The organism is Pseudomonas sp. W22_MBD1_FP4 (assembly GCF_052113765.1).
Lineage (GTDB): Bacteria > Pseudomonadota > Gammaproteobacteria > Pseudomonadales > Pseudomonadaceae > Aquipseudomonas > Aquipseudomonas sivasensis.
Genome location: NZ_JBGQOI010000012.1, coordinates 57,672 through 113,611, shown reverse-complemented (window position 1 = coordinate 113,611; position 55,940 = coordinate 57,672). Strand labels below are relative to the sequence as shown.

The window sequence follows — 55,940 nt, the reverse complement described above, 5'->3', positions numbered from 1 at the left end:
CACTTGTCGCTTAGCCAACGGATCTGGCCGTCGGCGGTGATAATGCGGTATTCGCGATCTTCCACGGCGCCCTGTTCCAGCACGCGGGCCAGGCTGTGTTCGGCGTAGTCGAGGTCTTCGGGGTGAATGCTGTTGCGCCATTCCCGATGATCGGCCAGTAACAGGCCGGTCGAACGGCCGAATATCCGCTCGTAGGCCGGGCTCACGTAGAGCACGCGGCGGGTCTCCCAATCGATGGCCCAGAGCACGGCATTCACACTGACCAGCAGTGAGCTCAGCAATTGCTCGCGCTCGCTCAACCGCTCGACTTCGCCCTGGGCATGCACCAGTGCCAGCAGGGTCGCTGCCGCAGCCGGACGCGGGGGGTCAGCGGTAGCGATGTCGGTAGGAAAGGGCATTTCGTGAACCATCGGCACAACTCTCTCTGGGCGCGCCGCAGGATTTAGCAGCGGTCACAACAAGGGGCCACCATGATGGCGAAGTGTTCATTGAGAGAGGGTAAATGCGATGAAGTTCCGTGAACGGTGCCGATTGGCGGTGCCCGGAAAATGACGCCAAAAAGAGGATGCGTGGGAGGGCAAGCCCTCCCACGGCTTTGTCAGACTGCCGCAGGACGCAGCGAATAGGTCTTCAATTGGTGGGCGAAATCCCGCAGGGACTGGATGCCGCTGGCCTCGGCCTCGTGCACCCATTCCTTGATGGCGGCGAGCATATCGTGGCCGTTGGTGCTGGTCTTGAGCCAGATCTGCTGCAATGCCAGGCGCTTTTCGTAGATCACTTTCAAGGCCTGGCTGTGTTCCAACATGCTTTGGATGCGTAGGTGGTGGCGGTCATCCAGCAGGCTGGTTTCCCGCGACAGCAGGCGTTTGGCACGGTGGAACTGGTGGCGCACCGAGTGATCGACCTTTTCCAGCTCCTGCTTGACCAGCGGGCCGATCACCAACTTGCGGTACTGGGCCATGATCTGGAAGCGGTTGTTGAGGATCGCCATGGCAGTGTCCATGTCCAGATGGCCTTTGCCCTCGACGCGATGAGCAATCGGCGCCACACGCTGGACCTTGGCCAAGCGCAGGAAGCTGAACAGCTTGATCCACGCCCAGCCCAGGTCGAACTCCCACTTCTTAACCGACAGCTTGGCCGAGTTGGGATAGGTGTGGTGATTGTTATGCAACTCTTCGCCGCCGACGATGATGCCCCACGGCACCAGGTTCGTCGCCGCGTCACGGCATTCGAAGTTGCGATAGCCCACGGCATGGCCCAGGCCGTTGATGACGCCGGCGGCCCAGAACGGGATCCACATCATCTGGATCGCCCAGATGGTGATACCGATGGTGCCGAACAGCAGCAGATCGATTACGCCCATGATCGCCACGCCCAGCAGCGGGTAGGGGGTGTAAATCTTGCGTTCGATCCAGTCATCCGGGCAGTTCTTGCCGTAGATGCGCAGGGTTTCGGGGTTTTCGGCCTCGGCGCGGTAGAGCTCGGCGCCTTTGCGCAGCACCGTGGACAGACCCTTGATCACAGGGCTGTGCGGGTCGTCGACGGTTTCGCACTTGGCGTGGTGTTTGCGGTGGATAGCGGTCCACTCGCGGGTGTTCTGCGCCGTGGTCAGCCACAGCCAGAAGCGGAAGAAGTGTTTCAGGCCGGCATTGAGCTCCAGGGAGCGATGGGCTGAATAGCGGTGCAGATAAACCGTGACCCCAACAATGGTCACGTGGGTCATCAACAGAGTGACTGCAACCAGTTGCCAGGCTGACAGGTCAAGAAAACCGTTGTACCACATAGGCTGTTTGGCCCTCTGATAAAGAAAAAAATAGCACCCGCATTATCACTGGCTTTAAGGATAAAACCAGTCACCGTTTCAGATAAGACTTACAAGGTGTTTCCTAATCTATAATCTCGGCGCGTTGTAGGACGATTCTGTTTTTTTAGTAAGGACTACTGGCCATATGCTGTTTTCATACCGAGGTGCCCTGCGTGTGGGGCTGGTATACCTGCTGGTTTCGATTGTGTGGCTCCAGCTCAGCAATCAGATATTGATCAACTTTCTCGATGAACGGGGGGAGTTGGGGTATTGGCTGCAGATGCGCGGCTACGTGTGGGTGGCCCTGAGTGCTTTGGCCATTTACTTCTTATGCGCGCGCTTTGCCCGGGCCCAGCAGTTGCAGCAACCCCTGAAGGAAAACCTCGATCGGTTGCGCCAGGCGGCTGCGGTCTTCGACTGCACCCGTGAAGGCGTGTTGGTCACTGACACCAGGGGCCTGATCGTGCACGTAAACCGGGCATTCATGGAGATCACCGGCTACCAGCGCGCAGACGTCATGGGCCAGCAGCCCAGCCTGTTCAAGTCCGGGCGCCATTCGTCGAATTTTTACCAGCAGATGTTCCAGACCCTGGAGCGCACCGGTGAATGGAGCGGAGAAATCTGGAACCGGCGCAAAAGCGGCGAGATTTATCCACAGTGGCAAACCATCCGTGTGATTCACGATGACCAAGGCCACATCAGCCATTACGTTGCGGTGTTTTCCGACATCAGTGCCATCAAGGATTCCGAGCACGAGTTGGCGCACCTGGCGCATCACGATCCACTGACCGACCTGCCCAACCGCCTACTGTTCACCGACCGCGCCGAGCAGGCGCTGGCCTCGGCGCAACTGCACAAACGCGGCTGCGCGCTGCTGTTGCTGGACCTGGACCACTTCAAGATTATCAATGACAGCCTTGGCCATAACGTCGGCGACCAGTTGCTCAAGCTGGTGGGCGAGCGGCTCAATACGCTGTTCGGCCCCGGTGTGACCCTGGCGCGACTGGGCGGCGATGAGTTCGCGGTGCTGGCGGAAAGTTGTTCACAGGTGATGCAGGCGGCGGCATTGGCGCAGCGCATGCTGGACGTGATGAAGCAACCGTTCATCTTCGACGGTCATCAACTGTTTATCAGCGCCAGCATCGGCATCAGCCTGTTTCCCAACGATGCATTGAGCGCGGAACAACTGCTGCGCAACGCCGACTCTGCGCTGTTCAAGGCCAAAAGTGTGGGCCGCGAGGGCTATGCTCTGTACACCGAAGAACTCACCGCCCACGCGCAGAACCGTGTGGAAATCGCCAGCGAACTGCGCCGCGCCCTCGACCAGCAGGAGTTGCGCGTCTACTACCAGCCTGTACACGACCTGCAAGGCAGCCGTCTGGTCGGCGTCGAAGCCTTGGTGCGCTGGCAACATCCGGAACGTGGCCTGGTGCCTCCGGGCGAGTTCATCCCCATCGCCGAACGTACCGGTTTGATCGCCGATATCGACGCGTGGGTCTTGGAGCAGGCCTGCCGCCAGATGTGCCAATGGCTGGCCGATGGCGTGCTGCTGAGCTTTATTGCGATCAACGTGTCCAGCCGTCTGTTTGCCCGTCGCGAACTGTACGAGCAAGTCGCCCAGGTGCTGCACGCCACCGGCCTGGATCCGGCTTTCCTGGAGCTGGAAGTCACCGAGAGTGCAGTCATGGACGACCCCGAGGAAGCCCTGGAGCAACTGCACCGCCTGCGTGAGTTGGGCTTGCGCCTGGCCATTGATGACTTTGGCACCGGCTATTCGTCCCTGCTGCGCCTCAAGCGCCTGCCGGTGCAGAAGCTGAAGATCGACCAGGGCTTTGTTGCCGGGGTGCCATGGGATGACGACGACGCGGCGATTGTGCGCGTGGTGATCGCATTAGCGAAAAGCATGGGCATGCAGGTACACGCTGAGGGAATTGAGCAGATGGAACAGGCGAGGTTCTTGTTGGAGCAGGGCTGCGATTTGGGGCAGGGGTATTGGTTTGGAAAGCCGGTGCCGGCGCAGGACGTTGACTGGGACCGCGCGCCCACCATCCAGACTTGAAACGCATTCCAATGTGGGAGGGGGCTTGCCCCCGATTTCGGTGTGTCAGGCCGAACATTGGTACCTGATTCACCACCATCGGTGGCAAGCCCCCACCCGCATTTTGGAACTTCACAACGCGTTATTTCAGTGCTCGGGCGCAAAACCCTCTCGCAACCCCACGTCCCATCAGAAAATTCTTTCTGGTTATATAAACATTCTTAAATAGTATTTTTAAGAATATCTGCGCTTATCTACTATCGCCCTACGCCGCAAGCAGTGCCGCCACTGCCAGGCACTATTCATTTAAGGAGCGAGACCATGAGCGCATCTCTACGTAGCGTCGACGGCCAGGACGAAGCAGCCATTTTGCGTGAGATCCAGAGCGCCCTGCGCGATCTGCGGTTTGGCGCGGTGGAAATCACTGTGCATAACGCCCAGGTGGTCCAGATCGAACGCAAAGAAAAATTCCGTCTGCAGAACCCGGGTAACAAACCGAGCTAAGCAACCGCGGCGATAGACCCGTCACTATAAGAAAAAGCCAACACCCCAGAATTTCAGGAGCTTCTATGTCGTCGATTCGCCGTTATGCCCTGGCCGCACTGGCCAGCGCCGTGTTTGCCGGTTCCGCTGTTGCCAAGGACTACGAGTTGCTCAACGTCTCGTACGACCCGACTCGCGAGCTGTACCAGGATTACAACGCTGAGTTCACCAACTTTTGGAAGCAGTCCCACCCTGGTGACACCGTTAAGATCCAGCAGTCCCACGGTGGTTCGGGCAAGCAAGGCCGGGCGGTGATCGACGGCCTGCGCGCCGACGTAGTGACCCTGGCCTTGGCTGGCGACATCGACGAAATCGCCAAATTGGGGAAAACCCTGCCGGAAAACTGGCAGACCCGCCTGCCGGATGCGAGCACCCCGTACACCTCGACCATCGTGTTCCTGGTGCGTAAGGGCAACCCTAAAGGCATCAAAGACTGGGGCGACCTGATCAAGAAAGACGTTTCCGTGATCACGCCGAACCCGAAAACCTCCGGCGGTGCGCGCTGGAACTTCCTTGCCGCGTGGGCCTACGGCCTGAAATCCGGTGGCAGCGAAGCCAAGGCCCAGGAATACGTGAAAGAACTGTTCAAGCACGTGCCGATCCTCGACACCGGCGCGCGCGGTTCGACCATCACGTTCGTCAACAACGGTCAGGGCGACGTGTTGCTGGCCTGGGAAAACGAAGCCTTCCTGGCCCTGAAAGAAGACGGCGGCGCCGACAAGTTCGACATCGTTGTACCTTCCCTGTCGATCCTCGCAGAGCCGCCAGTGGCCGTGGTCGACAAGAACGCCGAGAAAAAGGGCAATACCGAGATCGCCACTGAATACCTCAAGCACCTGTACAGCCCGGCTGGCCAGGAGATTGCGGCGAAAAACTTCTACCGCCCACGCGATGCAAAAGTAGCCGCCAAATACGCCCAGCAGTTCCCGAAACTGGACCTGGTGACTATCGACAAAGACTTCGGCGGCTGGAAAACTGCCCAACCGAAATTCTTTAACGACGGTGGCGTGTTCGACCAGATCTACACGGCGCAGTAAGCCGAGAAATACACACCCACGGAGCCCGCATTCACCTGCGGGTTTTGTGTGTCAGTTCCGCTAACCAAGGACTCTTATGTCGCGTCGTATTTCCCCCGTCATACCCGGCTTCGGGCTGACGCTGGGCTACACCGTGGTGTACCTCAGCCTGATCGTACTCATCCCCCTCGCGGCGATGTTTGTACACGCCGCTCAACTCACCTGGGATCAGTTCTGGAACATCATCTCCGCACCCCGTGTGCTGGCGGCGTTGAAACTGAGCTTCAGCACCGCGCTGTACGCCGCCCTGATCAATGGCGTGATCGGCACGCTGCTGGCCTGGGTGCTGGTGCGCTACACCTTCCCCGGCCGCAAGATTATCGATGCGATGATCGACCTGCCGTTCGCGCTGCCCACCGCTGTGGCCGGTATCGCCCTGACGGCGCTGTACACGCCGACCGGGCTGGTGGGCCAGTTCGCCGCTGACCTGGGCTTCAAGATCGCCTACAGCCCGTTGGGCATCACCCTGGCGCTGACCTTCGTGACCCTGCCGTTCGTGGTGCGCACGGTGCAGCCGGTACTCGCCGATATCCCCCGGGAAATCGAAGAAGCCGCTGCCTGCCTGGGCGCCAAGCCGTTGCAGGTGTTCCGCTACATCCTCGTCCCCGCGCTGCTGCCCGCCTGGCTGACCGGCTTCGCCCTGGCGTTTGCCCGTGGCGTCGGTGAGTACGGCTCGGTGATCTTCATCGCCGGCAACATGCCGATGAAAACCGAGATCCTGCCGCTGCTGATCATGGTCAAGCTTGACCAGTACGACTACCGCGGCGCCACCTCCATTGGCGTGCTGATGCTGGTGGTTTCCTTTGTCCTGCTGCTGCTGATCAACTTGTTGCAGCGGCGCATCGAACGTCCATAAGGAGGCGCGGAACATGTCCCAATCGTCTATTTCCGCCGCGTCTTCGGCCAACGCTGCCCGGCGTGGCAGTGCGGTGTCGCGACGTATCCTGATCGGCCTTGGCTGGCTGGTGTTCTTCCTGTTTTTGCTGCTACCGCTGTTTATCGTGGTGTCCCAGGGCTTGAAGAACGGCCTCGGTGCGTTTTTCACCGCGATCCTTGAACCGGACGCGTTGTCCGCGCTGAAACTCACGGTGATCGCCGTGCTGATTTCGGTGCCGCTCAACCTGGTATTCGGCGTCAGCGCCGCCTGGTGCGTGAGCAAGTACTCGTTCCGTGGCAAGAGCATCCTGGTGACGCTGATCGACCTGCCGTTCTCGGTCTCCCCGGTGATCGCAGGCCTGGTCTACGTGCTGATGTTCGGCGCCCAGGGCCTGTTTGGCCCGTGGTTGCAGGAGCATGACATCCAGATCGTGTTCGCCTTGCCCGGCATTGTGCTGGCGACCATCTTCGTGACTGTGCCGTTCGTGGCCCGTGAACTGATCCCGCTGATGCAGGAGCAGGGCACCCAGGAAGAAGAGGCTGCACGCCTGCTCGGCGCCAATGGCTGGCAGATGTTCTGGCATGTGACTGTGCCGAACATCAAATGGGGCCTGATCTACGGCGTCGTGCTGTGTACCGCGCGGGCCATGGGTGAGTTCGGCGCGGTGTCGGTGGTGTCCGGCCACATTCGCGGCGTGACCAACACCTTGCCGCTGCACGTCGAGATTCTCTACAACGAATACAACCACGTTGCCGCGTTTGCGGTGGCCAGCCTGCTGCTGATCCTGGCGCTCTTCATCCTGCTGCTCAAGCAGTGGAGCGAGAACCGTATCAACCGCCTGCGCAAAAGTGCCGGTGAGGAATAAGTCATGTCGATCGAAGTCCGTAATGTCAGCAAGAACTTCAACGCCTTCAAGGCCCTGAACAGCATCAATCTGGATATCCAGAGTGGCGAGCTGGTGGCGTTGCTTGGCCCATCCGGGTGCGGCAAGACCACCCTGCTGCGCATCATCGCAGGCCTGGAAACTCCGGATGACGGCAGCATCGTGTTCCACGGTGAAGACGTCTCCGGCCACGACGTGCGCGATCGCAACGTCGGGTTTGTGTTCCAGCACTACGCGCTGTTCCGCCACATGACCGTGTTCGACAACGTCGCGTTCGGCCTGCGCATGAAGCCCAAGAACCAGCGCCCGAACGAAAGCCAGATCGCGGCCAAGGTTCACGAGCTGCTGAACATGGTGCAACTCGATTGGCTGTCTGATCGTTATCCGGAACAACTCTCCGGTGGTCAGCGCCAGCGTATCGCCCTGGCCCGCGCCCTGGCGGTCGAGCCGAAAGTGCTGCTGCTGGACGAACCGTTCGGCGCCCTCGACGCCAAGGTGCGTAAAGAACTGCGCCGCTGGCTGGCACGCCTGCACGAAGACATCAACTTGACCTCGGTGTTCGTGACCCACGACCAGGAAGAGGCCATGGAAGTTGCCGACCGTATCGTCGTGATGAACAAGGGCGTGATCGAGCAGATCGGCTCACCGGGCGACGTCTACGAAAACCCGGCCAGTGACTTTGTGTACCACTTCCTTGGCGACTCAAACCGTCTGCACCTGGGTGAAGACAAGCACGTGCTGTTCCGTCCCCACGAAGTGTCGCTGTCGCGCCATGAACTGGAAGATCACCACGCGGCCGAAGTGCGTGATATTCGTCCATTGGGCGCGACCACGCGGGTGACCTTGAAGGTCGAAGGCCAGACAGACCTGATCGAAGCCGAGGTGGTGAAAGACCACGACAGCCTGACCGGTTTGGCGCGGGGCGAAACCTTGTTCTTCAAGCCCAAGGTCTGGCAAAAAGCCTGATAACCCGCATTACCTAATGTGAAAATGGGGCCAATGTGGGAGGGGGCTTGCTCCCGATAGCAGTGGGTCAGCTGATAAATATGTCACTGGCCCACCGCCATCGGGAGCAAGCCCCCTCCCACATTTAGACCTCTCTCGGCTTCAGATCGCGTCGAACCACCGGCCCCGAGCGCTCTTCAATCTGTTGCTTCAAGCCCTGCCGCAACCCCAGCAAAAACGCCACCTCCGCCACCACAAACAACGGCCCTACGATCAACCCCGACACATCATCCACAAACGCCGGCTTCTTGCCTTCGTAGTAGTGCCCGACAAACTGAATCACCCAGCCCACCACGAACATGCCGATGCCGCTGCTGAGCCACACCATCGTGCTCTGCGCCGCCAACTCATGCCCGGCCCATACCGACAAGCCCATCAGCACCGTCATCAGCACGCCCAGGGCCAGTTCCAGGCGCAGGTAAAACCACGCCGAAAACAACGCCACGATTACCGCCGGTGAAATCCATAGGCCTCCCACGGTCCATTCGGGACGCGACAGCAGCACGGCTACTGCCACCACAATCAGCGGGATACCAATAAAGTGGCTGGCGATATTGCGCGGGTCGCGGTGGTAGGCGGCGTATTGACTGAGGTGGTCGACGAGGCTTTTCATTGTTGTTCCTCCTGTAGGATGTTGGATCATGCCCTGTCAGCCTGCGCCTGACTGTCAGTTGGGCGACAATCTTCGGAGTTCTCATGGACGCAGAGAAATGGCACGCCCGCTTGGCCAGCGGCCATTGGTTCAGCCATCTGCCTGTAGATCTACAGCGTAGTCTGCTGGCGGCGGCGCGGCTGCGCACGCTCGCGGCGGGACAGTGCCTGTTCAAGCGCGGCGACCCGCCTTGCGGCCTGTATGCGGTGCTGGAAGGCGCGGTGCGCATCAGCGCGGTGAATGCCCAAGGCAAGGAGGCGGTGTTGAGCCTGGTAGAAACGCCTTACTGGTTCGGCGAAATCTGCCTGTTCGATAACCTGCCGCGCACCCACGATGCCCTGGCCATGGGGCCATGCACGTTGTTGCAGGTGCCACAGGCGGCGATGCTGACCATCCTCGAAGACCATCCGGCGTATTGGCGCGATGTGGCCCTGTTGATGAGCCACAAACTGCGCTTGTCGTTGATCAATATCGAACAGATGAGCCTGATGCCCGCGTCGGCGCGTCTGGCCCATCGGCTGCTGATGATCGCGCAGGGCTACGGCGAAATAGACCAGGCGCGCCGCACCTTGCAACTGCCCCAGGAGGACCTGGCCGCGATGCTGGGCCTGTCGCGCCAGACCACCAACAGTCTGCTCAAGGCGCTGGAGCAACAAGGCCTTATCGGCCTGAGTTACGGCGCGATTGAAGTGCTGGACCTGCGCGGTTTGCAGCAGGCCGCTGGTCTATGAACTACGACCCGCGATAGGTGGAGAAACCGTAAGGGCTGAGCAACAACGGGATGTGGTAATGCTGGTCCGCCTGTTTCACCTGGAAGATCACCGGCACTTCAGGGAAGAACGTCTCGCGGTTGGCCTTTTTGTAGTAGTCGCCGGTCTTGAACACCACGCGGTACTCACCCGGCGTCATGCTGCGGTTGGCGGGGAACAGTTCGGCGATGCGCCCCTGCTGGTTGGTGACGCCTTCGGACAGCGACTGCCATTTGTCGCCTACCTGCTGTTCCAGGGTGACGCTGACACCGGTGCTCGGCAGGCCGTTTTCCAGGTTGAGCACATGCACGCTCAGAGGGTTGCCGTCGGCCATGGCCAGGTTGCACAGGCCGCTGAGGCTGAGGGCGGCGAGGGTCATGCTGAGGGTTTTCATCGAGAGATCCTTTGGAGGGGAATCAGAGGGAAGTTTTCAGGCCCAGTTGCTCGGCGGCTTTTATTGCGCAGGACTCGTCCTGTGCTGCGCCGCCGGCACCGGCGATGCCCAGCGCGCCGACCAGTTCGGCCTCGGCAAACAGCGGCACGCCGCCGCCGAGTAACAGCAACTCGGGCAAGCTGTTAAGGTTGGCGGCCTCGGGGTTGTTACGCGCGCGCTCGGCAAACAGCCGCGTCGGGGTTTTGGTCGACAGCGCGGTGTACGCTTTGCGCTGGCTGGCGAGGCTGTTATGCGGGCCGACGCCGTCGGCACGCAGGCTCAGCAGCAGGTTGCCGCCCCGGTCCAGTACCGTCAGCGCGGCGCTGCAGTGGGCAAGGCTGGCATCAGCCAGTTGGCGTGCGGTGTGCAAATCGAGGTCGGCATGGCGTGGCAGCTGCGGTGCAGCGAACGCACCGGTGCAGACGGCGAGGCTCAAGAACAAGGCATGGCGGGACATAAAGACGACTCCGGAAAACAGGCCGCTACCGTAGCCAGTCAACAGGGTCAGAAACCGCACAATTTGATGACAGGTTTGTAATCAAACCCAGAGGTAAGGCATGCAGGTGTTGTTAGTGGAAGACCAGCCGCAACTGGCGCAGCTCATGGCTCAAGGCTTAAGCGAGGCCGGTTTCGCGGTGGAAGTCGCGGCCAATGGCATGGCGGCGCAGCGCTTTGTGGAAAGCACCGAATACGACTTGGTCATTCTCGACGTGATGCTGCCGGGCTTGAATGCCTGGAAATTGCAGCAGGCGATTCGGCACAAGGGCAAGACGCCGGTGTTGTTCCTGACCACGCCGGGCGGCATCGAAGATCGCCTGCGTGGGTTGGAATTGCATGAGGATGATTACCTGCTCAAGCCGTTTGAGGCCAAGGCGTTGGTGGCGCGGGTGAGGAAGTTATTGCGGCGCGATCGCGGGCTCTGATTGCCCCGGCATTTTCAGTGCCTGAACCATTGCTATCGCGGGCAAGTCCCCTCCCACATTTGAAATGCGTTCCCTTGTGGGAGGGGACTTGCCCCGATGAGGCCTTCAGCCTCTGCGCGAATCCACCTACCGCAACCCATCGCGAAACTGCCCTGGCGTCACCCCCGTCCAACGCTTGAACGCCCGGTTAAAACTGCTGGTATCGGCAAACCCCAACAAATGGCTGATCTCTGCCAATGAGCACTGCGGGTCCCGCAGATGCTGCAACGCCAGGTTCTGCCGGCATTCGTTGAGCAACGCATCAAACCGACACCCTTCATCCGCCAGGTGCCGCTGCAAGCTGCGCAAACTCAAGTGCAGCGCTTGGGCAATCCGCTCGGCACTCGGCTCGCCGTCGGGTAATTGTGCCTCGATCGTGGCGCGCACCTTGCGCTCCCAGGTCAGCGGTTGCAGCTGGGCGAGGGTGCGTTTGAGCACAGTTTCGTTGTGTTCGGCCAACTCGGGGTTGGCGTCGTCCAGATGGCTGTCGAAGTCCTGGGCTGCAAATTCCAGGCAGTCCTCATCGGCGCCAAAAAATACCGGCGCGCGGAACACCGTGTGCCAAGGCTTGGGATCGGCCGGTTCCGGGCGCCGCAAATGCACGGCCAAGGGCGCGTAGTCATGGCCCAGGCGATTGCGGCAGGTGCGCACATAGATCGCCGCGAACGCATCGATGGCTTCCAGTGCCGGTGCGGGGCTGCCTTGGGGTTGCAGCAGGCGGAAAAGGTAGCGTTCGCCGTCCCGACTCAGCTCCAGCTTCAGCGCATCGCTGACCACTTGGTGATAACGCACGATGCGTTCGAACACTTCCCGCAGACTGCCGCTGGCCACCAGCGCGTATCCCAACGCGTGAAAAGTGGTAGGGCTGACAAAACGCGACACGCGCAACCCAATTGCCGGATCGCCGCTGGCCTGCACTGCCAGCTCCCACAGGCGCGTGGTCGCCGACAGCGGATAGCGCGCATTGGGATCTTCCATCTGCTGCGGGTCGAGCCCAGCCTCGATGCACAGCGCGGCGCTGTCGAGGCCGAGGGCGTCGAGCTGCTTGCGCAGGGCGCGGGTCCAGCTGGCGAGGGACGTGGGTTCTGTCATGGCGATTGGCGCTTGCGGTCAACAGGTTGGCGTGTGGGGCTAGCGTCCTGCATGAAGGCCTGGTGCAGGATGTAACCATCTATGAACAAGAGGATGGGAGCATGGACGGTACTTCTGCAAGTCCCCAGCAGATGAACGCACAACAGCGTTCAGCACATATCCGTGAAGTCGTACTCGCCGAAGGCGTGCGCCTGCGCCAGCAGCACCCGTGGTTGCTGCATCAAGACGCCCTGGGCGCGGGCATTTTAGCCTTCGCGCTGCTGGGCATGATCGGCTCGGCGGCGCTCTACATCACCGGTCACATGGCCTGGTGGGCGTGCCTGTTATTGAACGCCTTCCTGGCCTCGCTGACCCACGAGCTGGAACACGACCTGATCCACAGCATGTACTTTCGCAAGCAGCGCCTGCCCCACAATTTGATGATGGGCCTGGTGTGGCTTGCGCGGCCAAGCACCATCAATCCGTGGATTCGCCGGCACCTGCACCTTAACCATCACAAAGTCTCCGGCACCGAGACCGATATGGAAGAGCGCGCCATCACCAATGGCGAGCCTTGGGGCTTTGCGCGGTTGCTGATGGTGGGCGATAACGTGATGTCGGCGTTTATCCGCATGCTGCGCGCCAAAACCTGGGGCCACAAACTCAAGATCCTGAAACGCTCGCTGCTGGTCTACGCACCGCTGGCACTGCTGCATTGGGGGGCGTGGTACATCTTCCTCGGCTTCCATGCAGCCAACGGCGTCGCCAGTCTGCTGGGTGCGCCTATCGAATGGTCCGCCGGCACCTTGCAGATGATGCAGGTGATCGATATTGCCGCCGTGGTGATCATCGGGCCCAACGTGTTGCGCACCTTTTGCCTGCACTTTGTCAGCTCCAACATGCACTACTACGGCGATGTGGAACTGGGCAACGTGATCCAGCAAACCCAAGTACTGAACCCCTGGTGGATGTGGCCGTTGCAGGCGTTTTGCTTCAACTTCGGCAGCACTCACGGGATTCACCATTTTGTGGTGAAAGAGCCGTTTTACATCCGCCAGATGACCGCCAAGGTGGCGCACAAGGTCATGGCCGAGATGGGCGTGCGGTTCAATGATTTTGGGACGTTTGCGCGGGCCAATCGGCTTGGTTTTCCACCGCCAGCAGCGTTTCGATCAGTGCCTTCGCCGCAGGCGACAAGCGAACCCCAGCGCGGCTGATCACTGCGCAACGGTTGTTCAGGCTTTCCAAGGCGTGAGGCACATTGCGCCAGTGCAGCACGTTCAATTCGCCGCTGGCCAAGGGGGCGGCGAAGGCTTCTTCTGCGCCCAGGCCGATGGTGTCTGACTCGCGCACGATGAGGGCCAGCGCGGCAAACTGCTCCAGCTCGATAGCGGGGGCAAAGTCGATGCGCCCACTCAGGTTCGCCAACAGTTTTCGAATGCCCGGTGCGATCAGTGGCGTGGCGAGGGGATAGTCGAACAGGTCGTTGGTCGACAGGCTGTCCTTGGCCAGCAACGGGTGCCCGGCACGGCAGAAAAACACACTGCGCCGCGGCGTGAGGGCCTGAGTCTGGAAGTTTGGGTCGGCTTCGAAGTGGCGCACATCGGCGATAAAAAATTCGATCTCTTCACGGCTCAGGCTGCGCCCGAGTCTTTCCCAGTTATCCACTTGCAACGCGCTGCGTACCTTGGGGTAGGCGGTGATGAACCGTGCCATCGCTTGGGGCACCAAGTTGACCGCCGCCACCGCATCGCTGCCAAAGCGTACTTCACCGGCGTCGAGCTTGGTCATGCGTGTGACTTCATGGCTGAGCAATGCGGCGCCTTGAACCAGGCTCAAGGCATGCTGCAACACCACCTGGCCTTCGGGGGTCGGGCGCAGGTCTTTATGGGCGCGATCCACCAGCACGCAGCCGAACTCTTGCTCCAGGCCCTGGATGCTGCGGCTGAAAGCCGGCTGGGTGATGCCCATGGCTTCGGCGCCGCGCACAAAACTGCGGTACTCATTCAGCGCGATGAAATAGCGCAGTTGGCGAAGGTCCATGGTGTGCCCGGCATCCTTTAAGAGAACCGGGATTTTAAGGGGATTGCTTATGCCGTCAACGAAGCTTTATTGATTTAATTAGATCTTAAAAGCATATCTATAGAGCGGGTGCCGTGCGGTAACTCGTCGGGCTGAACACCCGCGTCACCATCAGCATCGCCACTGCAGTCACCGTCAATACCACCCAGGCGCTGGTGAAGTTGCCGGTGATCTCGCGCAGCCAGCCGGTCATCCACGGCGAGATCGCGTTGATCAGGAAGCCTACGCCTTGTACGAAGGCCGCCAGTTGCCCGGCTTGCCGAGGGTCGCGATGGTGGTCGAGGGTCAACAGCAGGCTCAAGGCGAAACACGCGCCCAGACCGAAGCCGCACAACGCCACCCACAGATGAGGAAATTGCAGCGGCGCCAGCAGCAGACCGAGGTAACCCACCGTTTGTGCCAGCAGGCTGATCCCGAGCAGGGGGCGACGGTCGATACCGCGTTGCGCGAGCACTGGCATCAGCAGCGCGGCAATCACTTGGAAGATGGTCATGAACGCTAGCAGCGAACCGCTGGGCAGCACGCCCCAGCCCAATTGCTGATAGTAGGCCGGCAGCCACGCCACCAGGCTCATGTAGCCACAGTTCACCAGCCCGAAATACACCGCCAGCAGCCAGGCGCGACGATTGCGCAGGCCCTTGAATGCGGGCACCACCTGGGGATTTTTTGCTGCGCCCAGCGGCAGCCAGGCCCACAGCAACAAGGCGCCCAGCGCTGGCAACAGCCACACGCCCAATCCTGCCTGCCAGTCCTCGAAATGCGTGGCCACCAGCGGACTGAGCAGCGCCGCCAAGCCACCACCGGCCATCAGCGAGGCCGAATAGACGCCCATCGCCACCGGCACGCGATGATGGAACTCACGCTTGATCATCGCGGGCACCAACGCCTGGATCAGCGCCACACCGGCACCGCCGAGCAACGCCGTGACCAGCAGCGCCGACGCTTGGCCCATCACCCAGCGCGCCAGGCACGCCAGCAGAATCATCATTAAACCCAGGGCGATACCGCGCCGTTCGCCCAGTTGCGCTTCCACGCGCACGCCCACCAACGCCACCAGCCCCATGCACACCACCGGCAAGCTGGTAAGCAGGGCACTGCTCTGGAAGCTGAGGCCGGTGGCCAAGCGGATTTCACCGAGCAGCGGACTGATAGAACTGAGGATCGGCCGAAGGTTGAGGCCCAGCACTACGAGCAGGCCCCAGCCGGCGAGGGATTTGTTGAGGGTCATGCAGCGTCCATGCAGTGGGTAAATGAGGCGTGAGTATGGCCATCGCCACAGGTATTCTGAAATTAAATATAACCATGCCAACCAGTGGCAAAGGGAATGATGATGTTCGATCCCGTGTTGCTCAGAAGCTTTGTCGCCGTGGTGGACTGCAGCAACTTCACCCGCGCCGCCGAGCGCCTGCATTTGACCCAATCCACCGTCAGCCAGCAGATTCGGCGCCTCGAAGACGCGGTGGCGTGCCAGTTGCTGGACCGCGACCAACGCCGCGTGGTCGCCACGGCTGAAGGTGAGCGCTTGCTGGCCTATGCGCGGCGCATCCTTGCGCTGCATGAAGAAGCCGCCGATGTGCTGATCAACCAGCAGAGTGACGGCGTGCTGCGCCTGGGGGTACCGGAAGACTTTGCCGCAGAGCGCCTGATGCCGCTGCTCTCGGCGTTTGTGTTGGCGTATCCACGGGTGCGCCTGGAGGTCACCAGCGGTCTCGGTCCCGAGTTGCAGCGCCAATTCCGCAGCGGCGAGTTCGATGTGTTGTTGGTCAAGCAGATGGGCGACAGCGATGACTGTCTGGCCTCGTGGCCCGAGCCGCTGTGTTGGGTCGATAGCCGCAGCATGCCGTCGTTGGGCCGCGACCCCTTGCCGTTGGTGGCGTTTCCGGTGGGCGGGTTGTACCGCAACGAAATGCTGCACCACCTGGAAGTCAGCGGCTGGCGCTGGCGCATCGGCTATTCCAGCGCCAGCCTGGCCAGTGTGTGTTCGGCTGTGGCGGCGGGGTTGGGCGTGAGTCTGTTACCGCGCCGGGTGGTGCAGCCTGGGCATGTGGAGTTGGGGCCGGACAGCGGTTTACCGGCGGTGCAAGGCGTGCGCCTGGCGTTATATGCGCGTCCTGGCTTGAGCGCGGCGGGGCAATGCTTGCAGGCTGAACTGTTGGATTTGTGCGCAAACAGCCCCGTCGAGCCATGCCTTTACTGAATATTTTTTATGCCTGAAAAGCATTGAAAAAACACACCTCGGCGCCAGGCCTTGCAGGCTCTGGCTTGGGCGTTCGTGCCGGCTTTGTTTATTCAATTTAGATCTATGTATAACTTTAAAGATTACTTTAAGAGATAAGCGTCTGGCCCCGATGATTCAGCCCTCGACGGCCTTCCACGCAGGCCTGTCGGTTTTTGTTTTAAGACCGTAGGGAGTGAATCAATGGGCAATGTCCAGACCGCCGCCAGTGCACACGAGGCGCTATGGCGTCAGGCACCTGGTGGTGAGTTGGTCGACCTTGGCCGGCCGCACCGCGCGCCGTTGGGGCAACTGCGAACGCAGAAGACTCCAAAGCGTTTTTCTAGCCGCCGCGAAGGGATTCTGCTGGGGCTGCTGGTGCTGGCCCTGCACGGTGCGGTGATCTATTGGGTGAGCCAGAAGGCGACGCCAGTGCTGCCGATTGTGCCGCCGGAAATCCCACCGATGACCATCGAGTTTTCCCAGCCAGCGCCGCCAGTGGTTGAACCTCCACCGCCTGCGCCACCACCACCACCGCCGCCTGTGGTCGAGCCACCGCCCCCTGTGGTGGATGAGTTGGCTGCCAAGCCGGCGCCGAAAAAGATTCCGAAACCCAAGCCGGTGCCAAAACCCGTGCCCAAACCGGTCGCCAAACCGGTAGAGCAACCGCCGGCGCCACCGGTCCCTGCGCCACCTGCGCCAGCGCCGGTCGCCGCGCCTGCGCCCGCCCCGGTTACTCCGGCTTCTGCCAACGCCGCGTACCTGAAGAACCCGGCACCTGAATACCCGTCACTGGCCCAGCGCCGGGGCTGGGAAGGCACGGTGTTGTTGCGGGTTCATGTGTTGGCCAGCGGCAAGCCGGGTGAGATCCAGATCCAGAAAAGCAGCGGTCGCCAGCAACTCGACGACGCCGCACTGACCGCGGTAAAGCGTTGGAGCTTCGTGCCGGCCAAGCAGGGCGATGTGGCCCAGGACGGCTGGGTCAGCGTTCCGATCGACTTCAAGATTCACTAACTATTGCGCTTCGGTGTGTTGCACACGCCGCGACTTGTACAGAGGGAAAACATCATGGCATTAGCATCTCCACTTGAATCCATCGAAAGCGCGGTGATCTGGCTGCTGGTGGTCTTTTCGGTCGCCACCTGGGGCTTGGCCTTGCTCAAGGGCGTGCAGTTCGGTCGCCTCAAGGCCCAGGATCGCAAGTTCCACAAACAGTTCTGGGCGGCGTCGAGTCTTGATTCGGCCGCTGAATTGGCAGAGACCCAACCGGGTGCCGCTGCCCGCGTGGCCCAGGCCGGTTATGCCGCGATCCAGGTTGGCGATGCGCCTCACGCTGCCGACTTGAGCCAGGCAATCAACCATCAGGACCGCCTCGAACGCGCCCTGCGCCAGCAGATCGTACGTGAGCGTCGCTCTCTGGAGACCGGTTTGGCCGTGGTCGCCAGTATCGGCAGCACCTCGCCATTTATCGGCCTGTTCGGCACCGTGTGGGGGATCATGGAAGCGCTCAAGGGCATCAGCGCCGCCGGTTCCGCCAGCCTGGAAACCGTCGCCGGCCCCATCGGCGCCGCACTGGTGGCAACAGGCGTGGGGATCGCCGTCGCCGTACCTGCGGTGCTGGTTTACAACTACTTCCTGCGTCGCCTCAAGCTGACTGCCGCCGACCTGGATGACTTCGCCCACGACTTCTATAGCCTGGCGCAGAAAAATTCCTTCCGTGTGCTGCTGCACCCGGCGCTCAACAAAAGCGCTGCCGGCAACCCGCAAAAAGTGAAGGAGGCGTCCTGAAATGGCCTTTTCCACGCAAGACAGCGATGAAGTGCTGAGCGAGATCAACGTCACGCCGCTGGTAGACGTGATGCTGGTGCTGCTGGTGGTGTTTATCGTCACCGCGCCGCTGTTGACCAATGCGATCCCGATCAACCTGCCCAAGACCGAGGCCGTGGCGCCGGTGGAGCAGAAAGACCCGCTGGTGGTGAGCATCGACGGCGCCGGCAAACTGTTTATCAACAAGGACGAAATCCAGCCGGACCTGCTGGAATTCAACCTGCAGGCGGCCAAGGCCAAGGACCCCGATGTGCGGGTGCAACTGCAGGCGGATGACGGAGTGAACTACGGCGAAGTGGCGCGAGCCATGGCGTCTATCGAGCGCGCGGGGATTACCAAACTGTCGGTGATTACTGCACGTTAGCTTCAAAAGCTTCGACAATTTTTTGGCCGTCTCCTTGGCAGGGTGCGGCCTTTTTTTTGCCTGGGTTTCAGCAATACCACACGTTCAAAGTGCGCCAACCCCAGCGATTTGTGGATACCGGATTTCAACTTCTCGCTGAAACGTTCTAACGCTCTCTTTTAGCCAGTTAATCAACCTGGCGATATCAGGTTCCGACTGCCGCCCATTCCGACAAATAACGTAGTACGCGGCCGGCGACATCATCACCGGGCCGCCTAGCGTGACTAATGCACCTTCTTCCAACTGGTCATACACCAATGCTGTTCTGGCCAGCGCAATCGCGCCCCCCTTCACCGCCAGGCTGATTGCCAGGCTTGAGTCCGGAAAGCGCGGCCCATGGTGATAAGGCGCAGCCGCCAAGCCCTGAAATGCAAACCAGCTTTCCCACCCCGGGCACACTTGATCGTCCACGCGGTGAATGAGCGGGTATCGCGCAATATCTGTCAGCGGAATATCGCCGTTCGCTTGTTGAAATGCCGGTGAGCAAACCGGGAACACGGCATCGCGCATAAGTAGCTCGGCATGATGATCCGGGTAGTTGCCGTATCCCATCACAATCGCAACATCGAATTGATGGGCGCCGAGATGGGTGCTGTTCATATCCGCACTGGTCAATACCAGGTCGAGATTCAATGAAGCGTCGGAGTGAAAACCATGCATCCTGGGAATCAGCCAGCTGGAACACAGAGAAGACGTGCACGAGAGGTAAAGCGGCTGGGACTTGCTCGGGTTAAGTGTGTGCAACACCGCCTCAAGCGCGTTGAAAAAACCGTCAGCCACCGGCAACAAAGCCTGTCCCGCAGCGGTGAGATTGACGCCCCGAGAGTGGCGCTCGAACAACTGCACGCCCCACCACTCCTCCAGCCCTGCAATCTGATGGCTTATCGCACTGGCGGTCAGGTTCAACTGGGAGGCGGCGCGCGCAAAACTCCCCGTTTGCGCAGCGCTGACGAAGGCTTGCAGCATGGGAGTAGGTGGCGGACGTTGGCCCATCAGGTGCTCACTTTGATCAGGATGATCCCGCAAACAATGACGAACGCCGAAAGCATCCGCCGCCAGCCGAACCGCTCGTGAAAAAACAGCGCGGCAATAATGGCGCCGATAATAACACTGGTTTCCCGCAACGCTGAGACCTTGGCCACCGCGTCCAGGGACAGCGCAAACAGCACCAATCCGTAGGAAGTGAGGTAAAGAACGCCGCCCATAACGCCGACTTTCCAATGGTTGCGAATGGCCTCGGCGAATGCCAAACGCTTCTTGAAAAACGCCAGCGCCGGAATCGGAATGCTCTGGAATACCGTCAGATAGAGGATGTATTGCAGCACCGTCTCACTGGCTCTTACCCCTTTGGCATCCACCACCGTGTATGACGCGATAAACGCACCAGCACATACGGCCATCAAGATTGGTTTGAACATGCGCGCGGTCATCCTTCGCACGAATGTCAGGCTGATGATGCCTACACAAATCAGCAACACCCCGCCCAATGCGTGGAACGACAGATGCTCATTCAGCAGGACGTAAGAAAACAGTGCGACCAGAACCGGTGGCACTCCACGCATCACCGGGTAGACCTGGCCGAAATCACCGGTTTCATACGCTTTGATCAGGAACAATCGATAGGCGGTGTTGAGCACTACGGAAACCAGCACGTAGCCCCACACCTGCAGGCTTGGCGCATTCACCAGCGGCAGCGCCGCCAGGCAGATCAGCAACGCCGTACCGTCGACCATGGCCAAGGTCATCAAGCGACTGCTCCCGGCCCGGACGACTGCGTTCCAAGTGGCGTGCATGAGCGCAGATATCAAAACTAGGGTGATCGCGATGTTGGAGTTGTCCATGGGGCTCGGGCGGGGGAGGAAATGAAGGCGGCTATTTAACGCAGTCATGTGCCATGGTCAGAAGCGAAAGCTCGTCAGTGCTGCCATTAAGAACCGTCATGGTTTTTAAAGGGCCAGCAAGTCATGTCCCTTTAAATTGCAGGACGTTTCCGAGACAATCCCCGCCGCCTTGCGGCTGTTGGAATGGATGGCTAGTCTTCGGCCCGTCGCTGGTTTCCAGTGATCGGGTTTAGCAGCCTGATTTCAATAGGCACACGGTTCACATCTCCATTTATGGTGGCTGTGCGTGGGGCACCCTCGGGTGCGCTGGTGTTCCTATTGGCCAGTCTGCTAACCCGCGTACAGCTGCCACCTATCGTTTAGCAGCGCTAGTGGTAGCTCCGGTGTTCAATAGGAGTTGCACCATGACAAAAGCACTTCCCGATCCACCCGTTGACTGTCTCGTCGCCAACGACAACCTCGGTTTCGAGGACGCCCAACTCTAATCGCCCATCTGATTCACAGCGCCTCGGCCACCGTATGGGACTGTTGTGAGCACCTGCAGCCGCACGACCGCGCGAAAGTCCATGCGGTGTGGCATTTGCTGGAAATGGCCAAGACCGTGGTAAATCGCACCATCGACTGCATGCCTCGTTCCCATCACGTCATCTAAAAACCACTGCAAATTGAATGTGAAATCGAGTCAATGTGGGAGGGGGCTTGCCCCCGATAGCGGTGGATCAGCCTCCTATTTGTTGCTGACGGACCGCCATCGGGGGCAAGCCCCCTCCCACATTTTGAGCCTAGATACATTTGGTTTTTTGGTTATTAATAAATAGCTTCTTATTCCTTAACGAATATAACCCTCGTCCCTATACTGTCCTACAACGTTAAACGCTGCAGGAGGGCACACCCATGCACAGCGAGTCGATTCGTTATCTGATCGTGCCGGGCTGGCAAGGATCGCCAGAAGATCATTGGCAAACCCATTGGCAAAATAGCTTGCCCAACAGCGCGCGCGTTGAGCAGGCCGATTGGCTCACCCCGCGTCGCGAAGACTGGGTGGCTGCGTTGGCTGAAGCCATCGCTGCCGACAGCACGCCGGTAATCCTGATCGCCCATAGCCTTGGCTGCATCACTGTGGCCCATTGGGCCGCCGCTGCGCCGTTGCAGTACTTGCGGCAGGTGCGCGGTGCCTTGCTGGTGGCGCCGGCTGATGTCGAACGTCCGGCTTGCTCTCCAGCCCTGCGCAACTTCGCGCCGATCCCGACCGACTTGCTGCCTTTTCCCAGTCAGGTGGTCAGCTCCGACAACGACAGTGCCGTCAGCGCCCCGCGTGCGCTGGAACTGGCGCGCAATTGGGGCGCCGAAGCCGGCATCCTGTCCGGCGCCGGCCATATCAATGTGAAGTCCGGCCACCAGCGTTGGGAGCAGGGTTTCGCCTACCTCTATCGCCTGCAAAGCCGCCTTGAGCACCACGCCCGGCGTAGCGCATAAATTTTTTCAACGCCCTGTCCCTGAGTGGATTTGGGGCGGGAGCCTGCCATGAGTCTGCATGAAACCTTCGGCCAGCCGTTGCTGACCTTCCCCGACGCCGAAAAAAGCCCACTGAGCATTCGTGCCAAGGCACTGGTGTTCGTCGACCCGCGTTCGCGTCAACTGCGCGAAGAGCTGGAAAGCCTCGCACCGCGTGCTTTGCCCGTGTTGATTCGCGGCGAGACCGGCAGCGGTAAAGAACTGCTGGCGCGGCATATTCACCGGGGCAGTGATCGCACCGGGCTGTTTGTCTCCGTCAATTGCGGCGCCATCAGCCCGACGTACGCCGACGCCGAGTTGTTCGGCTACGCGGCGGGTGCCCACAGCGGCGCGGCCAGCAGCCGGGCCGGGTGGTTTGGTTCGGCCAATGGCGGCACCTTGTACCTGGATGAGATCGGCGACTTGCCGTTGCCGATCCAGGTGAAATTGCTCGCAGCCCTGGAAAACCACGAAGTTACCCGCGTCGGCGCCCATCAGCCCAGCCCGGTGGATGTGCGCTTGGTAGCTGCCACCAGTATTGATCTGGCCCAGGCCGTGGCGGCGGGCAAGTTTCATGAGCGACTGTTCCATTACTTGAGTGAAGGCCGACTGGACTTGCCAGCGCTGCGCGAGCGGGTCGGCGACATCCTTTCGTTGGCGGAATATTTTCTGGGCATCTACAGCCAGCGCCTGGACCTGCCGGTGCCGTTGATCAGCGACGCTGCCCAGCGAGTCCTGGAGCACCACAGCTGGCCGGGCAATACGCGCGAGCTGGAGAACGTTATTCACTTTGCCTTGCTGGTCAGCAGCGGCGACGAGATTTTGCCCGAACATTTGAACCTGCCGGTGGCGGGTTCACCGGTGGAGCAGCTGCAGCGGATTTTCAACGCTGCCAGTCCTGCCGAGCAGGAATCATTGCGAAAATTCCTGTATGAGCAAAATGGAATATCAACGTGAATAAAAGATATTGTTCGGGAATAAAAAATATAGGTATTGTCCGTTTCACGCCGCGATAGCACTTCGCTGGCACACCACATAAAAACGGTCGTCACCGACGCCCCCGGAATTCCGATAAGGACACTGCATGAAAAAGGTTCTGTTGTTTACCGCTCTGGCGGCTGCCCTGACTGCCGGCTTCGCCCAGGCCAACGAGAAACTGGTCGTAGCCGCGACCCCGGTGCCGCACGCCGAGATCCTTGAACTGGTCAAGCCAGCCCTCAAAAAGCAAGGCGTGGACCTGGAAATCAAAGTCTTCACCGACTACGTACAGCCAAACGTGCAGGTTGCCGAGAAGCGCCTGGACGCCAACTACTTCCAGACCCTGCCGTACCTGGAAAACTTCAACAAGGGCAAGGGCACCAACCTGGTTACCGTGGTTGGCGTGCACGTTGAACCCTTCGGCGGTTACTCGAAAAAGATCAAGAATATTTCTGAGCTCAAAGATGGCGCCACCGTTGCCATTCCGAACGAAGGTTCCAACAGCGGCCGTGCCCTGTTGCTGCTGCAAAAGAACGGTCTGATCACCCTGAAAGACCCGACCAACGCCCTGGCCACGCCGAAAGACATCGCCAGCAACCCGAAGAACCTGAAGTTCAAAGAGCTGGAATCGGCCCTGCTGCCACGCGTGCTGGACCAGGTTGACCTGGATTTGATCAACACCAACTACGCCCTGGAAGCTGGCCTCAACCCAGCCAAGGACGCGCTGATCATCGAAAGTGCCGACTCGCCTTACGTGAACTTCCTGGTGGCTCGCCCGGACAACAAGGACAGCGACGCTATTCAGAAACTGTCCAAGGCCCTGACCAGCCCGGAAGTGAAAGCATTCATCGAGAAGAAGTACAACGGCGCGGTCGTGCCGGCGTTCTGATGTAACTCAAAACCCCCTTCAAGGTTTCAACGCCGACGGCTTGTAGAGCGTCGGCGTTTTTTATGCCTGGAATTTGGAGTGCAATCGACACGTGGGAGGGGGCTTGCTCCCGATAGGGGTGTGTCAGTCAAAGATGTACTGACTGAACCACCGCTATCGGGAGCAAACCCCCTCCCACACTTGATCTTCATCTCACTTTGGATTGTTCGTGGTTTTAGAGAGCTCGGCTGTTAATCGCCCTGCGCAACGCCACCAACCACTTCACCAGCTCCTGCGGATCAATCGGTTTCGCTTTGTTCATGGTTCATTCCCTCGAAAAACAGACCCCCCAACCATAGCTGCCACCTGTCCAACCCGCGAATCCGGGGGTTATCTTTTTGGGTGATATCAATATGCTATTTAGGTATTTAAATTTTGCTTTTTATACCTTTAGAGTTCGCGCTACCCGGCGTTACCCACGCCGGAACGGACTGCGCTCGCGGCATTACCCATGCGGCGATATGGACTCAAGATGACCTTCGATTTCGCATTTATCCTCAGCACCCTGCCGGCGTTTCTAAAAGCCGTTGGGGTGACACTGCAAGTAGGCTTGATCGCCATTGCCACCTCGCTGCTGGTGGCGCTGATCAACGCCGCGCTGCTGGTGTTTCGCACGCCCTACCTGTCGCGCCTAGTAGCGCTGTACGTGGAGCTGGCGCGTAACACGCCGCTGCTGATCCAGCTGTTCTTCGTGTACTTCGCCTTGCCGGCCCTGGGGTTCAATATCTCCGGGTTCTGGGCGGCGATCATCACCATGACCTTCCTCGGCGGTGCCTACCTCACCGAAGTGCTGCGCGCCGGTGTGGAAGCGGTGCCGCTGGCGCAGATCGAGTCGGGCAAGTCCATCGGCCTGTCTCACTGGCAACTGCTGCGCCACGTGATCCTGCCTCAAGCGGGCATCCTCAGCCTGCCGGCGTTGTTCGCCAACTTCATCTTCTTGCTCAAGGAGACCACCGTGGTCTCTGCCGTGGCGGTGCCGGAGATTCTCTACACCACCAAGAGCTACATCGCCCTCTACTACAAGACCTACGAAATGCTCGCCGTGCTGACGCTGATTTGCGTGCTGTTGTTCTTGCCGCTATCGCTGCTGCTCAGCCGCCTGGAAAGGAGGCTCCAGCATGGCCAGTTCGGGTCTTGAGTTATTGTGGGTGTCGTTGCCGCAATTGGGTAAGGGCGCTGCGCAAACCCTGTCGATTTCGTTTTTGAGCATCGCCTTCAGTACGGTCGGCGGCGTGTTGTATGGCGTGCTGCGCACCTTGAACAACACGCTGATCAACGCGGTGCTGCGGGTATACCTGGAGCTGTTCCGGGCGATTCCGGTGCTGGTGTGGTTGTACCTGCTGTTCTTTGGCCTGCCGATCTTCTTTGGCCTGAGCATCCCGAGCTTCTGGTGCGCGGTGCTGGTGCTGTCGTTGTGGGGCGCCAGCGAAGTGGGCGAGGTGGTACGCGGCGCGTTGCATTCGCTGCCCCGTGGCCAGCGCGAAGCCGGCCTGTCGATTGGCTTGTCCGACCCGCAGTTATACGGCTACGTGTTGCTGCCCCAGGCCCTCAAACGCATGACGCCACCGACCATCAACGTCTACACGCGCATCATCAAGACCAGCTCCCTGGCGGTGCTGATCGGCGTGGTGGATGTGATCAAGGTGGGCCAGCAAATCATCGAGCGCACCTATGAGTCGGTTCTGATCTACGGCGTGCTGTTCCTGTTTTTCTTCTTTATCTGCTACCCGTTGTCGGCCGCCTCCAAGGTGCTGGAACGGCGCTGGGCCCAAGCATGAGCGCATTGATCGAGTTCCAGGGTTTCAACAAATTCTTCGGCGACCAGCAGGTGCTCAAGGGCATCGACCTGAGTGTGCAAAGCGGCGAAGTGGTGGTGATCCTCGGCCCCAGCGGCTGCGGCAAAAGCACCATGCTGCGTTGCCTTAACGGGTTGGAAGTGGCCCACAGCGGCAGCCTGCGGTTTGCCGGCAAGGAGTTGCTGGAAAAAAATACCGACTGGCGCCAGGTACGCCAGGACATCGGCATGGTGTTCCAGAGCTACCACCTGTTCCCGCACATGAGTGTGCTCGACAACATCCTGCTCGGCCCGCTCAAAGTACAAAAACGCGACCCCCGCGAGGCCCGCGAGCAGGCCGAGAAACTGCTGGAACGCGTGGGCCTGGCTGACAAACGCGATGCCTTCCCGCGCCAGCTTTCCGGCGGCCAGCAGCAACGCATCGCCATCGTCCGTTCGCTGTGCATGAACCCTCAAGTCATGCTGTTCGACGAAGTCACCGCCGCCCTCGACCCCGAGATGGTCAAGGAAGTGCTGGAGGTGATCCAGGGCCTGGCCCGCGATGGCATGACCCTGCTCATCGTCACCCATGAAATGGCCTTCGCCCGCGCCGTCGCCGACCGCGTGGTGTTTATGGAGGCCGGTCGCATCCTCGAACACAACACCCCCGAAGAATTCTTTACGAACCCGCAAACCGCACGCGCGCAGCAGTTCCTGGAGAAGTTCTCCTTTGTGTCAACACTGCCCAAGAAAACCAAGGAACTGGAGTTGCTATGAAAAAGTTACTGCTGCCACTGTTGGCCGTCGCCTTACTGGCCGGCTGCGATAAGAAGGCCGAAGAGCCCGCCAAACCTGCTGCTGCCGTGAGCTACCTCGACAAGATCAAGGCGCGCGACAAGCTGATCGTTGGTGTCTTCACTGACAAACCACCGTTTGGTTTCGTGGATGAAGCTGGTCGCTACGTCGGCTTCGATACCGACATTGGCCGTCGATTCGCCAAAGACCTGTTGGGCGATGAAAACAAAGTCGAATTCGTCGCCGTCGAGCCGGCGAGCCGCATTCCGTTCCTGCAAAGCGATAAGGTCGACCTGATCCTCGCCAACATGACCGTGACCCCTGAACGTAAGGACGCCGTGGATTTCACCAACCCCAACCTGAAAGTCGCGGTACAGGCCCTGGTACCGAACGACAGCTCGGTCAAAAGCTTGGACGATCTGGCCACCCGCACCACTATCGTCACTACCGGTACCACTGCTGACATCTGGCTGACCAAGAACCACCCGGACTGGAAACTGCTCAAGTTCGAGAAAAACTCCGAGTCGCTGCAAGCCTTGTCGGCTGGCCGTGGCGATGCCTATGCCCAGGACAACCTGGTGCTGTTCAGCTGGGCCAAGCAGAACCCAGGCTACCGCGTGCTGGAAGAGAAACTCGGCGACGAAGCGCCCATCGCGCCTGCCGTGAAGAAGGGCAACGTCGAACTGCGTGACTGGGTGAATGCCGAGTTGGCGAAGTTGGGTGAGGAGAAATTCCTGCTCAAGCTGTATGACCAATATGTGCGCAAAGAACTGAGCGATGACACCAAGCCTGAAAGTGTGATTGTTGAAGGCGGGAAGTGGCAGGGCTAGTTCTGCGCTGACTGTTATGCCGCTATTGGGAGCATGGGTATCTACACAACTTTCAAACCCTGACAAATCTCCCTGTGGCGAGCGGGACAAGCCGCTCGCCACAACAGCCCTATCTGCCTGACGTTCAGCGTTGAGCCAACGTTGTTTAGATACCTATGCCCCGATGAGGCCGGTGACCCCCCCTCAATACGCCTTCCCCATGCAGATAAGGAACCCTGATCTAAGCTCACAGTCGCATACACACTGGCACATCGCATCGCGCACAAGGAGTCTGCATGGGCGGTCGTATTTCCATCTGTATCGTCGGTTTGGGTTTAGTGGTGTTGCTGAGCGCTTGCGGCCAGGAAAAGGCTGAACCCAAGCAGCATTCCCGAGTATTTGTGCAAACCGTGCAGCCCGCGGATTTCGCCGCGGCAGTCACGCTGACCGGGGATATCCAGGCGCGTGTGCAAACCGACTTGTCCTTCCGCGTCGGCGGAAAAATCATCCAGCGCATGGTGGATGTGGGCGACCGCGTGAGCGCCCGACAAGTGCTGGCCAAGCTCGATCCCAAGGATTTGCAAACCAACGTCGATTCCGCTCAGGCCCAGGTCGTGGCGGAACAGGCGCGGGTCAAACAGACTGCCGCTGCCTTTGTGCGCCAGGAAAAACTCCTGCCCAAGGGCTACACCAGCCGCAGCGAATACGATTCTGCCCAGGCCGCGCTGCGCAGCAGCCAAAGTGCCCTGGCCGCCGCGCAGGCCCAGTTGGCCAACGCCCGTGAACAACTCGGCTATACCGCGCTGATTGCGGATGCGCCGGGAGTGATCACCGCACGCCAAGCTGAAGTCGGCCAGGTGGTGCAAGCCACCGTGCCGATTTTCAGCCTGGCCACCGATGGCGAGCGCGACGCGGTGTTCAACGTCTATGAATCCCTGTTGGTGGAGCCGCCACCTGACGCGCCGATCACCGTCAGCCTGTTGGATAACCCCAGCATCAAGGCCCAGGGCAAAGTCCGTGAAGTCACGCCGGCCGTTGCGGCCAACACCGGCACGGTGCAGGTGAAGATTGCGCTGCAATCTCTGCCTAAAGGCATGCAGCTCGGTTCGGTGGTCAGCGCCACCGCCAATGGTCCGGCCAAGCCCAGCGTCGAGCTGCCGTGGTCGGCATTGACCAAAGACTTGAGCGAACCCGCCGTGTGGCTGGTCGACGGCGACGGCAAGGCGCAGTTGCATAAAGTCACGGTGGCGCGGTACCTCACCGGTAAGGTCATCATCAGTGACGGCCTTAAAGGCGGCGAAAAAGTCGTCGTGGCCGGTGGGCAATTGCTGCATCCCGGCATGTTGGTCGAGATTGCCCAGCAGGGAGCCAAGCCATGAAGCGCCTGACGCTCATACTCACCACCAGCCTGTTGCTGATGGCCTGCTCCAAGGAAGAACCCGCGCCCGAGCCGGTGCGCCCAGTTCTGTCCATGGAAGTGAAGGCCGAAGACCAGGAAACCCTCGGCCGCTTCGCCGGCACCATCCAGGCGCGCTACGAAAGCAACCTGGGGTTCCGTGTGTCGGGGCGTATCGCCCGCCGCGCCGTGGATGTGGGGGCTGAAGTGCAGAAGGGGGCCTTGCTCGCTGTCCTTGACCCCACCGACCAGCAAAACCAGTTGCGCGCCGCCCAAGGCGACCTCGCTCGCGTCCAGGCGCAATTCATCAACGCCCAGGCCAACGCTCGCCGCCAGCAGGAATTGTTCAACCGTGGCGTCGGCGCCCAGGCGCAGTTGGATATCGCCCAGACCGATCTGAAAACCACTCAGGCCTCTCTCCACCAGGCCCAAGCGTCAGTCAACCAAGCCAAGGACCAGCTCAACTACGCCGAGCTGCGCACCGACCACGCCGGTATTATCACCGCCTGGAACGCTGAGGCTGGCCAAGTGGTCAGCGCCGGTCAGCAAGTGGTGACCCTGGCGCGCCCGGACATCAAGGAGGCGGTGATCGACCTGCCCGCAGGTCTCGCCGAGCGGCTGCCCCCGGACGTGGTGTTCCTCGTCGCCGGGCAACTCGACCCCAGCGTCAACACCACTGCCACCGTGCGCGAGATCGAACCCCAGGCCCAAAGCGCCACGCGCACCCGTCGCGCGCGCCTGACCCTGGCCGAAACACCGCCCGCGTTCCGCCTTGGCACGGCGATCAGCGTGACCTTGAGTTCGGCCATCGCTCCACGCATTGAGTTGCCCCTGAGCGCCTTGCAGGATGTCGACGGCAAGACCCGCATCTGGATCCTCGACACCCAAAGCCAGACCGTGCAACCGCGCGACATCACAGTGCTTAGCCGTGATGCTGATAGCGCCTTGCTCAACGGTGGGGTCAAACCCGGCGAACGTATCGTCACCGCCGGCGTAAACAGCCTGAAGCCTGGGCAAAAAGTTAAAATCGACGAGGACAGCCCGCGATGAAAGGGAGCTTCAACTTATCCGACTGGGCCCTCAAGCATCAGTCCTTCGTCTGGTACCTGATGTTCGTCGCGCTGCTGATGGGCGTGTTCTCGTACATGAACCTGGGCCGCGAGGAAGACCCCTCGTTCACCATCAAGACCATGGTGATCCAGACCCGCTGGCCGGGCGCGACCCAGGAAGAAACCCTCAAGCAGGTCACCGACCGCATCGAGAAAAAACTCGAAGAGCTCGACTCCCTCGACTACGTGAAAAGCTACACGCGACCGGGTGAATCCACGGTGTTCGTGTTCCTCAAGGACACCACCAGCGCCAAGGCCATCCCGGAGATCTGGTACCAGGTCCGCAAGAAGATCGACGACATTCGCGGTAGCTTCCCCCAGGGCTTGCAGGGGCCGTCATTCAACGACGAATTCGGTGATGTGTTCGGCTCGGTCTACGCCTTTACCGGCGACGGCCTGTCGATGCGCCAGTTGCGCGACTACGTGGAGCAGGTGCGCGCCGAGATTCGTTCGGTGCCGGGGTTGGGCAAGGTCGAGATGATCGGCCAGCAGGACGAAGTGATTTACCTGAATTTCTCCACGCGCAAATTGGCTGCGTTGGGCGTTGACCAGCGCCAGGTGGTGCAGAGCCTGCAATCGCAGAACGCGGTGACCCCGGCCGGGGTGATCGAGGCCGGCCCTGAGCGGATTTCAGTGCGCACATCCGGGCAGTTTGCTTCGGAGAAAGACCTGGCCGATGTCAATTTGCGCCTCAATGACCGCTTCTATCGCCTGGCGGACATCGCCGAGATTACCCGTGGCTACGTCGACCCGGCGCGGCCGATGTTCCGCTTCAACGGCAAGCCGGCGATTGGTTTGGCCATCGCCATGCAGAAGGGCGGCAACATCCAGTCGTTCGGCAAGGCGCTGCACACGCGCATGGACGAACTGACCGCCGACCTGCCGGTGGGCGTCGGTGTGCATAAGGTCTCCGACCAGGCCGAGGTGGTGGAAGAGGCCGTCGGCGGCTTTACCAGCGCGCTGTTCGAAGCGGTGATCATCGTGTTGGTGGTGAGCTTTATCAGCCTCGGCATGCGCGCCGGGCTGGTGGTGGCGTGCTCGATTCCATTGGTGCTGGCGCTGGTGTTCGTGTTCATGGAATACAGCGGCATCACCATGCAGCGCGTGTCGCTCGGTGCGTTGATCATCGCCCTCGGCCTGTTGGTGGACGACGCGATGATCACCGTGGAGATGATGATCACGCGCCTGGAAAAAGGCGAAACCAAGGAGCAGGCCGCCACCTACGCCTACACCTCCACGGCATTCCCGATGCTTACCGGTACCTTGGTGACCGTCGCCGGTTTCGTGCCGATTGGCCTCAACGCCAGTTCGGCGGGGGAGTACACCTTTACCCTGTTCGCGGTGATTGCCGTAGCGATGCTGGTGTCGTGGGTGGTGGCGGTGCTGTTTGCGCCGGTGATTGGCGTGCACATCCTCAGTGCCAAGGTGAAACCCCACAGCGCCGAGCCGGGGCGCATCGGCCGTGCGTTCAATGGCGGCATGCTGTGGGCCATGCGCAACCGTTGGTGGGCCATCGGCATCACCGTGGGCCTGTTCGTGGCGTCGGTGTTCTCCATGCAGTTCGTGCAGAACCAGTTCTTCCCGTCGTCGGACCGACCGGAAATCCTCGTTGACCTCAACCTGCCGCAAAACGCCTCGATCAACGAGACGCGCAAGGCTGTTGATCGCCTCGAAGCGATCATCAAGGACGACCCGGACATTACGCGCTGGAGCACCTATATCGGCCAGGGCGCGATCCGTTTCTACCTGCCCCTCGATCAGCAATTGGAAAACCCGTATTACGCGCAGTTGGTGATCGTCAGCAAAGGCCTGGAAGAACGCGGTGAGCTGATCGCGCGCCTGCAAAAACGCCTGCGTGAAGACTTCGTCGGTATCGGCAGCTTTGTGCAGCCATTGGAAATGGGCCCGCCGGTGGGCCGCCCGATCCAGTATCGCGTCTCCGGCAAAGACACCGACCAAGTGCGCAAGCACGCCATCGAACTGGCGACCCTGCTGGATAAAAACACCCACCTGGGCGAGATCATCTACGACTGGAACGAGCCGGGCAAAGTGCTGCGCATCGACATTGCCCAGGACAAGGCGCGCCAGCTCGGGCTGTCATCCGAAGACGTGGCGCAGTTGATGAACAGCGTGGTCAGCGGCGCCTCGGTGACTCAGGTGCACGACGATATCTACCTGATCAACGTGGTCGGCCGCGCCGAGGACGCCGAGCGCGGTACCCCGGAAACCTTGCAGAACCTGCAAATTGTCACGCCCAACGGCACCTCGATCCCGCTGCTGGCGTTCGCCACTGTGCGCTATGAACTGGAGCAGCCGCTGGTGTGGCGTCGCGACCGCAAGCCGACCATCACCATCAAGGCCTCGGTGCGTGACGAGATGCAGCCGACCGACTTTGTCAAGCAGCTCAAGCCGGAGATCGACAAATTCAGCGACGGCCTGCCGGTGGGCTATAAGGTCGCCACGGGCGGTACCGTGGAAGAAAGCGGCAAGGCCCAAGGCCCGATTGCCAGCGTGGTGCCGTTGATGCTGTTCCTGATGGCGACGTTCCTGATGATCCAACTGCACAGCGTGCAGAAGATGTTCCTGGTGGCCAGTGTCGCGCCGTTGGGGCTGATCGGCGTGGTGCTGGCGTTGATCCCCACGGGCACGCCCATGGGCTTTGTTGCGATCCTCGGTATCCTGGCGCTGATCGGCATCATCATCCGCAACTCGGTGATCCTGGTGACGCAGATCCACGAATATGAAGTGGCCGGCTACACGCCGTGGGACGCGGTGGTGGAAGCCACCGAGCATCGGCGTCGTCCGATCCTGCTCACGGCGGCAGCGGCCAGTCTGGGCATGATCCCCATCGCCCGGGAAGTGTTCTGGGGGCCGATGGCTTACGCGATGATTGGCGGCATCATCATCGCCACCTTGCTGACGCTGTTGTTCCTGCCGGCGCTGTATGTGGCCTGGTACAAGATCCGCGAACCCCAACAGGAAGAACACGGTTAAAAATGTGGGAGGGGGGCTTGCCCCCGATGGCGGTGGGTCAGTCAAAGATGCTCCAACTGATCCACTGCTATCGGGGGCAAGCCCCCTCCCACATTTGAAGTGCGTTGCCTCTAAGGTCTGCGCCAGACACTGGCTAGCCAAGGCTGCTGCTCACGCGGCAACCCCGCCGGCCGGTAGTAATGCTCCAGCTCCACAAACCCAGCGGTGGTGAGCAGCGTTTGCCACGCCTCCAGGTCGTGATAAGCCCCATAGCGCGGCCCATTCCAGCCTTCCTGGTTCTCACCCCGCGGGTTGGAGCTGAACAGCACACCCCCAGGCTTCAGCGCCCCATGCAGTTGCTTGAGCACACGTGGCAGTTCCTGCTTGGGGATATGAAACAGCACCGCATTGGCAAAGATTCCGTCGAAGCGTTCAGCGGGTAAGTCCAGCTTGAGGAAATCCTGCTGCAACACCTCGCAGCCGCTGTCTTCGCGCGCCATCTGCGCAAAGCGCTCCGAGCCGTCCAGGCCGACGGCGATATGGCCCATTCGCGTAAACGTCTGCAAATCCCGTCCCGGCCCGCAACCGAAATCCAGCACGGTGAACGGCGCAGCACCTTGGAGATGCCGCAGCAGTGCGTCGATATTCTGGCTTACATCGTGATCGCGAGTGCCTTCACGGAAGTCCTCGGCCACTGTGTTGTAGTGGCCGAGGGTGGTGGACGTGATCTGGTTGAGATCGTCGGGCTTGAGGGTCATGACGGTGAATACCGGGCGCTGAGAGGGCCCGACTATACCTCACCTCTTGTTCAGCACCCGCGCCAGGCGATCGCCGCTCAGTTGAATCACCGCCACCAGCACCACCAGCAGCACAATCACGGTCAGCATGATCTGCGTGTCAAAACGCTGATAGCCGTAGCGGTACGCAATGTCGCCCAAGCCGCCGGCACCAATCGCGCCGGCCATGGCGGACGAGTTGATCATGGTCACCAGCGTAATCGTAAATCCGCCGACAATTCCCGGCAGCGCTTCGGGCAACAGCACATGCCAGATGATGTGCCAACGACGGCAGCCCATGGCCTGTGCGGCTTCGATCAGCCCGTGGTCGACCTCGCGCAAACTCACTTCGGCGATCCGCGCGAAGAACGGTGTCGCGGCGATGGTCAGCGGTACAACCGCCGCCCACACACCGTAGGTGGTGCCAACGATCAGCCGGGTGAACGGGATCAAGGCCACCATCAAAATCAAAAAAGGAATCGAGCGGAACAGATTGACGAAGGCCCCCAGCACCCGGTTCAGCGCCGGCGCCTGGTAGATGCCGCCCTTGTCGCTGGTCACCAGAAACACCGCCAGTGGAATCCCCACCAGCAATGCAATAAGCGACGACACGCCGACCATCAACAAGGTGTCGATGGCGCCCTGTACTAAACGATCAAACCACATAGCCCAGCACCTCCGCCTGTTGTGCCCAATTCGCGGCGCGGTTGCGCAGTTCTTCGGCGCTGTGGGGTGAGCCATTCACCGCCAGCAGCAATTGCCCCAAGGCATGGCCCTGGATGCGTTCGACACCGCCTTGCAGCAAGCGCACGCGCCCGCCGAGAGCGCTGAACAGCGCGGCCAGGTCCGGTTCATCGCTGGCACTGCCGGTGAGCTGCAAGCGCAACACCACTGCAGCGTCCGCTGATGACGGCGAGTGCTGCAACCGGCTTTGCAGTTCTTCCGGCAGCCCATGTTGCAGCGGCGCCAGCAGGGTCTTGCTGACCTCGTGCTGCGGGTTGCCAAACACTTGCCACACCGGGCCTTGCTCGACGATGCGCCCGTGTTCCAGCACCACCACGCGGTCGCAGATGTCGCGGATCACCGCCATCTCATGGGTGATCAAGACGATGGTCAGGCCCAGGCGCCGGTTGATCTCGCGCAACAGGCCGAGGATCGATTGGGTGGTCTCCGGGTCCAGCGCCGAGGTGGCTTCGTCGCACAGTAGGATCTGCGGGTCGTGCACCAGCGAACGGGCGATGCCCACGCGCTGTTTCTGCCCACCGGAAAGCTGCGCCGGGTAGGCCTTGTGCTTGTCCTGCAAACCCACTAATTCCAGCAGCTCACGCACCTTTTGCTCACGCTGGAGCTTGGGCACGCCGGCGACTTTCAGCGGCAATTCGACGTTCTGCCACACGGTCTTGGCCGACATCAGGTTGAAGTGCTGGAAGATCATGCCTATGCGCCGACGCAGCGCCACCAGATGGTCTTCGTCGAAGTCGCCGATGTCCACCTGATCGATCAGCACGCGCCCGCTGCTCGGTTGCTCCAGCCGGTTGATGGTGCGGATCAGCGAGGATTTACCAGCACCGCTGCGGCCAATGATGCCAAACACCTCACCGCGCTGGATCGCCAGGTCGATGCCGTGCAGGGCATGCACCGTGCCGTCGTAGGTCTTGCCCAGGTTGATAAAGCGCACGTGCGCGCGGTTCAGGTCTGGATGCAGTTCAGTCTGCTCGGCGTCCCTGGGCGGTGTGCCCAGGTCGCGCAGTTGAGAGTGGGCGGCGGTCATTTTTTATCTTCCCAACCCACTTGGTAGAGCTTGCCAAGGGATTTATCCAACGCAGCGCGCACCACCGGCGAGTGCTGGTAGATGTCGACGAACTTGATCACACGCGGGTCGGTTTTGCTCTTCGGTTGGATCACGAACTGGATCACGTATTCCGGGTGGTCGAGGCCGTCGAACAGCAGCGCCGATTCCGCGTCGAAAGTCTTGGACAGGCGGATATACGCCGGGTAGCCCTGCACCAGGTCTGCATCGTCATAGGCACGTACCAGCTGCACGGCCTCGACTTGCAGGATTTTGATTTTCTTTGGGTTTGCGACGATGTCTTCTTCGGTGGCCTTGTAGCCCACACCCGGCTTGAGGGTGATCAAGCCGGCCTTGGCCAGCAGTTGCAGGCCGCGACCGCTGTTGATCGGGTCGTTGGCGATGGCCACGCTGGCGCCTTCGGGCAGCTCGTTGAAGCTTTTGTACTTTTTCGAATACAGCCCGACGTTGTTGATGATGCCCGGCGCGTAAGGCACCAGGTCAAAACCGGCGGCGGCCTTGGCGTTTTCCAGGAAGGGGATGTGCTGGAAGTAGTTCACGTCAATATCGCCGGCGGCCAGGCTGACGTTGGGCGCGATCCAGTCGGTAAACTCCACCAGCTCGACTTTCAAGCCTTGCTTGCCGGCTTCGGCGACTGCGGCTTCCAGGGGAATCGCGAAGGCCGCGGTGGTGCCGATTTTCAACGGTGCATCGGCGGCGAACACCGCCGAGCTGAACAACCCGAAGGCCAGGGCCAGTGCTTTGACTGGGTTATTGAGGAATGTCTTTTTCATAGTGGATTTCCAGTCATAAGGTATTAGGACAAACAATGCAGATCCAATGTGGGAGGGGGCTTGCTCCCGATAGCGGAGTGTCAGCAAACCAATCCGGTGACTGATACACCGCTATCGGGAGCAAGCCCCCTCCCACATTTTTGTTCAGTGGCGGTAGGTCGAGCCGGTGTGTTGTTCAGGTAGGCGAGCACTGCCGTGGAAGACTTTTTCCCGTAGCGTGCCGCTCTCATATTCGGTCTTGTACGACCCACGCTTCTGCAGCACCGGCACCACCAGGTCGATAAAGTCCACATAGCTTTCCGGCGTCACAATCCGCGTCAGGTTGAAGCCATCCAACCCGGTTTCGCTGATCCACGATTCCAGCTCGTCAGCGACTTGTTCGGGCGAGCCGACCAAGGTGATATAGCGTCCGCCGAGGGCGTGCTGCTCCAGCAATTTGCGCCGGGTCCAGTCGTTGTTTTGCAGGTTCTTGGTGGCCGACTGGATTGCGTTGCTCTTCACGTACTGGATCGGTTCGTCGATTTCGTACTGGGAAAAATCAATCGCGGTGGACGCCGAGAAGTGCGCCACGCCGGCCTCCGCGCTGGCATAGCTCAGGTACTCGGCATGCTTGGCCCAGGCCTGCTCTTCGGTGGCGCCGACGATTACGTTGAGGCCCATGAACACCTTGATGTCATCCGGATTCCGCCCGGCCTCGACTGCACTGGCGCGCACCTTGTCCACCTGGACCTTGGTCGACGCTTTGTTCTGCCCGCTGATAAACACGCACTCGGCATGGCGTCCGGCGAACAGCAAGCCACGGTCCGAGCTGCCGGCCTGGAACAGCACCGGCGTACGTTGCGGCGACGGTTCACACAGGTGATAACCCTCCACCTGATAAAACTCGCCATGGTGCTCGACCTTGTGCACCTTGCCCGGCTGCGCGTAGACCCGCGCTTGCGGATCGTTGAGCACCGCGTCGTCTTCCCAACTGCCTTCCCAAAGTTTGTACAGCACCTCCAGGTACTCATCGGCCTGGTCGTAGCGCCGGTCATGCTCGACCTGCTCGCTAAGGCCCATGGCTTTGGCGGCGCTGTCGAGGTAGCCGGTGACGATGTTCCAGCCCACCCGGCCACGGCTCAGGTGATCAAGCGTGGACATGCGTCGGGCGAACAGATACGGCGGCTCATACGTGAGGTTGGCGGTCAGGCCGAAGCCTAGATTCCTGGTGACCGCAGCCATGGCCGAGACCAGCAGCAACGGGTCGTTGACCGGCAGTTGGATCGACTCCTTGAGCGGCACGTCGATGGAGTTTTGATAGACGTCGTACACGCCGACGATATCGGCGATAAACAAGCCATCGAACAGCCCACGCTCCAGGGTTTGCGCCAACTCAGTCCAGTACTCGATGGTCTTGTACTGGGTGGACGTATCTCGTGGGTGGGTCCACAGGCCGTGGTTGATGTGCCCGATGCAGTTCATGTTGAAGGCATTGAGCAGGATCTTTTTCTTCGCCATCAAATGGTCCCCCGCAGTGGCGGGTTTTCAGCATTGAGGTAGTAATTGCCTACCGCGTGGTACTTCCAGCGCACCGGGTCGTGCAGGGTGTGCACCCGTGCGTTGCGCCAGTGGCGGTCGAGGCCGTGCTCGGCCAGGGTCGCCTGGCTGCCGGCGAGTTCGAATAAGGTGCTGCCGGCGGCCAGGGAGATTTCGGTGCTCAAGGCGCGTACTTCGGCCACGGCAATCGAGGCAGCCGCAACGGTCTCGGCATTGCTGTCGGCCTGGGCGCGGTCGAGGAATTCACCTGAGCGTTCCAGCAATGCCTCTGCGGCGTGCAGACGGATGCTCAAGTGGCCGAAGCTCTTCAGGGTCAACGGGTCTTCAGTGGCCTTGTCGTTGCCGGAGTCGATCCATGGGCGAGTCTTGGTGCGCACAAAGTGCAGCGCATCCTCAAAGGCGGCGCGGGCGATGCCGGTGTCGATGGCAGCATGAAGAATCTGCGCGAGCGGGCCGACGGTAGTCGGGCGTTCAAAGGCGCTTTGGAAAGGGACCACGTCGTGGGCAGCGACCCAGACGTTATCGAACACCACCGAGCCGCTGCCGGTGGTGCGCTGGCCAAAGCCGCTCCAGTCGTCAATCACGCTCAGGCCTTCGCTGTCGCGCGGTACAAACGCCAACTGCTGCACGCCGTGCTCATCCACCACTGAGGTCGGGATGCGTTGCGCGTAGATCGCACCGGTTGAGTAGAACTTGCGGCCCGTGATGCGAAAGCCGTCGCCGTCGCGGGTGATGCTCGTGACGCGATCGTGAGCGGTCTTGGTGCCCAGTTCTGCAAGGGCATTGCCGAAGCGCTGGCCGGCGAGTACTTCGGCGTACAGGCGTTGTTGCTGCGCCGGGCTGCCGTTCACGCGCAGCACTTCCAGGGCATAGAAATGGTTTTGCGGAATCTGGCCCAGGGAGGCGTCGGCCTGGGCGATCAAGGCGATGACCTTCGCCAGGGTGACGTTGGACACGCCTGCACCGCCGTATGCCTTCGGCACGCTGATGCCCCACAGGCCGGAGCGGGAAAACACGTCCAACTCGGGCAGCGGCAGGCGGCGTTCGCGGTCGCGCTGGGCGCTGTCGCGGCGGAAGTCTTCGGCCAGGTCGCTGGCGACAACAAGGGCTTGTTCATCGCTGGTGATAACCGCGACGTGATGAGAAAGGGTCATGCGTATTTCTCCAGAGGTCTGGTCGGTTAAATCCAGGAGTGGCGAGCAGGCAGGGTGCCGTTCAAGCGATAGGTGCCCACTGCGTGGTACTTCCAGCGCACGGGGTCGTGCAGCGTGTGTACGCGCGCGTTGCGCCAATGCCGGTCGAGGTTGAACTCAGCGAGGGTGGCGCGACTGCCGGCCAGTTCAAAGAGCTTCTCGCTGACCAGCAACGACACTTCAGTGGTCAACACTTTGGCCTCGGCCACGGCGATTGAGGCGCGTGCAGCGGACTGCGCGGTAATCGGCGCGGCACTGACCTGATCCAGCACTTGGCCGGCCTTGCGCAAGAGCGCTTCGGCGGCGTGCAGCTCGATTTTCAGCTTGCCGATATCGGCGATTACATACAGGTCATCGCTGGCGCGTTCGACCTTGGCGTCGATCCAGGGCCGTGAGCGCTCGCGAACAAAGCTGATGGTGTCATCCAGAGCACCACGGGCGATGCCGGCGTCGATCGCGGCCTGGATCAATTGCGAGACGGCGCCCTGGATGTTCGGGCTGTCGCCGATGCGCCAGTTGTCGACCACCAGGTCGGCGTCGACCGGCACCTGGTCGAGCAGCACCGTACCGCTGGCGGTGGTGCGTTGGCCGAAGCCTGACCAGTCATCGACGATGCGCAGTCCTTCGGTGCCACGGCGCACGAACGCCATGACCTGCTTGCCGTCATCGTTCAGCGCCTTGATCGCTACCCAGTGGGCAAACAGCGCACCGGTGGAGTAGAACTTCTGGCCGCTGATCACGTAACCGTCGCCCTTGGCGGTGATGCGCGCCTTGAGCTCCAGGGTGTTTTTGGTGCCGCGTTCCGGGCCGCCATTGCCGATGCGCCAGCCGTCGAGCACGCTCTGGAACAACTGTTTTTTCTGGCGCTCGGTGGCAGCGCCCTGCAACAGGTGCAGGATGCCGAAATGGTTCTGCGGGATCTGCCCGAGGGCCGGGTCTGCCGCGCTGATGATTGCGAACACGTCGGCCAGCGTCACGAATGACACTTGCGGGCCGCCGTACTCGCGGGGAATGGAAATACTGCCCAGCCCGCTGCGGGTGAACTGTTCAATCTGTGCCCATGGCAGCTTGCGTTGCTGATCGCGCGTGGCGGCTTGCAGGCGCGCGGCCTCGGCCAGCTCATGGGCGGCGTTCAGCGCCTCGGCGTCGTTGCGCAGCACGGCGGCCGGCAACAGCAGCGGTGCTACGTCCAGATCACGTTGGGGGGGTGTTAGAGCCAAGTTAGACATCAGCGCCGCTCCTTGGCTGCACGTAATGCCCTGGCGTTGTGCACCGGGGTAATTCTGACCATACCGACCTCGCATTCAATGAAATGAAAACAGAAAAATCAAAGATGTCCGGTGGTCCGGTGCATATACCCTAAGCTTGTTAAATATTTAAATAAACTAACTTTTGGGAATATGCATAGAAGGGCGATCAACCGGGTTCACAGGGTGAGCCCAGAGGCCGTGGTTGATAGACCGGCGCGGTGCCCGTCGGACGGGTGATCGCGCTGGCGGCAATACGTAGCGTCCGGGCTGGCGCCCAGCGCGAATTGTTGCCGACCCGGTCCAGAATGCAGTAAGTCACCTCCAACCGGCTGTCGTCGCCGGCCTCGACTATCAACGTCGGCGGCACCCAAACCTGCACCGCCTGGCCGACGGCCTTGGCCTGTATCTTCGGCAGGTCCATGCGTGCGTCGCCCCAACGCAGGGTGATGGCATCGCCGGTGGTCATGTTCAGGTAGGGCTCGATGGTCAGCGGAATCCCCCGCCGCACCTGGCTGGCATTCACGCCGTAGCGGCGAATGGTGTCCGGCAGACCCACCGGGGCAAGGTTCTGGTTTTCACCGCTGTAGAGGGCGCAGGGCAGGCCTCCGGGGGAGTTGGTTTTCACACGCAGGTGCGTCATGGCCGAACGTGCCGGGGCGCGGCCGACCTGCATGATTTGGTAATGAACCTGAGCGACACCCTCCTGCACAAAACTTTCCGGAACACGCAGTCGGGTAGGCATGCCGACTTCGCAGGCAGTCACCCGCCGTGAGGCCGCAAAACAGTTGTTCCAGAACAGCTCGATCAGATCGCCGTCATCCATGCCAGGGTAGGGTGCGATATCGACCAGCAGCTGTGCGGCTGCCAGGGCATTGACGCCGTTTCGAAGGGCCTGTGGCAACGTCGGGGCGGTGAGCAGGGCCGGGGTTGCAGTGCACGTCATAAGTAATCTCCTTGATGCAGCCAGCAGCAATCGTTCCGACCCTTTGGCGCAGGTGCGCAGCGGGGCTGAAAGGAACGATTCAGTGAATAGCCGGGATAGGATCCAATCCTCTGGGCCTTAGATAAGAGGGTTGGCCAAGGGGCGTCAATGGCGGCAAAAGGCTAAACGGCGGGTTCGGTGATATTCAGACGGGTCTGACTGGGCGGGGGATTTTAAGGCGCAATAGCGAGCGTGTTTTACAGCTGTGGGCGAGGACTTCTTGTAGGAATACTAATGGTGGCGAGGGAACAAGCTCCCTCACCACAAATGCTCAATCGTAGGGTGCAGTTAATGCGCGAGGAATTTGCTCAAAAACTGCCGCGTGCGTTCTTCCTTGGGGTTGGCAAACAACGCCTTGGCTTCGCCCTGTTCCACGATCACGCCCTTGTCGAAAAAGATCACCCGGTTGGCAACGTCTCGGGCAAAGCTCATTTCGTGGGTGACGATGACCATGGTGCGATTCTCCTCAGCCAGGCTGCGGATGGTCGCCAGCACTTCACCCACCAGTTCCGGGTCGAGGGCCGAGGTGGGTTCGTCGAACAGAATCACCTCCGGCTCCATGGCCAATGCACGGGCAATCGCCACGCGCTGTTGCTGACCACCGGACAGACGCCGTGGGTAGGCGTCTTCCTTGCCCGCCAGGCCGACCCTGGCCAGGAGCTTGCGCCCCAGGGCAATAGCGTCTTCGCGCGGCATCTTCTTGACCACGGTGGGGCCTTCGATGACGTTTTCCAGCGCAGTGCGATGGGGGAACAAGTTGAAGTTCTGGAACACAAAACCCACGTGTTGGCGCAGGCGCCGCACCAGGTTCTGTTGCTGGTTGAGCGGTTTGCTGCCGTCGATCTGGATGTCGCCCACCTTGATGCGGCCGCTGGTGGGTTCTTCAAGGAAATTCAGGCAGCGCAGGAAGGTGGTCTTGCCGGAACCGCTGGGGCCGATGATGGCGACAACTTCGCCTTCCTTGACCTCAAGGTCGATGCCGTTGAGCACCACCTGACCGTTGAATTGTTTGGTCAGTTTTTCAACCACGATCATGCTTCAAGACTCCAGGTCATGCCGGTTGACCCGGTCTTCCAGACGATTTTGAAAATGCGCCAGGATGCTCGCCAGTACCCAGTAGATCAGAGCGGCGGACAGATACATGGTGAAAATTTCGAAGGTACGCGCCGACACCAGTTGCGCCTGGCGAAACAGCTCCGGCACCTGAATGGTGGCGGCCAGCGCCGTGTCCTTGACCAGCGAAATAAAGCTGTTGCCCAGCGGCGGCAGCGCGGTGCGCATCGCCTGCGGCAGGATGGCCCGGCGCAGGGTCTGCGCGCGGGTCATGCCGATACTGGCAGCGGCCTCCCACTGGCCACGCTCGATAGACGCGATGGCGGCCCGCAGGATTTCACACGCGTAGGCGGCCATGTTCAGCGAAAAGCCGATCATGGCTGCCGGGATCGGATCCAGCTCGATGCCCACTTGCGGCAAGCCGTAGTAGATCAAAAACAGCTGTACCAGCAAGGGCGTGCCGCGAAAGAACGACACATAGACACGGGCAGTCCAGCTCAGCAGCTTGAAGCGCGACAGACGCATCAAGGCCAGGCCGAAGCCCAGCAGCAAGCCGAAGAACATGCCGCCAAGGCTGAGAATCACCGTGTAATACGCGCCCTTGAGCAGGAAGGGCGCGGAGTCCAGCGCGAGTTGGAAACCTGCTTCCATTATTGAGTGACGTCAGCGTTGAAGTACTTCTCGGACAGCTTCTTCAAGGTGCCATCGGCGCGCAGCTTGTCGAGGGCCTTGTTCACCGCTTCCAGCAATTCAGGCTCGCCTTTGCGCAGCGCGATACCGGCTTCCTGGCGGGAGAAGGCATCGCCTGCAGCGGCGGTGTCCGGGGCTTTCTTGGCGTATTCCAGGGCGGCCAGGCGGTCGATCAGAATCGCGTCGATACGGCCGATGCGCAGGTCCTGGAACTTGGTCGGGTCATCGTTATAGGTCTTGATGATGGCTTTGGGTTGGTTGTCCTTGAGCCATTGCTCGTAGTTGGTGCCCAGGCCCACACCAACTTTTTTGCCGGCCAGGTCGTCGGCGGTCTTGATGGTGTCAACGTTCTTCTTCAGCACCAGCGCCTGGATACCGGAAACGGTGTAAGGCGTGGAGAAATCGTACTTCTTCTTGCGCTCTTCAGAGATGGTCACTTGGTTGACCACTGCGTCCAGGCGCTTGGATTCCAGGGCAGCGAGGATGCCATCCCATGGCGTGGCCTGCAGCTTGACCTTGACGCCCAACTCCTTGGCCAGCGCTTCGGACAGCTCGACTTCGAAACCGCTGAGCTTGCCGCTTTCATCGACGAAGCTGAACGGCGGATAGGTGCCTTCCAGGCCGATTTTGATCTCGCCGGCCTTTTTGATGTTGCCCAGTTGCTCGCCGGCAACGGCCTGGCCCAGCAGGCTGGCACCGAGAGCCAAACCCAAAGTACCGACCAGCAACGTGCGACGGAATACGGAAATAGTCATGAAGAGCCCCTGTGTTTTTATGTTGAGCGAAGCAGGTGACGCGGTAGTCGTATCCTGCCTTAAAGCGCGAAGCGCGTCTTCGCCTTCGGCGCGATGATAAAGCCCGGTTTTAAGACTTGAAAATAATATAAAACTCAATTGATATTCTTTTTATGAATATGCGTTGAGTCTAATGTGGTAAGGGGCTTGCCCCCGATAGCGGTGTATCAGTAACAGATGAGCTGGCTGACACTCCGCTATCGGGGGCAGGCCCCCTTCCACATTTAGCCCGCGTTTATTCAGTTGAAAACCGAGTCATAGGCAAACAACGCCGGTGCCCCACCGGTATGCAGGAAAATAATCGGGCCATCTTCAAAGCGCTGGCGCCCGATACCGTCCAGCAAGCCGGCCATGGCCTTGCCAGTGTAGACCGGGTCCAGCAGCAGGCCTTCCTGGCTCGCCAATAGCTTGACCGCCGAAAGGGTCCCGGCGTTCGGTTCGCCATAACGTGGGCCGAAGTATTCGTCCCACAGGATCACCTTGAAGGCTTCGGGGATATCCACGCCGAGCAACTCGGCAGTGCGTTCGGCCAGGCCCTGTACTTTGGGGCGCTGGGCTTCGTCGGTGCGCGATACGGTGACGCCGACTACCGGTAAGTTCGGCAGTACTTCACTCAACGCCAAGGCCAGGCCGCTGTGGGTGCCGGCACTGCCGGACGCCAGTACCACGGCGGCGAATTCGATGCCGCTGTCTTCGATCTGCGCGGCCAGTTCCAGCCCGGCGCGCACATAACCTAAGGCGCCGAGGGCATTGGAGCCGCCGATGGGCACCAGATACGGCTTCTTGCCGTTGCTGCGCAGGCGGTCGGCGAGGGCGTTGAGTTGGTCGTCGACGTTATCGAGGTTTTCCACCAATTCCACTTTGGCGTCGAACAGCTCCAGCAGCAGGCGATTGCCGTTGCCCAGGTAGTTGGGGTCTTCGGTACCGGTGGGGTTTTCCAGCAGGGCCACGCAGCCCAGGCCGAGCTTGGCGGCAAGGGCGGCAGTCTGGCGTACGTGGTTGGACTGGATGGCACCGGCGGTCACCAGGGTGTCGGCCCCCTGAGCGATGGCGTCGGCGGCCAGATATTCGAGTTTGCGCAGTTTGTTGCCGCCCATCGCCAGTGGCGTGGTGTCGTCGCGCTTGACGTAGATGTCCCGTCCCAACCAGGTCGACAACCGTTCGAGTTTTTCCAGGGCGGTGGCGCCGCCGAGCAGGTCCAGGCGGTTAAAACGGTCGAGCTGTTGCTTGATCATGGCTACGCACGGTGGCTAAGGGATGAAGCGACTATAGGCAGGCACTTTTCATCGGGCAACCGTCAATCGCTTATGCCCGATGGTTCTTAGCATCACACCATTGGTTCTTAATGGCGGCCAGGGTGCATACCGTAAAGTGATGGCCATTACGTCAGGAGTAAATACTGTGAGTGAGCGTTCCAGTCATTGGCAATTGCAGACCATTGTCAGCCAGTTGCGCGGCGCCCGGGACCAGTGGCGAACGCGCAATGGCCGCTTGAGCGGCGAGCATGGCGGACGCGAATTGCCGTCCCGAGAAGCCGTTGCACAAATCCTCGAAGCGCTGTGCGGCTCGCTGTTCCCGATGCGCTTGGGGCCGGCGGATTTGCGTGAAGAAAGTGAAGATTTTTACGTCGGTCATACCCTCGACGTCGCGCTCAATGCGTTGCTCGCCCAGGCGCGTCTTGAGTTGCGTTATGCCGCTCGACAGGGCGGGCAGGATGACAGCCAGATCGATGCCCACGCCATCCGCCTGATCCAGGGTTTTGCCCTGGCCTTGCCGTCTCTGCGCAGCCTGCTGGACACCGACGTACTCGCCGCTTACCACGGCGACCCGGCCGCGCGCAGTGTGGATGAAGTGTTGCTGTGCTATCCGGGGATCCTGGCGGTGATTCACCACCGTCTGGCTCACCACTTGTACCGCGCCGGCTTGCCGCTGCTGGCGCGGATCATTGCGGAAATCGCCCACTCGGCTACCGGCATCGACATCCACCCCGGCGCGCAGATCGGCCCGAGCTTCTTTATCGACCATGGGACCGGTGTGGTCATTGGTGAAACCGCGATCATCGGCGAGCGGGTGCGCATCTACCAGGCCGTGACGTTGGGCGCCAAGCGCTTCCCGGCAGATGAAGACGGGCAGTTGCAGAAAGGCCATCCGCGTCACCCGATCGTCGAGGATGATGTGGTGATCTACGCCGGGGCGACGATTCTCGGGCGGATCACCATCGGCAAGGGCTCGACCATTGGCGGCAATGTGTGGCTGACGCGCAGTGTGCCGGCTGAGGCGAACATTACTCAGGCGAATCTGCAGCATGATGACGGGGCGCAGAAGTAAAACCCTACGCAGATCCCCTGTAGGAGGGGGGTTGCTCCCGATAGCGCAGTGTCAGTTGGTACATTCATTGACTGACACGCCGCCATCGGGAGCAAGCCCCCTCCCACATTGTTAGCCTCATTCCAGATTTACCCCGCAACCGCTGAACGATTTGCCTCCCCCACCCGTCATACCAATCCTTGAGCTAGTGTAGGAATAACCGACCACTCAGCCCTGCGATTAGTCCAAAACCGCCTATCCATGTTTAACTTGAATGTTCGTTCAAGTTAAACCCGGTGGTTCGCTGCCCGCTCACAACAGGAGGCTTACCTTTGCTGAGTCCGTTATTTACAGCCACATGCTCCAACCTCGGGGTGCATCGCTCATGAGTGCATCGTCCACCCCAGCCAGCGGCCAAGTGCGCATGAATGCGCCGGTTTTCTACTTCGCCGCGACCTTCATCCTGCTGTTCGGCATCACTGTCATCGCTATCCCGCAACAGGCCGGTGCCTGGTTGCTGGCAGCGCAAAACTGGGCGGCCAATACGGTCGGCTGGTACTACATGCTGGCGATGACCCTGTATCTGGTCTTCGTGGTGGTCACCGCGCTATCGGGCTACGGCAAGATAAAACTCGGTGCCGACCACGACGAGCCCGAATTCAGTTACCTGTCCTGGGCCGGCATGCTGTTCGCCGCAGGGATCAGCATCACGCTGTTCTTCTTCTGCGTCTCCGAGCCGCTGACGCACTTGGTGCAGCCGCCCCAAGGCGCGCCGATGAACGCCGATGCCGCGCGCCAAGCCATGCAGATTCTGTTTCTGCACTGGGGCCTGCACGGTTGGGGTGTGTTCGCGTTTGTCGGCATGGCGCTGGCGTATTTCGCCTACCGGCATAACCTGCCACTGGCCTTGCGCTCGGCGCTGTACCCGCTGATCGGTAAGCGCATCAACGGCCCTATCGGCTACGCGGTGGATGGCTTCGGCATCATTGCCACGGTGTTTGGTCTTGGCGCCGACATGGGCTTCGGCGTGCTGCACCTCAACTCCGGCCTCGACTACTTGTTTGGCATTGCCCACACCCAGTGGATTCAGGTCGGTTTGATCACCCTGATGATGGGCGCGGCGATCCTTGTTGCAGTGGCCGGCGTCGATAAGGGCGTGCGGGTGATGTCCGACATCAACATGCTGCTGGCTTGCGCGCTGCTGCTGTTTGTATTGTTCGCCGGGCCTACCCAGCACTTGCTCAACACCTTGATCCAGAACATCGGTGACTACCTCGGCGCGCTGCCGACCAAGAGTTTCGACGTCTACGCCTACGACAAGCCGAGCGACTGGCTGGGCGGTTGGACGGTGTTCTACTGGGCCTGGTGGATCGCATGGTCACCGTTCGTGGGCCTGTTTATCGCGCGGATTTCCCGTGGCCGCACCATCCGCGAATTCGTGTTCGGCGTGCTGCTGATCCCGCTGGGCTTTACCCTGGCGTGGATGTCGATCTTCGGCAACAGCGCCATCGACCAAGTGCTCAACCACGGCATGACCGCGCTCGGTCAGTCGGCCATCGATGACCCGTCGATGAGCCTCTACCTGCTGCTGGAAACCTATCCGTGGAGCAAAACCGTTATCGCGGTGACCGTGTTTATCAGCTTCGTGTTCTTCGTCACCTCGGCGGACTCGGGCACGGTAGTTTTGTCGACGCTGTCGTCCAAAGGCGGTAACGCCGATGAAGACGGGCCGAAATGGCTGCGGGTGTTCTGGGGTGCGATGACCGCGCTGGTCACCAGTGCGTTGCTGTTTGCTGGCAGTATCGACTCGCTGAAATCGGCGGTGGTGCTGACCTCGCTGCCGTTCTCGCTGATTCTGTTGCTGATGATGTGGGGGCTGCACAAGGCTTTCTATCTGGAGTCGCAAAAGCAGATCGCCCAGTTGCATTCCTTGGCGCCGATCTCGGCTTCGCGTAAAGGCAAGGGTGGCTGGCGCCAGCGCTTGAGCCAAGCGGTGCATTTCCCATCGCGCGATGAGGTGTACCGCTTCCTTGAATCGACGGTGCGCCCGGCGATTGAAGAAGTGACGGCGGTGTTTGTCGAGAAGGGACTTTCGGTGGTCACCCAACCGGATCCATCCAACGACAGCGTGAGCCTGGAAATCGGCCATGGCGAGGAGCATCCGTTCATATACCAGGTGCAGATGCGCGGCTACTTCACGCCGTCGTTTGCCCGTGGCGGCATGGGCTCCAAAGAGATCAACAACCGCCGCTATTACCGGGCGGAAGTGCACTTGAGTGAGGGCAGCCAGGACTACGACCTGGTGGGCTACACCAAGGAGCAGATCATCAACGACATCCTCGACCAGTACGAGCGGCACCTGCAGTTCCTGCACCTGGTGCGCTAGGTTTTGCGCAGGCCGGCGGTGACGTTGGCTTGCGTGAAATTGCAGTTTTTTATGAGTCTTATCGTTCCTCTGGCGTAGGACTTTGCTGTACAACGAAAGGGCAGACTTAAGCGATTCAGCTGGTTAAAAGGCCTGGGAATAACCTTATTCCCAGGCCTTATTTGCCCTAGACCCAGAGAGGATTCGATGACGTACATTGCTGCCGAAAACCGCTATGAATCTATTCCGTATCGCCGCGTAGGCCGCAGTGGATTGGTGCTGCCTGCACTGTCCCTGGGGCTGTGGCACAACTTTGGCGACAGCACCCCGATCGACACCCAGCGCGCCCTGTTGCGCACGGCGTTCGATCTGGGTATCAACCACTTCGACCTGGCTAATAACTACGGCCCGCCCTACGGCAGCGCCGAGATCAATTTCGGTCGTTTGCTGCGTGAAGACTTCAAGCAGTACCGCGACGAATTGATTATCTCCAGCAAGGCCGGTTGGGACATGTGGCCCGGCCCTTACGGCCAGGGCGGCGGTTCGCGCAAATACGTGCTGGCCAGCCTGGACCAAAGCCTGCAGCGCTTGGGCGTCGACTATGTGGATATTTTCTATTCCCACCGCTTTGACGCCGACACCCCGCTTGAAGAAACCGCCAGCGCCCTCGCCACCGCCGTGCAACAAGGCAAGGCGTTGTACATCGGCATTTCGTCGTATTCCGGCGTGAAGACTCGCGAAATCGCTGCGCTGCTCAAGGAGTGGAAGGTACCGCTGCTGATCCACCAGCCGGCCTACAACCTGCTCAACCGCTGGGTGGAAAAAGACCTGCTCGACACCACCGAGGAACTCGGCGCCGGCGTGATCGCTTTTACGCCACTGGCTCAGGGTTTGTTGACCGACAAGTACCTCAACGGTGTGCCGGCTGATGCACGGGTCAATCGCCCGGGCGGTGGTTCGTTGCAGGCCAAACACTTGTCCGACGCCAACATCGCCCATGTGCGTGCGCTGAACGAAATCGCCCAGCGCCGTGGTCAGAGCCTGGCGCAGCTGGCACTGGCGTGGACGCTGCGTGATCCACGGGTCACCAGTGCGCTGATCGGCGCGAGCCGGCCGGAGCAGATTATCGAGAACGTCGGAGCGTTGAAGAACTTGAGCTTCACTGCGGAAGAACTGGCGGAGATTGATCGGTTTGCGCAGGAAGGCGGGATTAACCTGTGGGAAAAGCCATCGACCGCTGAATAATTTGGTATGACTCGGTCAATGTGGGAGGGGGCAAGCCCCCTCCTACATTTGATGTGCAGTGTGGTTTAGAACGGCACGTCCCCAAGAATCGTTGCCCGATGCATCACCCGCCGCTGCGGCCGGTAGTCATCCACCGCGTAGTGCTGGGTCACGCGGTTGTCCCAGAACGCCACGTCGTTTTCCTGCCAGCGCCAGCGGATAGTGAATTCCGGTCGTGTCGCATGGGCAAACAGCAGCTTCAGGATCGCTTCGCTCTCTGCGGGCTCAAGCTCATTGATCCTGGTGGTAAACCCCTCACTGACAAACAGCGACTTACGCCCGCTCACCGGATGCGTGCGCACCACCGGGTGCGACAGCGGCGGGTTCTTCCTACGGGTTTCTTCCCAGCGCAACAGGTCTTCTGCGGTGTTGCCGAAGCGCTCCAGCGGAAAAGACTTAGTGACATCGTGGGTGGCGGTGAGGCCGTTGAGCAACGCCTTAAGCGGCTCGGACAACGCCTCATACGCCGCAATACCACTGGCCCACAACGTATCGCCACCAAACGCCGGCAACAGCTTGGCGCTAAGTACCGCGCCGAGCGCCGGGGTGGGCAGGAAGGTCACGTCGGTGTGCCACACGGCGTTGTCGCGCACGTCGGTGACGGCGGTGTCGAGGATCAGCACTTCGGGCTGTTCCGGCACGTTGGGGTAGATCGGATGAATATGCAGGTCGCCAAAATTCGCGGCGAACCGCGCTTGTTGCTGCGGGGTGATCGGCTGGCCACGGAAGAACAGCACCGAGTGGCTGAGTAACGCCTGCTCGATGGCATCGCGGTGTTCGGCGCTCAGCGGCTGGGTAATATCGACGCTACTGATCTGGGCGCCCAAGGCAGTGCTCAATGGGGTAACGGTCAGGTTGCTCATGCGGTTCTCACTCAATGTGCCTGGCCATGCCAAGGCACTAACTTACGCTGCAGGGCACGCAGGCCCATTTCCATGGCGAAGGCGATCAGAGCGATCACCAGGATCCCCAGCACCACCACATCGGTGACCAGGAACTGCGCCGCCGACTGCACCATAAAGCCCAGGCCGCTGGTGGCCGCGATCAGCTCGGCAGCGACCAAGGTCGACCAGCCCACACCCAGTCCGATGCGCACGCCGGTGAGGATGTCAGGCAGGGCGCTTGGCAGGATCACATGGCGAATCAGCTGGGCGCGGGTGGCGCCCAACGACTGCGCGGCGCGCAATTTGGCCGGGTCGACGGTGCGTACGCCGGTCGCGGTGGCGATGGCAATCGGTGCGAAGATCGCGAGGTAAATCAGCAGCACTTTAGACAGCTCACCGATGCCGCACCAAATCACAATCAGCGGCAGGTAGGCCAAAGGTGGAATCGGTCGGTAGAACTCGATCAGCGGGTCGAGAATGCCTCGGGCAATGCGATTGGAACCGATGGCGATGCCCACCGGCACGGCGGTCAGCACCGCGAAGCCCAGGCCCAGGCCGATACGGCTGAGGCTCGCGCCCAGGTGTTGCCACAGAGTGGAGTCCATATAGCCCGTGGTCGCGAGCAACCAGCCTTTTTGCAGCACAGCGGACGGCGGTGGCAGGAACAGCGGTTCGATCAAGCCGGTGGCGGTCACCCCCCACCAAATTGCCAGGAGCGCGGCCAGTGTCAGCAGGCTGATCCAGCGTGTGCTTAAGCTGCGGCGCACCGCAATGACCGCGTGCGTCACCGGCTTGGCGGCGGTGGCGGGAAGTTCGTAGCTGCTCATGCGGACACCTGCCGTTGGGAGAACACTTTGCCCAGCACGTGTTCGCGGGTCTCGATAAAGCGCGGGTCGGACTTGATCGCCCGCGCCGATTCACCCGCCGCATAGCGTTGGCCGAAGTCCAGGTGCAGGCGTTCCACGATCTGGCCTGGGTTGGGCGCCAGCAGGATCAAATCAGTGGCGAGGAACACGGCTTCTTCGATGTCATGGGTAATCAGGAACACAGGCTTGGCCGTGCGGCGCCAGACTTGCAGCAACAACTCCTGCATCTGTTCGCGGGTGAAGGCATCGAGGGCGCCGAAGGGTTCGTCCATCAGCAGCACACGCGGGTCTGCCGCCAAGGCGCGCGCCAAGCCGACGCGTTGCTTCTGGCCGCCGGAGAGCTGCCAGATACGGCGGCTGTCGAAACCCGCCAGGTCCACCAGCGCGAGCATTTCCCTGGCACGTACTTCACGTTGCGCCTTGGGTACGCCGGCCAATTCGAGGCCGAAGCCGACATTGGCCAACACATCCTGCCAGGGCAGCAACGCATCGTCCTGGAATACCACACCACGCTCGGCGCTGGGGCCTTTGACCGGCACGCCATCAAGGGTAATGCGCCCGGCAGAAGGTTCGACAAAACCGGCAATCAGGTTCAACAGCGAGGTCTTGCCACTGCCGGACGGCCCGAGGGCCACCAGCAATTGCTGGGGCCCAAGGTCGAGTGAAATATCCGCCAGTACCGGTTCCGGGGCGCCTGGGTACTGTGCGCTGATGCGCTCCAGTTGTAGCAAGGCCATCGCGATGAACTCCTCAGTTAGTAATGAACTTGGCGCTGACGTAAGGCGCGTAGTCCGGCAGCACGGCGTCGACCTTGCCTTGTTCCTTGAGGAACGCAGCCGTATCGGTCACGGCCTTGGTAGTCGGGGCGCCCAGCAGGGTCACTTGGTCAGCGGCCAGCGGGTAGACGTTGCCTTGCAACAACAGCGGGATATCGCTGGCCTTAGCGCCGGATAGCTTCACCAGCTTGTCGACGTTGCCTTTGTCGGCGAGCCAGGCTTGTGGGTCTTTGCGGTAGGCGGCGTAGGCATCCAGAGTGACTTTGGCGAAGGCCGTGACGATTTCCGGGTGCTTCTCGGCAAAATCCTTACGCACGATCCACGCATCGAACGTTGGCGCGCCGAACTTGGCCAGCTCGCCAGAGGTGATCAGCACTTTGCCGTTTTCCTTGGCCACGCCCAGCGCGGGATCCCACACGTAAGTGGCGTCGATGTCACCGCGCTTCCAGGCCGCGATGATCGCCGGTGGCGCGAGGTTGAGGATGGTCACTTTCGACGGGTCGATGTTCCAGTGCTTGAGTGCGGCCAGCAGGCTGTAGTGGCCAGTGGAGACGAAGGGCACGGCGATCTTTTTGCCGATCAGGTCCTGGGGGCTGTTGATCCCCGAACCGTTGCGCGCCACCAGGGCTTCGGCCCCGCCAATCTGGGTGGCGACGAGGAAGGTTTCCACTGGCACTTTGCGGGTGATCGCCGCGGTCAGCGGGCTGGAACCGAGGTAGCCGATCTGCACGTCACCGGAGGCGATGGCGGCAATGATGTCGGCGCCATTGTCGAATTTGCGCCAATCAATTTTGGCGTTGGTGGCTTTTTCATACGCACCGTCGGCCTGGGCGACTTTGGCCGGATCCACGGTGGTCTGGTAAGCGATGGTCACATCAGCCGCCTGGGCAAACAGGCTGGCACCGGCCAGGGACAACGCCGCCAAGAGGCGCAGGGGGGTTAAAAGTTTCAAGGGGAAGCTCCTCAATCAGGCGGCCGAGGGTCGGCGTGAGAGGAGACTAAATGATCTAAGAATCCGAAAATAAATAACATTTTCGAATTAGCTTATGTGGGGAAAGGTTGAAGCAAGTCTTGAGCTTGATGAGGGCAAATGTGGGAGGGGGCTTGCCCACGATGGCGGTAGCTCAGCCACTGATGGGTGACTGACGCTCTGCTATCGGGGGCAAGCCCCCTCCCACATTTTGAGCCGGGTCCGGCTTCAGTTAGTTACTGATGGCGAGAATGCTCGCCTGGTACGACCCCACAAACACATCAAAATCGCCCACTTCGTTCTGCTCCAGTTCCGCCTGTTGCGCCAGCGATTTGCGCGCCAGGTCCTCAAAGCGCGCCTGCTCTTCTGCGGGCAACGGCTCACGGCGGAAATACTCGGCATGCAACTCGCTCTGATGCAGGGAGAACTGCGCGAAACTCTCTTTGCGCTCGGCCATCGCGGCCAGTACCTGCGCCGAAGGGGTCAGCGATGGGTCGTTGACCTTAGCAAGCTGGGCGTCCAGCGCCTGGCTGTGCTCGCTGATGCCATGGCTCTGATCGAGCAGGGCGGCCAACGGTGCAATCTTCTCCAACAGCTCGGTGGCCCATTCCTTCATGTCCACCGGCGCGCCGTCGCGCTGCAATTGCAGGCCCGGACGACGACCTTCCTTGACCACGCTGAGGAAGTTAGCGGTGGCATTGCCGCACGCGTTGTTGGCGAACAACGGGCTGTCGTTCAGCGCGCAGTACAGCAGGAACGCGTCGAGGAAGCGCGACTCGGGCAGGTCGATGCCCATCGGCAAGAACGGGTTGATGTCCAGGCAACGCACTTCGATGTACTGAATGCCGCGTGCCACCAGCGCCTGGATTGGTCGTTCACCGGTGTAGGTCACGCGCTTGGGGCGGATGTTGGAGTAGTACTCGTTTTCGATCTGCAGGATGTTGGTGTTGAGCTGTACCCACTCACCGTCCTTGTGCGTGCCGATTTCGACGTAAGGCGCGTAGGGTGTTGCCACCGCTTCGCGCAGGCTGTCGGTGTAGCTCGCCAAGTCGTTGTAGCACGGCGTCAGGCCGGCCTGGGCGTTGCTCTGGTAACCCAGGTCACTCATGCGCAGGCTGGTGGCGTAGGGCAGGTAGAGGGTGTCGGCGTCGAGCACTTCCAGCTGGTGCGAGCGACCGCGCAGGAAACCCGCGTCCAGGGCCGGTGAGGCACCGAACAGGTACATCAGCAGCCAGCTGTAACGGCGGAAGTTGCGGATCAGCGCGATGTAAGCCGTGGACTGATAGTCGCGGTCGGTGCCGACGAACCCTTCAGTTTCCTTGAGCAACGGCCACAACTGTTCCGGCAGGGAAAAGTTGTAGTGGATGCCGGCGATGCACTGCATGGTCTTGCCGTAACGCAGGGCCAGGCCCTTGCGGTACACGTACTTGAGCTGTCCGATATTGGAGGTGCCGTAGTAGGCAATCGGAATATCTTCCTCGGCCGGCAACGGACACGGCATCGAGGGGCTCCACAGGTATTCGCTGCCCAGCTTGGTGTAGGCAAAGCGGTGGATCTTGTCCAGGCTGCTCAGGGTATCGGCCGGGTTGGGCAGGGCTGGGGTGATGAACTCCAGCAGCGATTCCGAGTAGTCGGTGGTGATCTGTTCGTGGGTCAACGCGGCGCCCAGGGCTTCCGGGTGCGGCGTTTGCGCCAGGCGACCTTCACCCGTGACACGTAGGCACTCACGCTCGATGCCATGCAGGCACTGCTCTAGCAGGGAGAGGTGTTCGCGCTTGCCGAGCAGAGCCAGGCGGCGGTTGAGAAGTTCGCTCAAGTTGGATTCCTTCACGCGTCAGTCGCCCCAATATGGGGGTGGGCAGGACGGTCTACAAGGGTGAAGTTAAAACTGGCGTGATCGCCTGGTTGTGAGTCGATTTGACCCGCGGTAAAAAAGCCTACTTCACTCCATGAATTGGGCCATAGCGCAGCAGGAAAATTCCGACGCCGTTATCGCAGCGCCGAAATTAACTCAAATCGTGGGTGGTGAGCTATAGGACAGCGAAGGTGCCCTGTGCTTTTGCGACAAGTCGTTCCTCCTGATACACATCGGCTTCGACCACCAGGGTGCGCCGGCCGGCGTGAATCACACGGCTGGTGCACAGCACATCCCCGTCTTCCACGGCGCGGATGTAGTTGATCTTGCACTCGATGGTCGCGCTCTGCTGGTCGAAACCATGGGAACTGGAACAGGCCAGCCCCATGGTGATGTCTACCAGGCTGAAAATCGCCCCGCCATGGAGCTTGCCCGCGCGGTTGCGCAGGTGCGGCTCCAGGGTCAGGGCCACCTCGGCAACGCCTTCTTCCAGGCGTTGCAGGCGGCAGCCGATCAGTTCGCTGAAGGCGCTCTGAGTCAAACCGGCCGGGATTTCCATCAACGTTTCTTCAACTGCTTGGCGTTGGCGAACAGCGAGGCCATGGCATTGTTGCTTGGCGCTGCGGTTGCGGTTTCCTTGCGCGGTTGACTGCTTTCGGAACGGTTCTGCGACTGGCGCGGCGCCGAGCCTGGGCGTGCGCCACGGGCACCGTCGATTTTCTCGCCGGGGGTGTCGCTCATACGCATAGACAGACCAACGCGTTTGCGCGGGATGTCGACTTCCATGACCTTGACCTTGACCACATCACCGGCTTTCACCGCTTCACGTGGGTCTTTAATGAACTTCTCCGAAAGTGCGGAGATATGCACCAAACCATCCTGATGCACGCCGATGTCCACAAACGCGCCAAAGTTGGTCACGTTGGTCACCACACCCTCCAGGATCATGCCCAGCTCCAGGTCCTTGAGGTCTTCGACGCCGTCCTGGAACTCGGCGGTCTTGAACTCAGGACGTGGGTCGCGGCCAGGCTTTTCAAGCTCTTGCAGGATGTCGGTGAT

55 protein-coding genes (2 of these 55 cut by a window edge) are annotated in these 55,940 nt (G+C 60.6%); 26 read left to right on the top strand and 29 right to left on the bottom strand.

Translation table 11 applies throughout. From position 1 onward, the window contains the following. Positions 1–410 carry the 5' end (the start) of a sensor domain-containing diguanylate cyclase gene (locus ACEN2T_RS16805; protein WP_032884871.1) on the bottom strand. 592 nt of this gene lie to the left of the window's left edge, so the window shows 410 of its 1,002 coding nt (coding positions 1–410); it begins with the start codon at positions 408–410; its stop codon lies beyond the left edge, outside the window. Positions 411–598: 188 nt separating this feature from the next. After that, on the bottom strand, positions 599–1,783 hold the full coding sequence (desA, locus tag ACEN2T_RS16800; RefSeq protein WP_032884873.1) for a delta-9 fatty acid desaturase DesA: 1,185 nt from the start codon (positions 1,781–1,783) through the stop codon (positions 599–601). 166 nt (positions 1,784–1,949) lie between these two features. On the opposite strand from desA, the gene dibA reads away from it, so the two are divergent. The 6 genes from dibA to ACEN2T_RS16770 all read left to right on the top strand — a co-directional run bounded on the left by dibA (position 1,950) and on the right by ACEN2T_RS16770 (position 8,187). Continuing rightward, positions 1,950–3,863, top strand: coding sequence for a phosphodiesterase DibA (dibA, locus tag ACEN2T_RS16795; protein WP_095186316.1), 1,914 nt, complete (start codon positions 1,950–1,952; stop codon positions 3,861–3,863). A gap of 300 nt (positions 3,864–4,163) precedes the next feature. Next, positions 4,164–4,346 carry a sulfur starvation response protein OscA gene (gene oscA / locus ACEN2T_RS16790; protein ID WP_003170956.1) on the top strand — a complete coding sequence of 61 codons (183 nt, stop codon included), beginning with the start codon at positions 4,164–4,166 and terminating at the stop codon, positions 4,344–4,346. A gap of 65 nt (positions 4,347–4,411) precedes the next feature. After that, positions 4,412–5,422 carry a sulfate ABC transporter substrate-binding protein gene (locus ACEN2T_RS16785; RefSeq protein ID WP_027607869.1) on the top strand — a complete coding sequence of 337 codons (1,011 nt, stop codon included), beginning with the start codon at positions 4,412–4,414 and terminating at the stop codon, positions 5,420–5,422. A gap of 76 nt (positions 5,423–5,498) precedes the next feature. After that, positions 5,499–6,317 carry a sulfate ABC transporter permease subunit CysT gene (cysT, locus tag ACEN2T_RS16780; protein ID WP_027607868.1) on the top strand — a complete coding sequence of 273 codons (819 nt, stop codon included), beginning with the start codon at positions 5,499–5,501 and terminating at the stop codon, positions 6,315–6,317. A 13-nt stretch (positions 6,318–6,330) separates the two neighbouring features. Next, entirely contained in the window at positions 6,331–7,203 is an 873-nt protein-coding gene (gene cysW / locus ACEN2T_RS16775) for a sulfate ABC transporter permease subunit CysW (RefSeq protein WP_032884876.1), read from the top strand. A 3-nt stretch (positions 7,204–7,206) separates the two neighbouring features. Beyond that, positions 7,207–8,187: a sulfate/molybdate ABC transporter ATP-binding protein gene (locus ACEN2T_RS16770; RefSeq protein WP_032884878.1), complete on the top strand. Its 981-nt coding sequence runs from the start codon at positions 7,207–7,209 to the stop codon at positions 8,185–8,187. A gap of 124 nt (positions 8,188–8,311) precedes the next feature. Here ACEN2T_RS16770 and ACEN2T_RS16765 read toward each other — a convergent pair whose 3' ends face one another. Continuing rightward, complete coding sequence (locus tag ACEN2T_RS16765; RefSeq protein WP_122756748.1) at positions 8,312–8,839, bottom strand: Mpo1 family 2-hydroxy fatty acid dioxygenase; 528 nt, start codon at positions 8,837–8,839, stop codon at positions 8,312–8,314. A gap of 83 nt (positions 8,840–8,922) precedes the next feature. Between ACEN2T_RS16765 and ACEN2T_RS16760 the strand changes: the two genes are divergently transcribed. Then, positions 8,923–9,609 (top strand): Crp/Fnr family transcriptional regulator, encoded by a 687-nt coding sequence (locus ACEN2T_RS16760; protein ID WP_032884881.1) that lies wholly within the window; start codon positions 8,923–8,925, stop codon positions 9,607–9,609. Between the two features lies 1 nt (position 9,610). Here ACEN2T_RS16760 and uraH read toward each other — a convergent pair whose 3' ends face one another. Both uraH and ACEN2T_RS16750 read right to left on the bottom strand, forming a co-directional pair. Then, positions 9,611–10,021, bottom strand: coding sequence for a hydroxyisourate hydrolase (gene uraH / locus ACEN2T_RS16755; protein ID WP_442117026.1), 411 nt, complete (start codon positions 10,019–10,021; stop codon positions 9,611–9,613). Positions 10,022–10,043: 22 nt separating this feature from the next. Beyond that, a complete protein-coding gene (locus ACEN2T_RS16750; protein ID WP_032884884.1) occupies positions 10,044–10,517 on the bottom strand; it encodes a GlcG/HbpS family heme-binding protein in 474 nt (157 codons plus the stop codon). A 100-nt stretch (positions 10,518–10,617) separates the two neighbouring features. Between ACEN2T_RS16750 and ACEN2T_RS16745 the strand changes: the two genes are divergently transcribed. Beyond that, on the top strand, positions 10,618–10,983 hold the full coding sequence (locus ACEN2T_RS16745; RefSeq protein WP_032884886.1) for a response regulator: 366 nt from the start codon (positions 10,618–10,620) through the stop codon (positions 10,981–10,983). A 126-nt stretch (positions 10,984–11,109) separates the two neighbouring features. On the opposite strand, the gene ACEN2T_RS16740 is transcribed toward ACEN2T_RS16745, so the two are convergent. Further along, on the bottom strand, positions 11,110–12,114 hold the full coding sequence (locus ACEN2T_RS16740) for an AraC family transcriptional regulator (protein WP_442117025.1): 1,005 nt from the start codon (positions 12,112–12,114) through the stop codon (positions 11,110–11,112). A 101-nt stretch (positions 12,115–12,215) separates the two neighbouring features. Between ACEN2T_RS16740 and ACEN2T_RS16735 the strand changes: the two genes are divergently transcribed. Continuing rightward, positions 12,216–13,310: a fatty acid desaturase gene (locus ACEN2T_RS16735; protein WP_099602153.1), complete on the top strand. Its 1,095-nt coding sequence runs from the start codon at positions 12,216–12,218 to the stop codon at positions 13,308–13,310. Here ACEN2T_RS16735 and ACEN2T_RS16730 read toward each other — a convergent pair. Beyond that, entirely contained in the window at positions 13,201–14,136 is a 936-nt protein-coding gene (locus ACEN2T_RS16730) for a LysR family transcriptional regulator (protein ID WP_081797602.1), read from the bottom strand. The genes ACEN2T_RS16735 and ACEN2T_RS16730 overlap by 110 nt on opposite strands. A 97-nt stretch (positions 14,137–14,233) precedes the next feature. Beyond that, the gene (locus ACEN2T_RS16725) at positions 14,234–15,403 is read right to left on the bottom strand and encodes a CynX/NimT family MFS transporter (RefSeq protein WP_095186310.1); all 1,170 of its coding nucleotides are present in this window, start codon (positions 15,401–15,403) and stop codon (positions 14,234–14,236) included. 102 nt (positions 15,404–15,505) lie between these two features. On the opposite strand from ACEN2T_RS16725, the gene ACEN2T_RS16720 reads away from it, so the two are divergent. The 4 genes from ACEN2T_RS16720 to ACEN2T_RS16705 all read left to right on the top strand — a co-directional run bounded on the left by ACEN2T_RS16720 (position 15,506) and on the right by ACEN2T_RS16705 (position 18,581). Then, positions 15,506–16,372: a LysR family transcriptional regulator gene (locus ACEN2T_RS16720; protein WP_032884891.1), complete on the top strand. Its 867-nt coding sequence runs from the start codon at positions 15,506–15,508 to the stop codon at positions 16,370–16,372. Positions 16,373–16,594: 222 nt separating this feature from the next. Continuing rightward, a complete protein-coding gene (locus ACEN2T_RS16715; RefSeq protein WP_032884892.1) occupies positions 16,595–17,404 on the top strand; it encodes an energy transducer TonB in 810 nt (269 codons plus the stop codon). Positions 17,405–17,455: 51 nt separating this feature from the next. Next, complete coding sequence (locus ACEN2T_RS16710; RefSeq protein ID WP_099602154.1) at positions 17,456–18,178, top strand: MotA/TolQ/ExbB proton channel family protein; 723 nt, start codon at positions 17,456–17,458, stop codon at positions 18,176–18,178. A gap of 1 nt (position 18,179) precedes the next feature. After that, positions 18,180–18,581, top strand: coding sequence for an ExbD/TolR family protein (locus ACEN2T_RS16705; RefSeq protein WP_010565408.1), 402 nt, complete (start codon positions 18,180–18,182; stop codon positions 18,579–18,581). 84 nt (positions 18,582–18,665) lie between these two features. Here the strand turns inward: ACEN2T_RS16705 and ACEN2T_RS16700 are convergent, their stop codons facing one another. Then, entirely contained in the window at positions 18,666–19,613 is a 948-nt protein-coding gene (locus ACEN2T_RS16700; protein WP_442117024.1) for a LysR substrate-binding domain-containing protein, read from the bottom strand. Beyond that, positions 19,613–20,461 carry an EamA family transporter gene (locus tag ACEN2T_RS16695; protein ID WP_032884895.1) on the bottom strand — a complete coding sequence of 283 codons (849 nt, stop codon included), beginning with the start codon at positions 20,459–20,461 and terminating at the stop codon, positions 19,613–19,615. Before ACEN2T_RS16695 ends, ACEN2T_RS16700 begins: the two co-directional genes overlap by 1 nt. 894 nt (positions 20,462–21,355) lie before the next feature. Between ACEN2T_RS16695 and ACEN2T_RS16690 the strand changes: the two genes are divergently transcribed. The 10 genes from ACEN2T_RS16690 (at position 21,356) to ACEN2T_RS16645 (ending at position 32,738) form a co-directional block, all read left to right on the top strand. Next, a complete protein-coding gene (locus tag ACEN2T_RS16690; protein WP_032884898.1) occupies positions 21,356–21,937 on the top strand; it encodes an alpha/beta hydrolase in 582 nt (193 codons plus the stop codon). 48 nt (positions 21,938–21,985) lie between these two features. Then, the gene (locus ACEN2T_RS16685; RefSeq protein WP_032884899.1) at positions 21,986–22,912 is read left to right on the top strand and encodes a sigma 54-interacting transcriptional regulator; all 927 of its coding nucleotides are present in this window, start codon (positions 21,986–21,988) and stop codon (positions 22,910–22,912) included. A gap of 127 nt (positions 22,913–23,039) precedes the next feature. Further along, a complete protein-coding gene (locus ACEN2T_RS16680; protein ID WP_095186308.1) occupies positions 23,040–23,822 on the top strand; it encodes a MetQ/NlpA family ABC transporter substrate-binding protein in 783 nt (260 codons plus the stop codon). A gap of 511 nt (positions 23,823–24,333) precedes the next feature. Then, positions 24,334–24,999, top strand: a complete 666-nt coding sequence (locus ACEN2T_RS16675; RefSeq protein WP_032884903.1) for an amino acid ABC transporter permease — start codon at positions 24,334–24,336, stop codon at positions 24,997–24,999. After that, positions 24,980–25,639, top strand: coding sequence for an amino acid ABC transporter permease (locus tag ACEN2T_RS16670; protein ID WP_032884905.1), 660 nt, complete (start codon positions 24,980–24,982; stop codon positions 25,637–25,639). Before ACEN2T_RS16675 ends, ACEN2T_RS16670 begins: the two co-directional genes overlap by 20 nt. Beyond that, on the top strand, positions 25,636–26,412 hold the full coding sequence (locus ACEN2T_RS16665) for an amino acid ABC transporter ATP-binding protein (protein ID WP_260368036.1): 777 nt from the start codon (positions 25,636–25,638) through the stop codon (positions 26,410–26,412). Before ACEN2T_RS16670 ends, ACEN2T_RS16665 begins: the two co-directional genes overlap by 4 nt. After that, positions 26,409–27,260, top strand: a complete 852-nt coding sequence (locus ACEN2T_RS16660) for a transporter substrate-binding domain-containing protein (RefSeq protein ID WP_095186306.1) — start codon at positions 26,409–26,411, stop codon at positions 27,258–27,260. Before ACEN2T_RS16665 ends, ACEN2T_RS16660 begins: the two co-directional genes overlap by 4 nt. Before the next feature lie 275 nt (positions 27,261–27,535). Then, positions 27,536–28,618, top strand: coding sequence for an efflux RND transporter periplasmic adaptor subunit (locus ACEN2T_RS16655; protein ID WP_095186305.1), 1,083 nt, complete (start codon positions 27,536–27,538; stop codon positions 28,616–28,618). Further along, positions 28,615–29,685, top strand: coding sequence for an efflux RND transporter periplasmic adaptor subunit (locus ACEN2T_RS16650; protein WP_032884909.1), 1,071 nt, complete (start codon positions 28,615–28,617; stop codon positions 29,683–29,685). The genes ACEN2T_RS16655 and ACEN2T_RS16650 overlap by 4 nt, the downstream gene beginning before the upstream one ends. Further along, on the top strand, positions 29,682–32,738 hold the full coding sequence (locus ACEN2T_RS16645; RefSeq protein WP_442117023.1) for an efflux RND transporter permease subunit: 3,057 nt from the start codon (positions 29,682–29,684) through the stop codon (positions 32,736–32,738). The genes ACEN2T_RS16650 and ACEN2T_RS16645 overlap by 4 nt, the downstream gene beginning before the upstream one ends. Positions 32,739–32,848: 110 nt before the next feature. Here ACEN2T_RS16645 and ACEN2T_RS16640 read toward each other — a convergent pair whose 3' ends face one another. The 12 genes from ACEN2T_RS16640 to ACEN2T_RS16585 form a co-directional block, all read right to left on the bottom strand. Next, positions 32,849–33,475, bottom strand: coding sequence for a class I SAM-dependent methyltransferase (locus tag ACEN2T_RS16640; RefSeq protein WP_095186302.1), 627 nt, complete (start codon positions 33,473–33,475; stop codon positions 32,849–32,851). Between the two features lie 39 nt (positions 33,476–33,514). Further along, complete coding sequence (locus ACEN2T_RS16635) at positions 33,515–34,159, bottom strand: methionine ABC transporter permease (RefSeq protein ID WP_003187635.1); 645 nt, start codon at positions 34,157–34,159, stop codon at positions 33,515–33,517. Continuing rightward, on the bottom strand, positions 34,149–35,264 hold the full coding sequence (locus tag ACEN2T_RS16630; RefSeq protein WP_032884913.1) for a methionine ABC transporter ATP-binding protein: 1,116 nt from the start codon (positions 35,262–35,264) through the stop codon (positions 34,149–34,151). Before ACEN2T_RS16630 ends, ACEN2T_RS16635 begins: the two co-directional genes overlap by 11 nt. Then, on the bottom strand, positions 35,261–36,076 hold the full coding sequence (locus ACEN2T_RS16625) for a MetQ/NlpA family ABC transporter substrate-binding protein (RefSeq protein WP_032884914.1): 816 nt from the start codon (positions 36,074–36,076) through the stop codon (positions 35,261–35,263). The genes ACEN2T_RS16630 and ACEN2T_RS16625 overlap by 4 nt, the downstream gene beginning before the upstream one ends. 144 nt (positions 36,077–36,220) lie before the next feature. Beyond that, positions 36,221–37,573, bottom strand: coding sequence for an LLM class flavin-dependent oxidoreductase (locus ACEN2T_RS16620; protein ID WP_442117022.1), 1,353 nt, complete (start codon positions 37,571–37,573; stop codon positions 36,221–36,223). Then, a complete protein-coding gene (locus ACEN2T_RS16615; protein ID WP_032884916.1) occupies positions 37,573–38,766 on the bottom strand; it encodes an SfnB family sulfur acquisition oxidoreductase in 1,194 nt (397 codons plus the stop codon). Before ACEN2T_RS16615 ends, ACEN2T_RS16620 begins: the two co-directional genes overlap by 1 nt. A gap of 26 nt (positions 38,767–38,792) precedes the next feature. Beyond that, positions 38,793–40,034: an SfnB family sulfur acquisition oxidoreductase gene (locus ACEN2T_RS16610; RefSeq protein ID WP_181640205.1), complete on the bottom strand. Its 1,242-nt coding sequence runs from the start codon at positions 40,032–40,034 to the stop codon at positions 38,793–38,795. A 187-nt stretch (positions 40,035–40,221) separates the two neighbouring features. After that, positions 40,222–40,998: a hypothetical protein gene (locus ACEN2T_RS16605; RefSeq protein WP_442117021.1), complete on the bottom strand. Its 777-nt coding sequence runs from the start codon at positions 40,996–40,998 to the stop codon at positions 40,222–40,224. A gap of 327 nt (positions 40,999–41,325) precedes the next feature. Continuing rightward, positions 41,326–42,072, bottom strand: a complete 747-nt coding sequence (gene tcyN, locus ACEN2T_RS16600; RefSeq protein ID WP_032884920.1) for an L-cystine ABC transporter ATP-binding protein TcyN — start codon at positions 42,070–42,072, stop codon at positions 41,326–41,328. A gap of 3 nt (positions 42,073–42,075) precedes the next feature. Continuing rightward, positions 42,076–42,741, bottom strand: a complete 666-nt coding sequence (tcyL, locus tag ACEN2T_RS16595) for a cystine ABC transporter permease (RefSeq protein ID WP_032884921.1) — start codon at positions 42,739–42,741, stop codon at positions 42,076–42,078. Continuing rightward, positions 42,741–43,535 (bottom strand): cystine ABC transporter substrate-binding protein, encoded by a 795-nt coding sequence (gene tcyJ, locus ACEN2T_RS16590; RefSeq protein WP_032884923.1) that lies wholly within the window; start codon positions 43,533–43,535, stop codon positions 42,741–42,743. The genes tcyL and tcyJ overlap by 1 nt, the downstream gene beginning before the upstream one ends. Positions 43,536–43,813: 278 nt before the next feature. Next, positions 43,814–44,809 carry a D-cysteine desulfhydrase gene (locus ACEN2T_RS16585; RefSeq protein ID WP_032884924.1) on the bottom strand — a complete coding sequence of 332 codons (996 nt, stop codon included), beginning with the start codon at positions 44,807–44,809 and terminating at the stop codon, positions 43,814–43,816. Between the two features lie 166 nt (positions 44,810–44,975). Between ACEN2T_RS16585 and epsC the strand changes: the two genes are divergently transcribed. The 3 genes from epsC (at position 44,976) to mgrA (ending at position 49,491) form a co-directional block, all read left to right on the top strand. Then, complete coding sequence (epsC, locus tag ACEN2T_RS16580) at positions 44,976–45,902, top strand: serine O-acetyltransferase EpsC (protein WP_442117020.1); 927 nt, start codon at positions 44,976–44,978, stop codon at positions 45,900–45,902. 403 nt (positions 45,903–46,305) lie between these two features. Beyond that, the gene (betT, locus tag ACEN2T_RS16575; protein ID WP_163033287.1) at positions 46,306–48,267 is read left to right on the top strand and encodes a choline transporter BetT; all 1,962 of its coding nucleotides are present in this window, start codon (positions 46,306–46,308) and stop codon (positions 48,265–48,267) included. A gap of 186 nt (positions 48,268–48,453) precedes the next feature. Continuing rightward, the gene (gene mgrA, locus ACEN2T_RS16570) at positions 48,454–49,491 is read left to right on the top strand and encodes an L-glyceraldehyde 3-phosphate reductase (protein ID WP_032884927.1); all 1,038 of its coding nucleotides are present in this window, start codon (positions 48,454–48,456) and stop codon (positions 49,489–49,491) included. 65 nt (positions 49,492–49,556) lie between these two features. On the opposite strand, the gene tauD is transcribed toward mgrA, so the two are convergent. From tauD to ACEN2T_RS16535, 7 genes are all read right to left on the bottom strand, one after another. Then, the gene (gene tauD / locus ACEN2T_RS16565; RefSeq protein WP_442117019.1) at positions 49,557–50,393 is read right to left on the bottom strand and encodes a taurine dioxygenase; all 837 of its coding nucleotides are present in this window, start codon (positions 50,391–50,393) and stop codon (positions 49,557–49,559) included. An 11-nt stretch (positions 50,394–50,404) separates the two neighbouring features. Next, positions 50,405–51,241 (bottom strand): taurine ABC transporter permease TauC, encoded by an 837-nt coding sequence (gene tauC, locus ACEN2T_RS16560; protein ID WP_032884931.1) that lies wholly within the window; start codon positions 51,239–51,241, stop codon positions 50,405–50,407. Continuing rightward, positions 51,238–52,017: a taurine ABC transporter ATP-binding subunit gene (gene tauB / locus ACEN2T_RS16555; protein ID WP_032884932.1), complete on the bottom strand. Its 780-nt coding sequence runs from the start codon at positions 52,015–52,017 to the stop codon at positions 51,238–51,240. Before tauB ends, tauC begins: the two co-directional genes overlap by 4 nt. A 13-nt stretch (positions 52,018–52,030) precedes the next feature. Then, positions 52,031–53,008: a taurine ABC transporter substrate-binding protein gene (gene tauA / locus ACEN2T_RS16550; RefSeq protein WP_095186291.1), complete on the bottom strand. Its 978-nt coding sequence runs from the start codon at positions 53,006–53,008 to the stop codon at positions 52,031–52,033. 250 nt (positions 53,009–53,258) lie between these two features. Continuing rightward, entirely contained in the window at positions 53,259–54,842 is a 1,584-nt protein-coding gene (gshA, locus tag ACEN2T_RS16545) for a glutamate--cysteine ligase (RefSeq protein WP_095186290.1), read from the bottom strand. A 214-nt stretch (positions 54,843–55,056) separates the two neighbouring features. Beyond that, on the bottom strand, positions 55,057–55,440 hold the full coding sequence (locus ACEN2T_RS16540; protein ID WP_050442803.1) for a PaaI family thioesterase: 384 nt from the start codon (positions 55,438–55,440) through the stop codon (positions 55,057–55,059). Next, on the bottom strand, positions 55,440–55,940 hold the final stretch of the coding sequence (locus tag ACEN2T_RS16535) for a Tex family protein (protein WP_095186289.1). 1,836 nt of this gene lie beyond the right edge of the window; the window shows 501 of its 2,337 coding nt (coding positions 1,837–2,337); its start codon lies beyond the right edge, outside the window; its stop codon occupies positions 55,440–55,442. The genes ACEN2T_RS16540 and ACEN2T_RS16535 overlap by 1 nt, the downstream gene beginning before the upstream one ends.

Bases quoted from the DNA above. Each gene is read 5' to 3' on its own strand.
- ACEN2T_RS16765 (WP_122756748.1), bottom strand. From the start codon at position 8,839: ATGAAAAGCCTCGTCGACCACCTCAGTCAATACGCCGCCTACCACCGC.
- ACEN2T_RS16665 (WP_260368036.1), top strand. From the start codon at position 25,636: ATGAGCGCATTGATCGAGTTCCAGGGTTTCAACAAATTCTTCGGCGAC.
- ACEN2T_RS16730 (WP_081797602.1), bottom strand. From the start codon at position 14,136: ATGGACCTTCGCCAACTGCGCTATTTCATCGCGCTGAATGAGTACCGC.
- ACEN2T_RS16785 (WP_027607869.1), top strand. From the start codon at position 4,412: ATGTCGTCGATTCGCCGTTATGCCCTGGCCGCACTGGCCAGCGCCGTG.
- ACEN2T_RS16610 (WP_181640205.1), bottom strand. From the start codon at position 40,034: ATGTCTAACTTGGCTCTAACACCCCCCCAACGTGATCTGGACGTAGCA.
- tcyL (WP_032884921.1), bottom strand. From the start codon at position 42,741: ATGGAAGCAGGTTTCCAACTCGCGCTGGACTCCGCGCCCTTCCTGCTC.
- ACEN2T_RS16675 (WP_032884903.1), top strand. From the start codon at position 24,334: ATGACCTTCGATTTCGCATTTATCCTCAGCACCCTGCCGGCGTTTCTA.
- ACEN2T_RS16695 (WP_032884895.1), bottom strand. From the start codon at position 20,461: ATGGACAACTCCAACATCGCGATCACCCTAGTTTTGATATCTGCGCTC.
- oscA (WP_003170956.1), top strand. From the start codon at position 4,164: ATGAGCGCATCTCTACGTAGCGTCGACGGCCAGGACGAAGCAGCCATT.
- cysW (WP_032884876.1), top strand. From the start codon at position 6,331: ATGTCCCAATCGTCTATTTCCGCCGCGTCTTCGGCCAACGCTGCCCGG.
- ACEN2T_RS16760 (WP_032884881.1), top strand. From the start codon at position 8,923: ATGGACGCAGAGAAATGGCACGCCCGCTTGGCCAGCGGCCATTGGTTC.
- ACEN2T_RS16635 (WP_003187635.1), bottom strand. From the start codon at position 34,159: ATGTGGTTTGATCGTTTAGTACAGGGCGCCATCGACACCTTGTTGATG.
- ACEN2T_RS16645 (WP_442117023.1), top strand. From the start codon at position 29,682: ATGAAAGGGAGCTTCAACTTATCCGACTGGGCCCTCAAGCATCAGTCC.
- ACEN2T_RS16655 (WP_095186305.1), top strand. From the start codon at position 27,536: ATGGGCGGTCGTATTTCCATCTGTATCGTCGGTTTGGGTTTAGTGGTG.
- ACEN2T_RS16640 (WP_095186302.1), bottom strand. From the start codon at position 33,475: ATGACCCTCAAGCCCGACGATCTCAACCAGATCACGTCCACCACCCTC.
- ACEN2T_RS16745 (WP_032884886.1), top strand. From the start codon at position 10,618: ATGCAGGTGTTGTTAGTGGAAGACCAGCCGCAACTGGCGCAGCTCATG.
- ACEN2T_RS16615 (WP_032884916.1), bottom strand. From the start codon at position 38,766: ATGACCCTTTCTCATCACGTCGCGGTTATCACCAGCGATGAACAAGCC.
- ACEN2T_RS16725 (WP_095186310.1), bottom strand. From the start codon at position 15,403: ATGACCCTCAACAAATCCCTCGCCGGCTGGGGCCTGCTCGTAGTGCTG.
- ACEN2T_RS16670 (WP_032884905.1), top strand. From the start codon at position 24,980: ATGGCCAGTTCGGGTCTTGAGTTATTGTGGGTGTCGTTGCCGCAATTG.
- ACEN2T_RS16690 (WP_032884898.1), top strand. From the start codon at position 21,356: ATGCACAGCGAGTCGATTCGTTATCTGATCGTGCCGGGCTGGCAAGGA.
- dibA (WP_095186316.1), top strand. From the start codon at position 1,950: ATGCTGTTTTCATACCGAGGTGCCCTGCGTGTGGGGCTGGTATACCTG.
- ACEN2T_RS16540 (WP_050442803.1), bottom strand. From the start codon at position 55,440: ATGGAAATCCCGGCCGGTTTGACTCAGAGCGCCTTCAGCGAACTGATC.
- ACEN2T_RS16770 (WP_032884878.1), top strand. From the start codon at position 7,207: ATGTCGATCGAAGTCCGTAATGTCAGCAAGAACTTCAACGCCTTCAAG.
- mgrA (WP_032884927.1), top strand. From the start codon at position 48,454: ATGACGTACATTGCTGCCGAAAACCGCTATGAATCTATTCCGTATCGC.
- ACEN2T_RS16680 (WP_095186308.1), top strand. From the start codon at position 23,040: ATGAAAAAGGTTCTGTTGTTTACCGCTCTGGCGGCTGCCCTGACTGCC.
- ACEN2T_RS16735 (WP_099602153.1), top strand. From the start codon at position 12,216: ATGGACGGTACTTCTGCAAGTCCCCAGCAGATGAACGCACAACAGCGT.
- tcyJ (WP_032884923.1), bottom strand. From the start codon at position 43,535: ATGACTATTTCCGTATTCCGTCGCACGTTGCTGGTCGGTACTTTGGGT.
- ACEN2T_RS16750 (WP_032884884.1), bottom strand. From the start codon at position 10,517: ATGTCCCGCCATGCCTTGTTCTTGAGCCTCGCCGTCTGCACCGGTGCG.
- ACEN2T_RS16720 (WP_032884891.1), top strand. From the start codon at position 15,506: ATGTTCGATCCCGTGTTGCTCAGAAGCTTTGTCGCCGTGGTGGACTGC.
- ACEN2T_RS16705 (WP_010565408.1), top strand. From the start codon at position 18,180: ATGGCCTTTTCCACGCAAGACAGCGATGAAGTGCTGAGCGAGATCAAC.
- ACEN2T_RS16605 (WP_442117021.1), bottom strand. From the start codon at position 40,998: ATGACGTGCACTGCAACCCCGGCCCTGCTCACCGCCCCGACGTTGCCA.
- desA (WP_032884873.1), bottom strand. From the start codon at position 1,783: ATGTGGTACAACGGTTTTCTTGACCTGTCAGCCTGGCAACTGGTTGCA.
- cysT (WP_027607868.1), top strand. From the start codon at position 5,499: ATGTCGCGTCGTATTTCCCCCGTCATACCCGGCTTCGGGCTGACGCTG.
- ACEN2T_RS16740 (WP_442117025.1), bottom strand. From the start codon at position 12,114: ATGACAGAACCCACGTCCCTCGCCAGCTGGACCCGCGCCCTGCGCAAG.
- ACEN2T_RS16630 (WP_032884913.1), bottom strand. From the start codon at position 35,264: ATGACCGCCGCCCACTCTCAACTGCGCGACCTGGGCACACCGCCCAGG.
- tauB (WP_032884932.1), bottom strand. From the start codon at position 52,017: ATGGCCTTGCTACAACTGGAGCGCATCAGCGCACAGTACCCAGGCGCC.
- ACEN2T_RS16700 (WP_442117024.1), bottom strand. From the start codon at position 19,613: ATGGGCCAACGTCCGCCACCTACTCCCATGCTGCAAGCCTTCGTCAGC.
- tcyN (WP_032884920.1), bottom strand. From the start codon at position 42,072: ATGATCGTGGTTGAAAAACTGACCAAACAATTCAACGGTCAGGTGGTG.
- ACEN2T_RS16660 (WP_095186306.1), top strand. From the start codon at position 26,409: ATGAAAAAGTTACTGCTGCCACTGTTGGCCGTCGCCTTACTGGCCGGC.
- tauD (WP_442117019.1), bottom strand. From the start codon at position 50,393: ATGAGCAACCTGACCGTTACCCCATTGAGCACTGCCTTGGGCGCCCAG.
- tauC (WP_032884931.1), bottom strand. From the start codon at position 51,241: ATGAGCAGCTACGAACTTCCCGCCACCGCCGCCAAGCCGGTGACGCAC.
- ACEN2T_RS16585 (WP_032884924.1), bottom strand. From the start codon at position 44,809: ATGATCAAGCAACAGCTCGACCGTTTTAACCGCCTGGACCTGCTCGGC.
- ACEN2T_RS16625 (WP_032884914.1), bottom strand. From the start codon at position 36,076: ATGAAAAAGACATTCCTCAATAACCCAGTCAAAGCACTGGCCCTGGCC.
- ACEN2T_RS16620 (WP_442117022.1), bottom strand. From the start codon at position 37,573: ATGGCGAAGAAAAAGATCCTGCTCAATGCCTTCAACATGAACTGCATC.
- ACEN2T_RS16715 (WP_032884892.1), top strand. From the start codon at position 16,595: ATGGGCAATGTCCAGACCGCCGCCAGTGCACACGAGGCGCTATGGCGT.
- ACEN2T_RS16685 (WP_032884899.1), top strand. From the start codon at position 21,986: ATGAGTCTGCATGAAACCTTCGGCCAGCCGTTGCTGACCTTCCCCGAC.
- betT (WP_163033287.1), top strand. From the start codon at position 46,306: ATGAATGCGCCGGTTTTCTACTTCGCCGCGACCTTCATCCTGCTGTTC.
- ACEN2T_RS16650 (WP_032884909.1), top strand. From the start codon at position 28,615: ATGAAGCGCCTGACGCTCATACTCACCACCAGCCTGTTGCTGATGGCC.
- uraH (WP_442117026.1), bottom strand. From the start codon at position 10,021: ATGAAAACCCTCAGCATGACCCTCGCCGCCCTCAGCCTCAGCGGCCTG.